47 protein-coding genes and 2 pseudogenes are annotated in these 57671 nt (G+C 69.8%); 35 read left to right on the forward strand and 14 right to left on the reverse strand.

Annotated elements, in window-relative coordinates; genetic code table 11:
* Positions 1-542: 542 nt before the first annotated feature.
* Positions 543-746: a hypothetical protein gene (locus A4R44_RS50725; RefSeq protein ID WP_232791772.1), complete on the forward strand. Its 204-nt coding sequence runs from the start codon at positions 543-545 to the stop codon at positions 744-746.
* A 6-nt stretch (positions 747-752) separates the two neighbouring features.
* Here the strand turns inward: A4R44_RS50725 and A4R44_RS25660 are convergent, their stop codons facing one another.
* Both A4R44_RS25660 and A4R44_RS25665 read right to left on the reverse strand, forming a co-directional pair.
* Positions 753-2087, reverse strand: a complete 1335-nt coding sequence (locus A4R44_RS25660) for a hypothetical protein (RefSeq protein ID WP_198545444.1) — start codon at positions 2085-2087, stop codon at positions 753-755.
* Positions 2088-2842: 755 nt separating this feature from the next.
* Positions 2843-4429 (reverse strand): DEAD/DEAH box helicase, encoded by a 1587-nt coding sequence (locus tag A4R44_RS25665; protein ID WP_161269468.1) that lies wholly within the window; start codon positions 4427-4429, stop codon positions 2843-2845.
* A gap of 564 nt (positions 4430-4993) precedes the next feature.
* Here A4R44_RS25665 and A4R44_RS25670 point away from each other — a divergent pair.
* A complete protein-coding gene (locus A4R44_RS25670; protein WP_093576757.1) occupies positions 4994-5629 on the forward strand; it encodes a ferritin-like fold-containing protein in 636 nt (211 codons plus the stop codon).
* A 103-nt stretch (positions 5630-5732) separates the two neighbouring features.
* Positions 5733-5963 (forward strand): DUF3107 domain-containing protein, encoded by a 231-nt coding sequence (locus A4R44_RS25675; RefSeq protein ID WP_009072973.1) that lies wholly within the window; start codon positions 5733-5735, stop codon positions 5961-5963.
* Between the two features lie 85 nt (positions 5964-6048).
* On the opposite strand, the gene A4R44_RS25680 is transcribed toward A4R44_RS25675, so the two are convergent.
* Both A4R44_RS25680 and A4R44_RS25685 read right to left on the reverse strand, forming a co-directional pair.
* Entirely contained in the window at positions 6049-6369 is a 321-nt protein-coding gene (locus A4R44_RS25680) for a DUF4873 domain-containing protein (protein WP_067585853.1), read from the reverse strand.
* A 14-nt stretch (positions 6370-6383) separates the two neighbouring features.
* Positions 6384-7163 carry a TetR/AcrR family transcriptional regulator gene (locus tag A4R44_RS25685; protein WP_067585856.1) on the reverse strand — a complete coding sequence of 260 codons (780 nt, stop codon included), beginning with the start codon at positions 7161-7163 and terminating at the stop codon, positions 6384-6386.
* 101 nt (positions 7164-7264) lie between these two features.
* Between A4R44_RS25685 and A4R44_RS25690 the strand changes: the two genes are divergently transcribed.
* The 3 genes from A4R44_RS25690 (at position 7265) to A4R44_RS25700 (ending at position 10898) form a co-directional block, all read left to right on the forward strand.
* Entirely contained in the window at positions 7265-8173 is a 909-nt protein-coding gene (locus A4R44_RS25690) for a diiron oxygenase (RefSeq protein ID WP_067586114.1), read from the forward strand.
* Positions 8174-8245: 72 nt separating this feature from the next.
* Positions 8246-9148, forward strand: coding sequence for an alpha/beta fold hydrolase (locus A4R44_RS25695; protein ID WP_067585859.1), 903 nt, complete (start codon positions 8246-8248; stop codon positions 9146-9148).
* 163 nt (positions 9149-9311) lie between these two features.
* Positions 9312-10898, forward strand: coding sequence for a hypothetical protein (locus tag A4R44_RS25700; RefSeq protein WP_067585862.1), 1587 nt, complete (start codon positions 9312-9314; stop codon positions 10896-10898).
* A gap of 1 nt (position 10899) precedes the next feature.
* Here A4R44_RS25700 and A4R44_RS25705 read toward each other — a convergent pair whose 3' ends face one another.
* Complete coding sequence (locus A4R44_RS25705; RefSeq protein WP_232791773.1) at positions 10900-11574, reverse strand: alpha/beta fold hydrolase; 675 nt, start codon at positions 11572-11574, stop codon at positions 10900-10902.
* Between the two features lie 4 nt (positions 11575-11578).
* A complete protein-coding gene (locus tag A4R44_RS25710) occupies positions 11579-12202 on the reverse strand; it encodes a TetR/AcrR family transcriptional regulator (RefSeq protein ID WP_067585865.1) in 624 nt (207 codons plus the stop codon).
* Positions 12203-12283: 81 nt separating this feature from the next.
* On the opposite strand from A4R44_RS25710, the gene A4R44_RS25715 reads away from it, so the two are divergent.
* The 11 genes and pseudogenes from A4R44_RS25715 (at position 12284) to A4R44_RS25765 (ending at position 26452) form a co-directional block, all read left to right on the forward strand.
* A complete protein-coding gene (locus A4R44_RS25715) occupies positions 12284-13297 on the forward strand; it encodes an alpha/beta fold hydrolase (RefSeq protein WP_067585868.1) in 1014 nt (337 codons plus the stop codon).
* 80 nt (positions 13298-13377) lie between these two features.
* Positions 13378-14529, forward strand: a complete 1152-nt coding sequence (locus tag A4R44_RS25720; RefSeq protein ID WP_067585871.1) for a DUF3152 domain-containing protein — start codon at positions 13378-13380, stop codon at positions 14527-14529.
* A 98-nt stretch (positions 14530-14627) separates the two neighbouring features.
* Entirely contained in the window at positions 14628-15809 is a 1182-nt protein-coding gene (gene moeZ / locus A4R44_RS25725; RefSeq protein ID WP_067585875.1) for an adenylyltransferase/sulfurtransferase MoeZ, read from the forward strand.
* 319 nt (positions 15810-16128) lie between these two features.
* On the forward strand, positions 16129-16926 hold the full coding sequence (locus tag A4R44_RS25730; RefSeq protein WP_067585877.1) for a TIGR02569 family protein: 798 nt from the start codon (positions 16129-16131) through the stop codon (positions 16924-16926).
* A gap of 115 nt (positions 16927-17041) precedes the next feature.
* A complete protein-coding gene (locus A4R44_RS25735; protein ID WP_067585880.1) occupies positions 17042-19078 on the forward strand; it encodes a molybdopterin oxidoreductase family protein in 2037 nt (678 codons plus the stop codon).
* A pseudogene (locus A4R44_RS25740) lies at positions 19075-20494 on the forward strand (FAD-dependent oxidoreductase). Before A4R44_RS25735 ends, A4R44_RS25740 begins: the two are co-directional and overlap by 4 nt.
* Positions 20495-20520: 26 nt before the next feature.
* Complete coding sequence (locus A4R44_RS25745) at positions 20521-21858, forward strand: NarK/NasA family nitrate transporter (protein ID WP_232791774.1); 1338 nt, start codon at positions 20521-20523, stop codon at positions 21856-21858.
* 1 nt (position 21859) lies between these two features.
* Entirely contained in the window at positions 21860-24364 is a 2505-nt protein-coding gene (gene nirB / locus A4R44_RS25750; protein ID WP_067585885.1) for a nitrite reductase large subunit NirB, read from the forward strand.
* Positions 24361-24693 carry a nitrite reductase small subunit NirD gene (nirD, locus tag A4R44_RS25755; RefSeq protein WP_369805934.1) on the forward strand — a complete coding sequence of 111 codons (333 nt, stop codon included), beginning with the start codon at positions 24361-24363 and terminating at the stop codon, positions 24691-24693. The genes nirB and nirD overlap by 4 nt, the downstream gene beginning before the upstream one ends.
* Positions 24690-25827: pseudogene (locus A4R44_RS25760) on the forward strand (uroporphyrinogen-III synthase). Before nirD ends, A4R44_RS25760 begins: the two are co-directional and overlap by 4 nt.
* Before the next feature lie 10 nt (positions 25828-25837).
* Positions 25838-26452: an SUMF1/EgtB/PvdO family nonheme iron enzyme gene (locus A4R44_RS25765; protein ID WP_198545441.1), complete on the forward strand. Its 615-nt coding sequence runs from the start codon at positions 25838-25840 to the stop codon at positions 26450-26452.
* Here A4R44_RS25765 and A4R44_RS25770 read toward each other — a convergent pair.
* From A4R44_RS25770 to A4R44_RS25780, 3 genes are read right to left on the reverse strand one after another with little or no spacing between them, the layout of a single operon-like run.
* The gene (locus A4R44_RS25770; protein ID WP_067585894.1) at positions 26449-27399 is read right to left on the reverse strand and encodes a squalene cyclase; all 951 of its coding nucleotides are present in this window, start codon (positions 27397-27399) and stop codon (positions 26449-26451) included. The genes A4R44_RS25765 and A4R44_RS25770 overlap by 4 nt on opposite strands.
* Positions 27400-27420: 21 nt before the next feature.
* Positions 27421-28539: a winged helix DNA-binding domain-containing protein gene (locus tag A4R44_RS25775; protein WP_095213597.1), complete on the reverse strand. Its 1119-nt coding sequence runs from the start codon at positions 28537-28539 to the stop codon at positions 27421-27423.
* 11 nt (positions 28540-28550) lie between these two features.
* On the reverse strand, positions 28551-28946 hold the full coding sequence (locus A4R44_RS25780; RefSeq protein WP_067585897.1) for a DUF3224 domain-containing protein: 396 nt from the start codon (positions 28944-28946) through the stop codon (positions 28551-28553).
* A gap of 62 nt (positions 28947-29008) precedes the next feature.
* Between A4R44_RS25780 and A4R44_RS25785 the strand changes: the two genes are divergently transcribed.
* Both A4R44_RS25785 and A4R44_RS25790 read left to right on the forward strand, forming a co-directional pair.
* Complete coding sequence (locus A4R44_RS25785) at positions 29009-29986, forward strand: YafY family protein (RefSeq protein WP_067585900.1); 978 nt, start codon at positions 29009-29011, stop codon at positions 29984-29986.
* A 263-nt stretch (positions 29987-30249) separates the two neighbouring features.
* On the forward strand, positions 30250-31056 hold the full coding sequence (locus A4R44_RS25790; protein WP_067585903.1) for a uroporphyrinogen-III synthase: 807 nt from the start codon (positions 30250-30252) through the stop codon (positions 31054-31056).
* Here A4R44_RS25790 and A4R44_RS25795 read toward each other — a convergent pair.
* Both A4R44_RS25795 and A4R44_RS25800 read right to left on the reverse strand, forming a co-directional pair.
* A complete protein-coding gene (locus A4R44_RS25795) occupies positions 31053-31874 on the reverse strand; it encodes a siderophore-interacting protein (protein WP_067585906.1) in 822 nt (273 codons plus the stop codon). The two genes, A4R44_RS25790 and A4R44_RS25795, sit on opposite strands and share 4 nt — an antisense overlap.
* A 502-nt stretch (positions 31875-32376) precedes the next feature.
* Positions 32377-32706, reverse strand: a complete 330-nt coding sequence (locus tag A4R44_RS25800; RefSeq protein WP_067585909.1) for an MGMT family protein — start codon at positions 32704-32706, stop codon at positions 32377-32379.
* 116 nt (positions 32707-32822) lie between these two features.
* Between A4R44_RS25800 and A4R44_RS25805 the strand changes: the two genes are divergently transcribed.
* A complete protein-coding gene (locus A4R44_RS25805; RefSeq protein ID WP_067585913.1) occupies positions 32823-35996 on the forward strand; it encodes an ATP-dependent DNA helicase in 3174 nt (1057 codons plus the stop codon).
* Positions 35993-39361, forward strand: a complete 3369-nt coding sequence (locus A4R44_RS25810) for an ATP-dependent DNA helicase (RefSeq protein ID WP_067585915.1) — start codon at positions 35993-35995, stop codon at positions 39359-39361. The genes A4R44_RS25805 and A4R44_RS25810 overlap by 4 nt, the downstream gene beginning before the upstream one ends.
* 3 nt (positions 39362-39364) lie before the next feature.
* Here A4R44_RS25810 and A4R44_RS25815 read toward each other — a convergent pair whose 3' ends face one another.
* Positions 39365-39748, reverse strand: a complete 384-nt coding sequence (locus A4R44_RS25815) for a DoxX family protein (RefSeq protein WP_067586121.1) — start codon at positions 39746-39748, stop codon at positions 39365-39367.
* 106 nt (positions 39749-39854) lie between these two features.
* Between A4R44_RS25815 and A4R44_RS25820 the strand changes: the two genes are divergently transcribed.
* A complete protein-coding gene (locus A4R44_RS25820; protein ID WP_067585919.1) occupies positions 39855-40937 on the forward strand; it encodes a TrkA family potassium uptake protein in 1083 nt (360 codons plus the stop codon).
* Between the two features lie 561 nt (positions 40938-41498).
* Positions 41499-41918 carry a hypothetical protein gene (locus A4R44_RS25825; RefSeq protein ID WP_067585922.1) on the forward strand — a complete coding sequence of 140 codons (420 nt, stop codon included), beginning with the start codon at positions 41499-41501 and terminating at the stop codon, positions 41916-41918.
* A 50-nt stretch (positions 41919-41968) separates the two neighbouring features.
* Here A4R44_RS25825 and A4R44_RS25830 read toward each other — a convergent pair whose 3' ends face one another.
* The gene (locus A4R44_RS25830; RefSeq protein ID WP_232791775.1) at positions 41969-43171 is read right to left on the reverse strand and encodes a neutral zinc metallopeptidase; all 1203 of its coding nucleotides are present in this window, start codon (positions 43169-43171) and stop codon (positions 41969-41971) included.
* Between the two features lie 199 nt (positions 43172-43370).
* On the opposite strand from A4R44_RS25830, the gene A4R44_RS50730 reads away from it, so the two are divergent.
* From A4R44_RS50730 to A4R44_RS49265, 6 genes are all read left to right on the forward strand, one after another.
* Positions 43371-44840 carry a hypothetical protein gene (locus A4R44_RS50730; protein ID WP_232791776.1) on the forward strand — a complete coding sequence of 490 codons (1470 nt, stop codon included), beginning with the start codon at positions 43371-43373 and terminating at the stop codon, positions 44838-44840.
* Complete coding sequence (locus A4R44_RS25840) at positions 44834-45469, forward strand: DUF4129 domain-containing protein (RefSeq protein ID WP_067585928.1); 636 nt, start codon at positions 44834-44836, stop codon at positions 45467-45469. The genes A4R44_RS50730 and A4R44_RS25840 overlap by 7 nt, the downstream gene beginning before the upstream one ends.
* Complete coding sequence (locus A4R44_RS25845) at positions 45466-46605, forward strand: DUF4350 domain-containing protein (RefSeq protein WP_067585931.1); 1140 nt, start codon at positions 45466-45468, stop codon at positions 46603-46605. The genes A4R44_RS25840 and A4R44_RS25845 overlap by 4 nt, the downstream gene beginning before the upstream one ends.
* Before the next feature lie 11 nt (positions 46606-46616).
* A complete protein-coding gene (locus A4R44_RS25850) occupies positions 46617-47567 on the forward strand; it encodes a MoxR family ATPase (RefSeq protein WP_093576712.1) in 951 nt (316 codons plus the stop codon).
* Positions 47568-48848 (forward strand): DUF58 domain-containing protein, encoded by a 1281-nt coding sequence (locus A4R44_RS25855; protein ID WP_067585937.1) that lies wholly within the window; start codon positions 47568-47570, stop codon positions 48846-48848.
* A gap of 89 nt (positions 48849-48937) precedes the next feature.
* Positions 48938-49375 (forward strand): hypothetical protein, encoded by a 438-nt coding sequence (locus tag A4R44_RS49265; protein WP_161269461.1) that lies wholly within the window; start codon positions 48938-48940, stop codon positions 49373-49375.
* Between the two features lie 2 nt (positions 49376-49377).
* On the opposite strand, the gene A4R44_RS25860 is transcribed toward A4R44_RS49265, so the two are convergent.
* Positions 49378-50382 (reverse strand): stage II sporulation protein M, encoded by a 1005-nt coding sequence (locus A4R44_RS25860; RefSeq protein ID WP_067585939.1) that lies wholly within the window; start codon positions 50380-50382, stop codon positions 49378-49380.
* Positions 50383-50433: 51 nt separating this feature from the next.
* Here A4R44_RS25860 and A4R44_RS25865 point away from each other — a divergent pair, with 51 nt between their 5' ends.
* From A4R44_RS25865 to nudC, 6 genes are read left to right on the forward strand one after another with little or no spacing between them, the layout of a single operon-like run.
* Positions 50434-51282 (forward strand): RDD family protein, encoded by an 849-nt coding sequence (locus tag A4R44_RS25865; RefSeq protein ID WP_067585942.1) that lies wholly within the window; start codon positions 50434-50436, stop codon positions 51280-51282.
* 4 nt (positions 51283-51286) lie between these two features.
* The gene (locus tag A4R44_RS25870; RefSeq protein WP_067585945.1) at positions 51287-52432 is read left to right on the forward strand and encodes a DUF2207 domain-containing protein; all 1146 of its coding nucleotides are present in this window, start codon (positions 51287-51289) and stop codon (positions 52430-52432) included.
* Positions 52429-53949, forward strand: a complete 1521-nt coding sequence (locus A4R44_RS25875; RefSeq protein WP_067585948.1) for a DUF2207 domain-containing protein — start codon at positions 52429-52431, stop codon at positions 53947-53949. The genes A4R44_RS25870 and A4R44_RS25875 overlap by 4 nt, the downstream gene beginning before the upstream one ends.
* A gap of 9 nt (positions 53950-53958) precedes the next feature.
* Complete coding sequence (locus A4R44_RS25880; RefSeq protein ID WP_067585951.1) at positions 53959-55251, forward strand: pitrilysin family protein; 1293 nt, start codon at positions 53959-53961, stop codon at positions 55249-55251.
* On the forward strand, positions 55248-56639 hold the full coding sequence (locus A4R44_RS25885) for a pitrilysin family protein (RefSeq protein ID WP_067585954.1): 1392 nt from the start codon (positions 55248-55250) through the stop codon (positions 56637-56639). Before A4R44_RS25880 ends, A4R44_RS25885 begins: the two co-directional genes overlap by 4 nt.
* Positions 56639-57646 carry an NAD(+) diphosphatase gene (nudC, locus tag A4R44_RS25890; protein WP_067585958.1) on the forward strand — a complete coding sequence of 336 codons (1008 nt, stop codon included), beginning with the start codon at positions 56639-56641 and terminating at the stop codon, positions 57644-57646. Before A4R44_RS25885 ends, nudC begins: the two co-directional genes overlap by 1 nt.
* Positions 57647-57671: the final 25 nt, after the last annotated feature.

Consider the following 57671-nt stretch of genomic DNA (forward strand, 5'->3'; position numbering starts at 1 on the left):
ATCGGAAGGTGCGTGGTGCTGCGGCGTCGCACGGTGGACGCGATGGTGCGGCATTGGGCAGTGGTGCCGCAGCGGGGGATCGGAACGTGCGCAGTGTGGCGACGTCGCACGATGGACGCGATGGTGCGGCATTGGGCAGTGGTGCCGCAGCGGGGGATCGGNGTGCGCAGTGTGGCGACGTCGCACGATGGACGCGATGGTGCGGCATTGAGCAGTGAGGTCGCGGCGGAGGATTGTGCCCTGACTGGTCTTGCGGCGAAGCGCACTGCGATGGCCTCGGCGAGTTCAGCGACGGACGACAGCGCCGCGGTCGAGGTCGTCCATGACTCAACCGCCGCTGCTGGTCTCGCACCTGGCGAGGATGCGGTTATCCATGATTCGGTCCTGCCGGACAGCGCGGCCGACGGTGATGAAGCATCAGGTCAAGCGGTGCCAGAGCGTCATGAATCGTCAGCCAGGCGGAAGCCCCGTGGGCGGTGGTGGCGCGGGTTCACCGGGTCGGTCGCCGCGGGACTGGNGGACTGGCAGTCCTGGCCGTCGGGATGCTCGTGGTGGGCGTGTTGTGCCTCGTCAACGGTGCATCCGGGCCGGGCCCGCTCAAACTGGTCGGGCATTCCGTCGCCGCGGTGATCGCGCTAGTGCTGCAACGGGTTGCCGACCGCCGCGTCGGGAAAGCGGCAGTCGGTGCGGGGGTTGGGGTGCTGGTCGTCGCGGGCGTGGCGTTCAGCCTGTTGTGGTGGTTCTGAGGACTGTCAGCGCAGGGCGGCTAGGGTCGGGCCGCGTTGTTCCAGCAGTACCGGGCCTAGCGCGGTGAGGCGGACGGGGCCGGTGTAGGCACCGCGGTCGATGCCGACTGTGCGCAGCGTTGCGCCGTTCATTTCGTTCAGTACCGCCAGGCCGCCGCGGATGGGCACTACCAACTGGGTCGCGAAGGTGATTCCTGGGCCGAGCGTGCCGTCCAGGGTCCAGCGCGGAGACAGGTCGTCTCGGGACAGGGCAACGGTTTTGGAGCCGCTGTACCAGTAGATCCCCGCGGCGGTGCGGGTTGTGGCCTCGGTGCCGCCGACTGGATCGTTCGCGGTGTCCGCAGCGGGAAGGTCCATGGGGTAGGCGGCTTTTTGCGAACCGTCCGCGCCGTAGACGACGTAGAGTTTCTGGTCTGGCAGCAGCACGCCGGTGAGGTCGCCTGACATCGCGATGACGCGGGCCCGCTTGCCGGCCAGCAGGGCGGTGTAGGTGACCTTCGGTTCGTCCTCGTGCTCGGCGGTTGCCTTGTAGACGGTCAGGCGGTCCGTGCGGTCGCCGGGGCAACGTTCGATCACGCCGATTTTGTCGGCGGCCGCTGCTACCGTTCCGTAGGTGCAGTCGGGGCGGGGTTGCTTGTTCGCGTTTTGCAGGAACGGGACTTTGCCGTACTCCATGCTCTTCACGAGGTCGTCGCGCCACGTGTCGAGGAGATGTTTGCCGGTCGTCGTGACGTGGCTGCCGTCGTTGACCAGACGGGTGCCCAGTTCGGCGTCGCCGTTGCGCTGAGCGGTGATGCGGCCGGTGGCGGGGTCGAGCTGAGTGACCTCGCTGCAGCCCATGGTCTTGTGGTACACCGCGTTCACCCGGCCCCATGCAGTGTCCACAGTGCACAGTTGCAGGTTTTCGCGGGTGTAGTGCCAGCGGATCTGCCCGGTGAGCGGATCGCGGCCGGCGACCTCGCTGCCGTCCGCGGTGGTGACGGTGTCGGCCTGCCCGATCGGGATCGGCGTCGCGGAACTCGGGGCCTGCCACAGCTGCGTCATCGACCCGGGCACGGAGGTCGGCGGCGTGGGGAGGGCGTGCGGCGGATCCGCCAGCGCGCGGCTGGTGTGCAGATTGTCGCTGTTCACGGCGACGATCGCGGCGACCACCGCGACCACGACGACGATCGCCCCCGCGATCAGCCGATCCCGCCCCCGGTTCCACGGCGAGCGACGGGCTTTCCCCGGCGGTGCAAGGGAATCCGCGGCGACGGGCGGACGGGGGAGGAGGTTTTCGGAACCGTAGGGCTGGGCGGGGGTGCTGCTGACCCCGGCGGGTTCATCGGTGACGCGCGCGATCGGGCCGGTTTGTTCCTCGGGGGTAACCGGTGGGATCGCGGCGTGGGCGCCTGCGGCGGAAGCTCTGTCCGCGGCTGGCGCGGCCGGGTTTCCGGCCTGCGGACCCGGAGCGGCGGGCGTGCTTCCGGCAGAACCGAGGGCTGCTGCGGTCGATCCCGCGGAGGCTCTGCGGGGCTCGGAACCTTCTTCGTCGGCTGGCGCGACGGGGTCTGCGGTCTGTGGGTCCGGAGCGGTTCGGGCGGAGTCGGAGGAGGTGGGCAGGTGGTGCTCGGCGGGAGATTCTTCGTCGGCTGGCGCGACGGAGTCTGCGGTCTGCGAGTCCGGAGCAGTTCCGGCAGAGGTGGGCCGGTGGGGCTCGGCGGGAGATTCTTCGGCAGCTGCTGCGGCGGGGTCTGCGGTCTGCGAGTCCGGAGCAGTTCCGGCAGAGGTGGGCCGGTGGGGCTCAGCGGAAGATTCTTCGTCGGCTGGCGCGGCCGAATCTGCGGCCTGCAGGCCCGGAGTGGTTCCGGCAGAGCCAAGGGCCGCTGCAGTGGAGTCCGCGGACGGCGGGACCGTGCGCCGGTCAGCGGAAGGTGACTCGCGCGGTTCAACCCCCGCAGCACCCTCGTCCGAGACACGCTCCCCGGCCGGAATATCCGGCCGGGGGCGTTCGTCGGGATTCGCGGGAGTGCCCGCTACGTTCGATCCGGGTTCGGGGGGCGTTTCGTCGGTGCCGTTCCCGTGGTCGTTCACGTAACTGACTCCCGGTGTGTCGCTCAGTCTGCCGACGCAGGTGTATCAGATGCGGACGGGCGGCGGCGACGGCGGCGGCGTGCCGGGCGGTCTCCGGTCTCTCCGGAGTCGGACGTCGTCGCGGGGGTGGCGTTGCCTGCGGAGGTCGCCGGGCCGGTCGCGTCGGCTCCCGAGCGGGTGCGGCGGCGGGTCCGGGGGCGGTCTTCCTGCTGGTCCGCGGCAGCCGAACCGACGTCAGCGGCTTCGGAGCGGGCACCGCCGCGGGTCCGCTTGCGCGGGGCGCGGTTGCGCTTGCGCGGGGCTTCCTCTTCCGAAGCAGGCGAGGAAGGCCCGGAAGAACCGCGGCGGCCGCGGCGTTTGCCGCCCAGGTCCTCTTCCTTCTCGGCGGACAGGCCGGCTCGCGTGCGCTTCGACAGCGGCAGGCGGCCCTTCGTGCCCTCCGGAATGCCCAGGTCGCTGTACAGGTGCGGGGACGACGAGTACGTCTCCACCGGCTCCGCCAGGTCGAGGTTCAGCGTGTCCGAGATCAGCTTCCAGCGCGGTTCTTCGTCCCAGTCGACGAGAGTGACCGCGACACCCGTGCGGCCCGCGCGGCCGGTGCGGCCGATGCGGTGCACGTAGGTCTTCTCGTCCTCCGGGCACTGGTAGTTGATCACGTGCGTGACGTCGTCGATGTCGATGCCGCGCGCCGCGACGTCCGTGGCTACCAGGACGTCGACCTTGCCCGAGCGGAACGCGCGCAGCGCCTGCTCACGCGCGCCCTGACCGAGGTCGCCGTGCACCGCGGCCGCGGCAAAACCGCGTTCCACCAGGTCGTCGGCGATCTTCTGGGCGGTGCGCTTGGTGCGGCTGAAGATCATCGTGAGCCCGCGGTCCTCGGCCTGCAGCGCCCGCGCGATCAGCTCCGTCTTGTCCATCGAGTGCGCCCGGTAGACGAACTGCGCCGTGCGCTCGTGGATCGCGCCCGCGTCGTTCTCCTCGGCGCGGATGTGCGTGGGCTGGTTCAGGAACGTCCGCGCGAGCGTGATGATCGGGCCCGGCATCGTCGCGGAGAACAGCATCGTCTGCCGCTCGTCCGGCACCATCCGCAGGATCCGCTCGATGTCCGGCAGGAAGCCGAGGTCCAGCATCTCGTCGGCCTCGTCGAGGACGAGCCCGCGGATCTTGCCCAGCACCAGGTGCTGCTGCTCGGCCAGGTCGAGGAGACGGCCCGGCGTGCCGATGACGACGTCGACGCCCTTGCGCAGCGCCTCGATCTGCGGCTCGTACGGCCGCCCGCCGTAGATCGCCAGCGTGCGGATGCCGAGGTGCTTCCCGGCGCCCTTCAGGTCGTTCGCGACCTGGATGCACAGCTCGCGCGTGGGCACCACGACCAGCACCTGCGGGGTGCCGTCGCCGGGCACCTGCACGCGGTGCAGCAGCGGGACGCCGAAGCCGAGCGTCTTGCCCATGCCGGTGCGGGCCTGACCGATGAGGTCGTCGCCGGCCATGGCCAGCGGCAGGGTGAGCGCCTGGATGGCGAACGTGTGCTCGATGCCCGCTTCGGCGAGCGCTTTGACGATTTCCGGCTTCACACCGAAGGACTCGAACGTCGGCGCCTCTTCGGTCACCGGGGCACCGGCCTGAAGCGGGTGCGACGTGTCCAGTGCGGCCGGTCCGTTTTCGCTGTGCTCAAGAGCGACGGCGGCGGTGGCCTGCACGATTTCGGTCTGTTCGGTTGTGGACTGTTCTGCGGTCAGGGTGATCGCCTCTCTCGTGACCAGCGCGCACAGGCCGGTTGTCACTCGACACTCGACCGGGGGCCTGACTCACGCCGCGACCTCGTCTGCGGAGGCCTGTGGCGCCGGAGCCGCCCTCCCGGGAATGCCGCTGGGAGGCGTGCACGCACACTTGCGGCGAACCCCGGCCGCCCTGGTGGCACCGGCCGTTCGCCTGGTTCCCGCCGCTCCTGGGTCCCTCGAAAAAAGGCGGTCCGGCGCGGCGAAGCTTCTGTTTATCCGACCCCACTGTACCTGGTCAGGTGTTTTCCGGGGAATACCGGGAGCGGCCGCGCGGCGTGGGATCGGTCTCTTCACGGCGCGGGCCTGCGGTTCGGCGATACCCTCGTCGCCGTGACCGACCCCGCCGAAGCCAGGCCAGCAGAGACCGCAGCGCCCGCCTCCTCTTCATCCGCGATCAGCGAAGGCGTCGTCGACCTGCTCGGCGTGATCGCCTACCTGGAGCTGTCCGCGTTCGACCGGATGGCCGAGGACGCCCGCAGCGCGCCGACGCTCGCCGGCCGCGCCGCGCTCGCCTCGATGGCGTCCGCTGAGATCGGGCACCTCGATCTGCTCTCGAAGCACCTGGCCGCGAACGGCGTCGCGGTCGAGGACGCGATGGCTCCGTTCGTGTCGCAGGTGGACGCCTGGCACGGCTCCACCCGGCCGAAGTCGTGGCTGGAATCGCTGGTCAAGGCATATGTCGGGGACGGGCTCGCGGCCGATCTGTACCGCGAGATCGCCAACTGGCTCGACCCGGAGACCAAGGACCTGGTGCTGACCGTGCTCGCCGACACCGGGCATTCGGCGTTCGCCGAACGCGAAGTCGCGGCCGGGATCAAAGCCGATCCGAAGGCCCGCGACAAGCTCGCGCTGTGGGGCCGCCGGCTGCTCGGCGAGGCGCTCACCCAGGCACAGTACGTGGTGGCCGAACGCGACGGCCTGGCCGAACTGATCGTCGCCGGGTCCGGCGATCTCGCGGGAATCGGCGCGTTGTTCCGCCGGTTGCAGCAAGGGCACACCAAGCGCATGCAGGCGCTGGGGCTGGGCTGAGCGAGTGGTCGCGAGTCACCTTCTGGTCGCACGCCACCGCGTCGGCCCGCTTCGGTTAGCCTTGCCGGGCGTAGTCACAACGAGTTTCCAGCGGAGGTCCCACGTGGAGGTCAAGATCGGCATCAAGGACACGCCGCGCGAGCTGGTGGTGTCCAGTGGCCAGACTCCCGAAGAGGTGGAGAAACTGGTCGCCGAGGCGCTGACGGCCGGTGACGGGCTCTTCCGCCTCAACGACGAGAAGGGCCGCAAGTACCTGGTCCCGTCCGACCGCATCGCGTACGTCGAGATCGCCCCGTCCGACGTCCGCAAGGTCGGGTTCGGCGTCGGCGACTGATCCGGCCGAGCTGCAAAGTCCGTGAAGGGCCCCTTGAAGGAATCAGATTCCTTCAAGGGGCCCTTCACAGCTTTCCGGGGTCCGGTCAGGCAGTGGCTTCTTCGACCTCGGCCAGGGTTTTCGGGACCGAGAACGGCGGCGTGGACGTTCCGGTGAGCCGGTAGCGGCCCCACGGGTCCGGATCGGACAGCTCGCCCTCGGCGGTGTGCTCGCCGACCCGCACCTCGCACGCCTTCTTGCGCCCGCCGACCGCTTCGGCCAGCTTCGGGTTCGCGGCGACGCGGCCGTACCAGTGGTAGTAACCGTCGATCGGCTGGAAATAGCCGCGCAGATCGACGTCCGCGGCGATTTCCGCGCCGTCGACGACCAGCGTCGCCGCGCCCGTGTAGCCGTCTTCGTCACTCATCCGGGGTCCTCTCGTCAGCCTGCGTCGCTGTTGGTGTCTTCTTCGGTCCGTCCGAGCTGGACGACCTTGTTCTCCTCGAGCGGCAGGTTCGGGTCGATCACCACGCCTTGCTGGCGGGTGAGCCCGTCGATCGCCGCCCAGATGATCTGGGTGAGGTACTCGACCACCGAATCGCGGCCCATCGAGCGCCGGTCCAGCCACCATTCGCCGGTGCTCTGGACCATGCCGACGATCCCGTGCGCCCACGGTTCGGCCGCGCCGGAGTCCATGTTGAACATCCGCATGTAGTCGCCGAGGAGCGCGGTCAGCGCGGTGGCGATGACCTCCTTGTCCTCCGCGACGACGTCCGAATCGGTGGTTTTGCCCGGCAGCCCGCCGTGTGCCAGCAAGCGGTACAGGTTCGGGTGTTCTTCGATGACGCCGAAGAACGCGTCCAGCGCCATCCGGATCCGCGGCACCGGCGCGAGTTCGGCGTTGATCGCCGGGATCAGCCGTTCGAAAAGGATCTCCGTGCCGCGCTGGCCGAGTGCGACGTACAGGTCGGCCTTGTCCTCGAAATGCCGGTACAGCACGGGTTTCGTGACGCCCGCTTCGGCAGCGACGTCCTCCATGCCGAGGTCTGGACCGTGCGCGTCGAGCGCGCGCAGAGCCGCTTCGACGAACTCCGCGCGACGGGCGATGCGGTGCTTACGCCAGCGATCGCGGCGCGCGTCCCCGGTGCTCGTTTCGGTGTCCGCTGCCTGCTTGCCGGACTGCTTGCTGGAGCGCTTGACACGTTCGATCACGGCGGTCATGCTACCAGAGGTAACTGTTACCACGGGTTACATGTTCTGTGGAGCAGGCGGGACGCGGCTTCTCGATTCAACGGCGAGTCAGGCGCTGGAAGGGGCTGATGATGACGCGGACGCTCAAGGTGACCGACCGGGAGGCGACGGCACAGCGGTTGCTGAAGTCGGCGGCGAACAAGTTCTACGACCCGGACGTCGACATCGACTGGGACGCGCCTTTGGTCGAGGGCAAGCGGTACATCCTGCCGGAGCGCTCGTCGCTCTACGGCACTCCGCTGTGGGACCGGCTGAGTCCGGAGCAGCGGATCGAGCTGGGCAAGCACGAGATGGCCAGCATCGCGACCACCGGGCTGTGGTTCGAGATCCTTCTGATGCAGATGCTGCTCAAGGAGGTCTACGAACAGGATCCGACGACGGCGCACGCGCAGTTCGCGCTCACCGAGATCGCCGACGAGTGCAGGCACTCCACGATGTTCGCCCGGATGTCCGCGCGGATCGGCTGCCCGACCTACGGTCCGGTGCCGGTGCTGCGGCAGTTCGCGAAGCTGATGCCGACCATTTCCTACGGCCCGGCGCGCTACGGCGCGATCCTGGTCGCCGAGGAGGTGCTCGACCGGCTGCAGCGCGAGCAGATGAACGACGAGGAGATCCAGCCGCTGGTCCGGATGGTGAACCGGATCCACGTGCTGGAGGAGGCACGGCACGTCACCTTCGCCCGCGAGGAGGTCACCCGTGGGATGGCGAAACTCGGCCGCGCGGAGGTTGCCTACCAGCAGTTCAGCATCGCGCTGATCTCGTACTTCGTGACGCGGGCGTTCATCAACCCGAACGTCTACAAGGCGGTCGGGATCCGGCCGCGCGAGGGCGTCGAGACGGCGCTGAACAACCCGCACTGGCGCGCGACGATCGCGTGGGCCGGGGAGAAGATCATGCCGTTCCTCCAGGAGTCCGGCCTGGTCGGGTTGCCGGGGAAACCGTTCTGGCGCAAGTCTTTCCTGTTGCCGGAGGGCAAATGACCACCGCCGACGTACTTTTTCCCGCGGAGGCGAAATGACCACCGCCGACGTGCTTTTTCCCGCGGAGGCGAAATGACCACCGTCGAGCGGCTGCGCGATCCGGCTCGTGAACACCGTTTCGTGACCAGCGACGGCTGCGCGCTGCACGTCGAACTGAACGGCCCGGCCGACGCCGCGGTGACGCTGGTTCTGGTGCACGGCTGGACGCAGGACCACCGCACGTGGGACGGTGTCATGGACCACCTCGGCCCTGGCGTCCGGACACTGCGCTACGACCTGCGCGGCCACGGCGGTTCCGCGCCCGCGACCAGGGAAACCGGGACGATTCCGCGGCTGGCCGACGATCTGGCCGAGCTGATCGCCGCGCGCGTGCCGTCGGGTCCGCTGGTGCTCGCCGGGCATTCGATGGGCGGCATGACCATGATGGCGCTGGCCGAACGGCATCCGGAACTGGTCGGAGACCGGGTGGTCGGCGCGGCGTTCGTGGCGACGTCCTCGGGGCAGATGGACCGGATCACGTTGGGGCTGCCCGGAATGGCGGGCCAGTTCTCCGCGCGGTTCGAGCGCAGGCTGGCGAAAGCGTTGTCGCACCGCAAGGGCGAGCGGCTGCCGTTGAGCCCGGCGATGGTGCGTTCGGGTGCGCGGTTCCTCGTTTTCGGCGAGCACCCGCGCCGCGCGGACCTTCGGCTGGTCACGGATCAGCTGTTGTGCGCGCATCCGGCGAGTCTCGGCGCGTTCCAGGACGCGATTTCGACGCACGACCGCCGCGTCGCGCTGGCGACCTTGCGCGGTACCCCGTCCGTGGTGCTGGCGGGGGAGCGGGACCGGCTTTGCCCGCTGGCGCACGCGAAAGTGATCGCGGACGAGCTGCCGGACGCGGAGTTCGTCCGGTTTCCCGGTGCGGGGCACATGTTGCCGCAGGAGCGGGCGGGCGAGGTCGCGAACCGGATCGGGGCGTTGCTGCGGGTGTCGTGAGTGTTTGTCCCTGTTCTAACCGGGACAAACACTCACGACACCCAGCACCCCGGTAACCGTGCGCGTTCGCCCCTGTCTCCTTGGTACCTGACTGTCGGCTGTTCCCGGCTGCCCGGCGCTGTCACGCTGGGTGGCTGGGATGTCGCCGACAGACAGGACAGGTATGGGGCAGCCGCTGAGCGCGCACGTCAACCGGAGCCTGATGGCGATTTCCCGGCGAGCGGAGAGCGTGGACCGGCACACGCTGGCCAAAACCTTCGTGGTGGCCGGGTCGTTTTCGGCGATGCTGCATTCCGCCGACCACCAGATCCTTTACGGCCGCCGCGGCACCGGGAAAACGCACGCCTTGCTGTACCTGGCCGATCTGGTCGAAGAGACCCACGACGTCGCTGTGTACCTGGATTTGCGCACGATCGGCTCCACCAGCGGTCTCTACGCGAATCAGCAGCTGCCGGTGTCGCTCCGGGGCACTCAGCTGCTGGTCGACACGCTGGAAGCGGTGCACGAACAGCTGCTGACCACGGCGATCGAGACGCGGGTGTCCGATCAAGGAGGCTTGCTGCAGGGCCTCGACGAGCTGACCGAGGCGGCGACGACGGTCGAGGTCGTCGGCAACGTGGAGCGGGAGACGACCGTCGGAGGGTCCGCGGAGCAGGCGACCAGCGCCGGGGCGTCGGCGTCCTGGGGACCGGACGGTCCGCGTGGTCAGGTGACGATGTCGGGCCGCGATCGGCGCTCGGTGACGGCTTCGGATCGCTTGCGGCGCACCGGAACCGAGCATCATCAGGTCATTTTCGGGCCGCTCAGCCGGGCGCTGGCGCGGGTCACGGCCGCGTTGGCGCCGGCCCGGCTGTGGCTGCTGCTGGACGAGTGGAGTTCGATTCCCCTTGACCTGCAACCGTTGCTGGCGGACCTGCTGCGTCGGAGCGTGCTGCCGACGCGCGGGACGACGGTCAAGATCGCGGCGATCGAACGCCGGTCCCGGTTCCGCGAACCGGGCTGCGACGGCGATTACGTCGGCATCGAGGTCGGTGCGGACGCGGCCTCCGCGGTCAGCTTCGACGACGTGCTCCTGTTCGACCACGGCGGAATCCAGTCGAGACAGTTTTTCGCTGAGCTCTTCCTCAATCACGTACGACCGCGGATGCCGGTGACCGACGACGCCGCGGAATTCGTGGCGACGGCGTTCAGCCGCACAGCGTTTCCCGAACTCGTGCGCGCGGCCGAGGGCGTGCCCCGCGACGCGATCAACATCGCCGCGTTGGCCGCGCAGCACGCGAATACGGCGACGATCGGGATCCGGCACGTCCGGCAGGCCGCGCAAGATTGGTATCTGCGCGACAAATACGCCGCGATCGCCGGGAACGAACCGGCCTTGACGACGCTTCGCTGGCTGGTGGACGAGGTTGTGGGCCGACGCCGCTCGCGTACTTTCCTGCTCGATCACGCCAGCGGCGCACACGACGGGACCATGCGCGATCTGCACGACGCCCGGCTCGTGCACCTGGTGCGGCGCGGCATCGTCAACCGAAAGCGGCCGGGAACGCGCTACGACGGGTTCGCCATCGACTACGGTTGCTACGCCGCCTTGCTGCCGGACGGCGAACCACCGTCCCGGCGAGGAAAATCGGAGACCTGGCTGACCGATCCGCACAGCGCGCCACCGGACAGCGTCCACGTCGAGCAACTGCTGGTCGAACTTCCGGGAGCGGCGAGATCGGTGCCACGCCAGCGAAAACCGCGCGAATGAGCTAGCGAAGCCGTCCGAGCGCGGCGACGGTGGCCGGGACGTCTTCCCAGATCGGCGAGTGCCCGGTCTCGACGGTGACGAGTTCGCTGCCGGGCAGGTGATCGACGAGGTGCTGGGCGTCCGCGAGCGTGCGGGCGCGGTCGTGGATTCCGTGCAGCACCGTGACCGGGCAGCGGATCGCCGCCAGCCGTGGCGTGAGGTCCAGATCCCGTTGGCTCGTCAGGACCTCCAGCGCGGCTTCGGCTGGGACGCGGGCGGCGTAGCCGAGCAGTGCGGCGCGCAGATCCGGTGGCAACGGGGTGGCGAAGGACCGGTCAAGGACGGCCGCGTGCAGGTCGGGACCCCATTCGGCGGCGATCGTGGCGAGGATTCGGTCGACGTCGCCATGGCCGCGCATGTGTGCGCCGGTGTTCGCGAGCAGCAGTGCGGACACCAGGTCCGGCCGGGTGGCCGCGACCATCGCCGCGACGCAGCCGCCGGTGGAGTGCCCGACGAGGGTGACCGGGCCGCCGTGCTGGCCGATCCGGTCGGCGACTCGCGCCGCGATGTCCTCGATCCGCCACGGGCCCGGTGCGGTCATCCAGTCGACCGCGTCCAGCCCGTCGGGCAGCGCGGCCGCCAGCGGTGCGTAGATCCGCGGGCTGCACAACGTGCCCGGCACCGCGACCACGCGCACGGGGTCAGTTGTCCTTGAGCGGAAAACCGCCGCCGATGCCGCGCCACGCGAGGTTCGCGGTGAGCGCCACCGCGTCCTCGCGGCTCATCGACTGGTTGTGCTGCAGCCAGTAGCGCGCGCTGACCTGGCTCATCCCGACCAGGCCGACCGCCAGCAGACGGGCCTTCTCCTCGTCCAGCCCGGCGTCGGAGGTGATCGTCTCGGTGATGGCCTCGACGCTGGCCGAGGTCGCGCGGTCCACCGCCTCCTGCACGGCGGGCTCGCCGCGGAGATCGGACTCGAAGACCATGCGGAACGCACCGGCGTCGTTGTTCACGAAGTCGAAGAACGCGCCGACCGTGGCCGGGACGCGCTGGCGGTTGTCGGAGGTCGAGTTCAGCGCGCCCTGCACGCGGCCGACGAGGTCGTCGACGTGGCTTTCCAGCAGCGCGATGTACAGGTCGAGCTTGCCGGGGAAGTGCTGGTAGAGGACCGGTTTGCTGACCCCGGCCTCCTCGGCGATCTCGTCCATCGCCGCCGCGTGGTAACCGTGCTCGGCGAAGACGCGCTGCGCGGCCGTCAGCAACTGGGCCCGGCGCTCGGTCCTTGGCAACCGGACGCCTCGTTGCAGTCGCGCCATCTCCGTCATTCTTCCTCCGTCCGCAGCCTTCGCCGGGCGGGTTCACCACCGCGTGAAGTGAACCTGACATTACTCGTGGGTACGCCCGAAATGCCAAGGGTCAGGCATCCTGGACTGGTGACGACCACGACCTCCCGCCCCTGCACCGCGGCGGCGGTCCGCCCGCCGGTGACCCAGGTGCCATTGTCGACTACGCCCCTTCCGCCGCTCGACGGGGCGCTGCCAGCCTGGCCGGGCACGGTTGAAGACGGCCTGCACATCCGGCACACGCCGGGCCCGGACGGCACGCCCGCGGTGTACGTGCACGGCCTCGGCGGATCGTCCACGAACTGGACCGACCTCGCCGCGCTGCTCGCCCCGACCGCTTCCGGACAGGCCGTTGACCTGCCCGGATTCGGCTATTCGGAGCCCGCGGAAGGATTCGCCTACAGCCTCGACGACCACGCCGCGGTCATCGCGGGCAGGCTGGAGCGGCTCGGCAAGCCGGTGCATCTGCTCGGCAACTCGATGGGCGGCGCGATCTCGCTGCTGGTCGCGGCGCGGCGGCCGGAGCTGGTGAGAACTCTCACCCTGATTTCCCCGGCGATGCCGGACCGCCGCCCGGACCCGCGCCGGCTGTCCGATCCGCTGATGGCGCTGGCCTACCTTCCGGTGGTCGGGGCGAGAGTGCGCCGCCGGATGGCCGGGATGACCGCCCGCGAACGCGCCGCGCAGGTCATCAAGCTGTGCTTTCACGATCCGTCGCGCTTCCCGGACGTCCGGCTGGACGAACTGGTCGAGGAGCACGCCGCCCGCGCCGGGTTCCCGTGGGCGCTGGCCGCGATGGAGCGCAGCACGTTCGGCATCTTCCGGCGCTGGACCGCGCTCGGTGCCGCGTCGCTGTGGTCGGTCGCCAAACAGGTCCAGGCCCCGGCGCTGGTCGTCTGGGGGCTCCACGACCGGGTGATCTCGGTCAAGCGCGCGCCGCGGACCGCGCAGGCGATTCCGCACGCCCGGATGCTGGTCCTCCCGCGCACCGGACACGTTGCGCAGATGGAACGTCCGCAGGTGGTCGCCAAGGCCGTGCTGGGTCTGTGGGAGGGCGCGGACAAGGGCTCCTGGTAGCCCGGACGGGGGACCGCGGATCGCCGGGAAGCCCGCCAGTCGCTGCCGGGAACGTCGCCGCCGTGTGGCACCCTGGGCCGGTGGACCGGCTGAAGCAGGACGCGCGAGCGAAGGACCGGCGGGGCCCGGCCGCCGGGTCGGACCGGCGTTCAGCGTCCTCCGGATCCGGCGATGCGGAGGACGGCTCTCCGCGCGTCGGCCAGTACCGGCCCGGGCGCAAGCCCGCCCAGCGCGTGGGCGAGGACCGGTACCGGCCGGGCGGACGCCGCACCAGCGCCGAGCCGCTCGCCGCCGCCTGGAAGCCCAAGGACGGCGAGGAGAAGCGTCCGGCCCCGAAGAAGAACCAGTCGCCATTCGGCCGGTTCGTGAAGACCTATGGCTGGCGCGTGTACGCGCTGCCGATCCTGGCCGTGATCACCGTGCTGGTCGCGGTCAACACCGCCTCCGGCCCGTCCGACGCCGGCAGCGGCGGCGAGGTCGCGCCCGGCGACACGTCCTCGGGCGCGATCGACGGCAGCGGCGGCATCCCGGAGAACCCCGCGCAGCCGGTGAACCTCAACGTGCCCACCGCCGACCTGCCCACCGGCGGCCCCTTCACACAGACGGGCAAGGGCACCTGGCACGTCGTGCCGGGGTCCAGCGACGTCGTGGGCAAGAGCGGGAAGCTCTACACCTACACCGTCGAGGTCGAGGACGGCATCGATCCGGCCAGCTACGCCGGCGAAGACAGCTTCGGCACCGCGGTGCAGGGCATTTTGTCCGATCCGCGCAGCTGGACCTGGAACGGCGAGATCCGGCTGCAGCGGGTCGATTCGAGCTATCCGAATCCGAGTTTCCGGGTGAGCCTCACCACGCCGGACACCACGCACCGGCCGGACGCGTGCGGGTTCCAGATCAAATTCGAGGCCTCCTGCTACCGGCGCAGCATGGGCCGGGTGCTGATCAACTTGTCGCGCTGGGTGCGCGGCGCGAAGGTCTACGGCCCGGACATGACGGGGTACCGGCAGTACGCCATCAACCACGAGGTCGGGCACGCGCTGGGCAACAATCACGTGGGCTGCCCAGGAAACGACCAGCCCGCGCCGGTGATGATGCAGCAGTCGTTCGGCGTCGCCGACGACTACGTCGCGATGCTCAACAACATCCCCGGCGGCGACAAGGGCAAGGTCGCCGCGGACCACCGCGTGTGCAAGCCGAACGCGTGGCCGAACCCGACCCCGCCGGGCCAGTAACAACGTCCCACCATCTGAGAGCAGGGAAGTGTCCCTTGCGGGCGGGCGTTGACCATACTGGGATCGACTACGCGACCCGCGCGAGTATGGAGGACCCGATGTCAGACACGGCACTGCCGCCGCTCGTCGAGCCGGCAGCCGAGCTCACCAAGGAAGAGGTGGCCCGGTACAGCCGTCACCTGATCATCCCGGACGTCGGGGTGGTCGGGCAGAAGCGGTTGAAGAACGCGAAGGTCCTGGTCATCGGTGCGGGCGGCCTGGGAAGCCCGGCGCTGCTGTACTTGGCGGCGGCCGGCGTGGGCACGCTCGGCATCATCGACTTCGACGTCGTCGACGAATCCAACCTGCAGCGCCAGGTGATCCACGGCCAGTCCGACCTCGGCAAGCTCAAGGCCGCGTCGGCACAGGAGTCGATCGCCGAGATCAACCCGCTGGTCAAGGTGTACCTGCACACGGAGCGTCTGGAATCGGCGAACGCGCTGGAGATCTTCGGCCAGTACGACCTGATCCTCGACGGCACGGACAACTTCGCCACGCGCTACCTGGTCAACGACGCGGCGGTGCTGGCGGGCAAGCCGTACGTGTGGGGTTCGATCTTCCGGTTCGAAGGCCAGGTGAGCGTCTTCTGGGAAGACGCCCCGAACGGCAAGGGTCTCAACTACCGGGATCTCTACCCCGAGCCGCCGCCCCCCGGCATGGTCCCGTCCTGCTCCGAAGGCGGCGTACTGGGCGTGCTGTGCGCGTCGATCGGCTCGATCATGGTGACCGAGGCGATCAAGCTCATCACCGGCATCGGCGAGCCCCTGCTCGGGCGGTTGATCTCCTATGACGCGCTGGAGATGAAGTACCGCGAGGTCAAGATCCGCAAGGATCCGGAGACCCCGAAGATCACCGAACTGATCGACTACGAAGCCTTCTGCGGCGTCGTGTCGGACGAAGCCGCCTCGGCCGCCTCGGGCAGCACGCTGACTCCCGCGGAACTGAAGGCCAAGTTCGACGCGGGCGAGAACTTCGCCCTGATCGACGTCCGCGAGCCGCACGAGTACGAGATCGTCAACATCAAGGGCGCCACGCTGATCCCGAAGGACCGCATCCTGTCCGGCGAGGCATTGGCGGAGTTGCCGCAGGACAAGCCGATCGTCCTGCACTGCAAGTCCGGCGCCCGCTCGGCCGAGGCGCTGGCGGCGTTGCACGCAGCAGGCTTCAAGGACGCTACCCACCTGGGCGGCGGAGTCCTGGCCTGGGCACGGCAGATCGACCCAAGCCTGCCGACTTACTGAGCACTGCCCGGCCGTGAAGGGCTCCTTGAGGGACACAGACTCCCTGAAGGAGCCCTTCACGGCTTTTCGCGTACGTGAGGGCCACCCGCACCGGCTCTGATTCCCGCAGGGTTCCCCTCACGACCAATCACCGCCGCTAGCCCCACTCGCGAAACCGCGGCCGGTGCACCCACACCACCCTCAGACCGTCAGCACAATCAAGCTTCGGGGTGCCCCACCGCACCCAGCGGGGCGCAATGCCGCCGCCAGGCGACGAGCCGCCCCGCGACCAGCGAGTCTCCCCCATAACCCGCCCAGACCCGGGGTAACCTCCCGCTTTGTGCGGTCAACCCTCGAACGTCCCTCCGAACGCGTCTGCAACGCGTTCGGCAGCGACGCCGACGCCATCACCCTCCTCCCGGACTCCGAAACCTGGTACGCCGGAGACGTGGTCTTCAAACGCGTCACCGACCGCTCCCAAGCCCTGTGGACCGCCCGCGCGCTGGATTTCGCCGAGGACCCGGGCCTCCGCATCGCCAAGCCAGTCCGCTCGCGAGACGGCCGCTGGATCGTCGGAGACTGGTCAGCCTGGCGCTACCTCGCCGGCACCGCCGAGCACCGCTGCGACGACGCGGTTCTCGCGGCGGTACGCCTGCACCGGGCAACAGCGGACCTCCCCCGGCCGGACTTCCTCTCCGCACGCGACGACATCGACGCGACAGCCGACCGAATCGCGTGGGAAGAACAAGACCGCCCCCTCGCCGAGGTAAAAGGCGGCCGCTGGTTCGAAATCCTCGCCCCGGCCCGCCGCCCGGTCAAACTCCCGCACCAGGTCGCCCACGGGGAACTCCTGGCCGGCCTGCTCTTCGACGGCGACGAAGCCCCCGGCGTGGTCGATTTCGTCCCGTACTACCGCCCAGGCGAATGGGGCGCGGCGATCGCCGCAGTCGACTCCCTGATCTGGGGCGGGGCGACCGGAGCCCTCCTGGAACGCTGGGCCCACCTCCCCGAATGGCCCCAGCTCCTGCTGCGCGCCATCCTCTTCCGCCTCGCCTCGCACGCACTCGATCCCAGGTCCACCAACGCCGCATTGGACGGCCTGCGCGCAGCGGCCCGTGAGGTCAGCGCGATCCTCTGACTCACTGCGCGCCTCCGCCATGACGGCGGGCAATGTCAACTCCCCGAAACATTCGGGCATGTTCAAGTAACACGGCGTCCTTACCGTCGGGTCATCGCCGACCCGAGGAGCGCCTGTGCCGCACGTCGACACACATTGCCCGTACTGCGCCTTGCAGTGCGGGATGCGCCTGGACGAGACCCGGGTCACCCCACGGAACTTCCCGGTCAACGCGGGCGGCCTGTGCCAGAAAGGCTGGACCGCCGGCACCCTGCTCGAATCCGGCGCACGCCTGACCTCGCCGCTGCTCCGCCGAGACGGCGAGCTGCAGCCGGTTTCCTGGGACGAGGCAGTGGATTTCGTCGCGGGCCGAGTGCTGGCCTCGCGTCGCGAACATGGCGCGGACTCGGTCGCGGTGTTCGGCGGCGGCGGACTCACGAACGAAAAGGCTTACCTGCTCGGGAAATTCGCCCGGGTCGCGCTCGGAACGGCGCAAATCGACTACAACGGCCGATTTTGCATGTCCTCCGCCGCTGCGGCCGGGATGCGCGCGTTCGGCGTAGACCGCGGACTTCCGTTCCCGGTAACTGATCTTGCGAACGCGGACGTCATCCTGCTCGCCGGGGCGAACCCGGCCGAGACGATGCCCCCGTTCATGCAGCATCTGGAGAGCGCGGAACTGATCGTCGTCGACCCGCGCCGCACACCGACAGCCGAGCGCGCCGCGCTGCACCTCGCGCCAGCGCCGGGCACGGATCTCGCACTGGCGTTGGGAATTCTGCACGCGGTCGTCGCCGAAGGACACCTGGACAAGTCCTATGTGGATCTCCGGACGCGCGGATTCGACGAAATGTGGCGCATCGCCGCGACCTGGTGGCCGGAACGGGTCGAGCGGGTGACCGGAGTCTCGGCCGCAGCTCAGCGGCAGGCGGCGGAAATGCTGGCTCGGGCGGACAACGCGTATGTGCTTACTGGACGCGGGACGGAACAACACGCCTCCGGCACCGCCACGGTCGGCGGGTGGATCAATCTCGCCCTCGCGCTGGGCTTGCCCGGTCGTGCCGGAGCTGGCTTCGGCTGCCTTACTGGGCAAGGAAACGGCCAGGGCGGACGCGAGCACGGGCAGAAAGCGGATCAACTGCCAGGCTATCGCAAGATCGACGATCCGGCGGCACGTGCGCACGTCGCCAAGGTCTGGGGCGTGCCGGCGGAAAGCTTGCCAGGACCGGGACGTTCGGCGGTCGAGCTGCTCGACGCGCTGGGCGATTCGATCAAGGCCCTGCTGGTGTTCGGAAGCAATCCGGTGGTGTCGGCCCCGCGCTCGTCCCGGGTGCAGGACCGGTTGTCCGGCCTGGATCTTCTCGTGGTGGCGGACTTTGTCCGGTCCGAAACCGCGGAGCTGGCCGACGTGGTCTTTCCGGTGCCGCAGTGGGCCGAGGAGGAAGGCACGTTGACCAACCTCGAAGGTCGAGTCCTCTTGCGGCAACGCTCCATTGAGCCACCGGAGGGAGTGCGCAGCGATCTGTCGCTGTTGCGGGATCTCGCAGTCCGCATGGGACAGCCTGCGGAGAGGTTCCCGGACGACGCGGTGGAGGTCTTCGAGGAGCTGCGTGCCGCGTCGAAGGGCGGAGCCGCGGACTACTCCGGGGTGACTTACCAACGGCTGCGGTCCGGAGAAGCGTTGCACTGGCCGGTTCCGGCCGAAACACACCCCGGCACGCCGCGAATGTTTCTCGACGGATTCGCGCATCCGGACGGCCGAGCACGGTTCGCGGAGGTTGACCACAGTGGACCCGCCGAACTGCCGGATCAAGTGTTTCCGTTGCAGGCCACCACCGGTCGAGTGCTGCAGCACTACCAATCCGGTGCCCAGACTCGCCGGATCGCGGAGTTGACGGCGGTCGTGCCGGAGGTGTTCGTCGAGGTTCATCCGGATACCGCGGCGCGGTCCGGACTGGCCGACGGCGACCGCGCGGTGGTGCGGTCGCGGCGCGGGGAAACTGTCGCGCGGGTGCGGTGTGTGCCGTCGATGCGGGCGGACCTGGTCTTCCTGCCGTTCCACTTTCCCGGTGCGGCGCGGGCGAATCTGGTGACCAACCCGGTGCTCGACCCGGTGAGCCGGATGCCGGAGTTCAAGGTGTGCGCGGTGTCGTTGGCGAGGGCCGAAGCATGAGCGCGCGGAACGTCGTCATCATCGGATACGGGATGGCCGGGGCACGGCTCNGAGATCCGGCGGCGTGATCCGGAAGGCGACCGGGTAGGGCTGAGCGTGCTCGGCGCAGAGCCGCATCCGGCCTACAACCGGGTGCTGCTGTCCACTGTGGTCGCCGGCGGGATGAGTCCGGACACGGTGCGGTTGCACGATTCCGAGTGGCCCGGGCGGACGCGGGTCGATTTGCGGCTCGGAACGCGGGTGACGCTGATCGACCCGGCGCGCCGGGTCGTCCGCACTGAAACCGAGGATTTCCCTTACGACGCGGTCGTCCTCGCGACCGGAGCCGCGCCTTGGCTGCCGCCGGTCGAAGGACTCGAACTCGGACCGGAGGTCGTGGCGTTCCGAACGCTGGACGACTGCGCGCGCATCGTGGACGCCGCACGTCCGGGCACGCCGGTCGCGGTACTCGGCGGTGGATTGCTCGGTTTGGAGGCCGCGCGCGGGCTGGCAGGTCGCGGAGCGAACGTGACAGTGGTGCATCCGCGGCCGCATGTCCTGGAACGGCAACTGGATTCCGGTGCGGGCCGAGTGCTGGCGCGCCGGTTGGCGGAGCTGGGCGTCACGTTCCGATTCGAGGTGACCGCCGCCCGGCACCTCCCCGGAGACGGTCTCAAACTCGACGACGGCAGCTTCGTTCCCGCAGACCTCGTGGTGGTCGCGGCCGGGGTGCGGCCGGAGACGTCGCTCGCCGAAGCCGCCGGGCTCGCGGTGGACCGCGGCATCCTGGTGGACGATCTGCTCCGGACCAGCGACGGCCGCATCCACGCGTTGGGCGACTGCGCTCGCCACCCTGGCGCGCCACCGGGATTGGTGCAGCCCGCGTGGGAACAGGCAGCGGTGCTCGCGGACCTGCTCACCGGCTCGGACGCCACGGCGCGCTACCGCGGCACCCGCACGGTAACCCGGCTCAAAGCCCGCGGCATCGACCTCGCCGCGCTCGGCGAAACGCAGGTGACCAGCGCGGATGACGCCGCCGAGGTAATGACCTTCGATGATCCGTCCGGCGGCAGGTACGGCAAGCTCGTCGTCCGCGGCGACCGTGTGACCGGTGCGATCCTGCTCGGCCTGCCGGACGCGGCGGCGACCGTGACGCAGCTGCACGACCGAGGCACGCCGGTACCCGAAGACCGCCTCGCGGTGCTGCTCGGCCGTGCACTGCCCGCGGATGCGCCAACGGCCGCGAGCCCGGCGGATCTTCCTTCGTCCACAGTGATCTGCCGCTGCAACGCGGTGACCAAAGGCCGGCTGATCGAAGCCTGGCGGGGTGGCGCCACCGACGTTGCCGCACTCGCCCGCACCACCCGTGCCACCACAGGATGCGGAAGCTGCCGCGACACGGTCGGCGCGGTCGTGGAGTGGCTGGCCGCGCAATGACCGCCCCCGGTAACGAGGAGGACGCCATGACCCGCCGTTGGATCGAGCACTGGGATCCCGAGGACGACGAGTTCTGGGAAACGACCGGCAAGCGCGTCGCCCGGCGCAATCTGTGGTTTTCCGTGTTTTCCGAGCACATCGGCTTCTCGATCTGGACCTTGTGGTCGGTGGTGGTGCTGTTCATGGGCCCGGCCTACGGGTTCAGCGCGGCGGACAAATTCCTGCTCGTCTCCACCCCGACGGTGGTCGGGGCGATCATGCGGATCCCGTACACCTTCGCGGTCGCGCGCTTCGGCGGTCGCAATTGGACAGTCAGCAGCGCCGTGCTGCTGCTCATTCCGGCGGTGCTGACCGCCATCGTGCTGCACCCGGGCACCTCGCTGGGCACGTTCGTGCTGATGGCCGCGCTCGGCGGGGTCGGCGGCGGCAACTTCGCGTCGTCGATGACGAACATCAACACCTTTTATCCAGAACGGCACAAGGGCTGGGCACTCGGGTTGAACGCCGGCGGCGGAAACCTTGGCGTTGCGGTAATTCAGCTCGTCGGGCTTCTCGTCATCGGCACCGTGGGGGCGACCGCGCCACGACTGGTGCTCTACCTCTACCTCCCGCTGATCGTCATCGCCGCGACGTGTGCCGCGTTGTTCATGGACAACTTGGCCAGCGTTCGCGGCGACACCAAGGCCATGCGCGAGGTAGTCCGTTATGGACACACCTGGGTGATGTCGCTGCTGTACGTCGGCACGTTCGGTTCCTTCATCGGCTACAGCTTCGCCTTCGGTTTGGTGCTGCAGAACCAGTTCGGCCGGACGCCGTTGCAGGCGGCCGCGGTGACGTTCCTCGGCCCGCTGCTGGGTTCACTGTCCCGGCCGATCGGCGGATGGCTGTCGGACCGCATCGGCGGCGGCCGGGTCACCTTCGCGACGTTCGGTGCGATGGCGTTGGCGACCGTGGTGCTGGTGCTGGCGTCCTCGGCTGACTCGCTGGCGACCTTTACCGCCGCGTTCATCGTTTTGTTCGTGCTCACCGGAATCGGCAACGGATCGACATACAAGATGATCCCGGCGATCTTCCAGGTAAAGGCGCGGGCCGCCATCCAGGCCGGAGCGGACGAGGCGACCGAATTGCGCAACGCGCGGCGGCTGTCCGGCGCGTTGATCGGATTGGCCGGTGCGGTCGGTGCGCTGGGCGGGTTGTTCATCAACCTCGCGTTCCGGCAGTCGTTCGCCACCGCGCACAGCGGCGTTCCGGCGTTCGTCGGATTCCTGGTCTTCTACGCGGTGTGCGTGGGCGTGACGTGGTTCGGCTACCTGCGCAAGCCTGCGGTGCGCACACAGGTGGCGTTGGCGGGAGCGGAGGTCTGAAATGCCTACAGTGGTGGTCGCCGGGCACGGCATGGTCGCGCACCGGTTCGTGGAGGCGCTTCGCGCGGCAGACGCGGCGGGCGAGTGGCGGGTTGTCGTCTTCGGCGAGGAGAGCCGTCCCGCTTACGACCGGGTAGCGCTGACTTCCTATGTGGACAGCTGGGATCCGGCCGCGTTGGCGTTGCCGGGATCGGACTACGCGGACGACGACACGGTCGATCTTCGCCTTGGCGAAGTTGTGGTGTCAGTGGATCGCGAAGCCAGGACGGTGACAACGGCTTCCGGACATGTTGAGCCATACGACTCGCTGGTGCTGGCGACCGGTTCGCGTCCGTTCGTGCCGCCGGTGCCGGGGCGGGATCTGCCGGGTGTGTTCGTGTACCGGACGATCGAAGACCTCGACGCGATTCGAGCCGCGGCTGAACGGCAGGGTCGCGGACGTCGTGCCGCGATGGTGATCGGCGGCGGCCTTCTCGGCCTGGAGGCGGCAAAGGCGTTGCGGGACATGGGACTGTCGCCGCACGTGGTCGAGATGGCACCGCGGTTGATGCCGTTGCAGGTCGACGATGGCGGCGGCGGTCTGTTGCGGCGGCTGATTACGAACCTCGACGTGACCGTCCACACCGGAACCTCGACGGACGCGATCAAGGCGGACGGATCGCGGTTGCTGGCTCGGCTGGGCAACGCTACGGAGCTGGACGTCGACCTGGTGGTCTTCTCCGCCGGTATCCGTCCTCGGGACGACTTGGCCCGGGAGTCCGGTTTGGACGTTGGCGAGCGCGGTGGCGTGCTGGTCGACGCGACGTGCCGGACCAGCGACTCGGCGGTCTACGCGATCGGCGAGTGCGCGGCGGTCGAGGGCCGGGTGTACGGCATCGTCGCGCCCGGGTACGCGATGGCGGAGGTGGTCGCGGCGCAACTCACCGGCACGACGGCGAGCTTCCCCGAACCGGACACTGCGACGAAGCTGAAGCTGATGGGCGTGGACGTCGCGAGTTTCGGCGACGCGCACGCGGCCACCGAAGGAGCGCTGGAAGTCGCGGTGAACGACGCCGTGGCCGGGACGTACAAGAAGCTTGTGGTGACCGGCGATGGCCGGACGTTGCTCGGCGGGGTCCTGGTCGGCGACGCGGCGGAGTACAACACGCTGCGGGCGTTGGTCGGCCGTCCGCTGCCCGCCGACCCGGGCGCGTTGCTCGCCCCGGCCGGCGGCGGTGCGGCGGTCGGCGTGGACGCGTTGCCGGACGAGGCGCAGGTCTGTTCGTGCAACGGGGTTTCCAAGGGCGCGCTGACCCGGGCGATCACCGAGGACGGCCGCGATTCGGTTGCGAAGCTGAAGGCGTGCACGCGGGCGGGAACGTCGTGTGGCTCGTGCGTGCCGATGCTGGCGAAGCTGCTGAACGCGTGCGGGGTCGAGCAGTCGAAGGCGTTGTGCGAGCACTTCGCGCAGTCCCGTGCGGAACTGTTCGAGATCATCCGTGCGACGCGGATGACGACGTTTAGCGAGATAGTGAGCCGGTACGGCACCGGAACGGGTTGCGCGGTGTGCAAGCCCGCGGTGGCGTCGATCCTGGCGACGCTGGGCAACGGGCACATCCTCGGCGGAGAGCAGGCGGCGCTGCAGGACACGAATGACCGGTTCCTGGCGAACATACAGCGCAACGGCAGCTATTCGGTGGTGCCGCGGATTCCCGGCGGCGAGATCACCCCGGAGAAGCTGATGGTGATCGCACAGGTCGCGCAGGATTTCGGGCTGTATACGAAGATCACCGGCGGACAGCGGATCGACCTGTTCGGGGCCACTGTGGACCAGCTGCCAGACATCTGGCGACGGCTGGTCGACGCGGGCTTCGAGTCCGGGCACGCGTACGGAAAGTCGTTGCGGACGGTTAAATCCTGTGTCGGCTCGACTTGGTGCCGCTATGGCGTCCAGGACAGCGTGGGGTTGGCGATCGATCTGGAGTTGCGGTATCGCGGCCTGCGGTCACCGCACAAGATCAAGGCCGGGGTGTCCGGATGCGCGCGTGAATGTGCTGAAGCGCGCGGCAAGGACTTCGGTGTGATCGCGACCGAGCACGGATGGAATCTCTACGTCGGCGGCAATGGCGGAGCGACACCACGGCACGCGGAACTGCTGGTGTCTGACGTGGACACCGAAACCCTGGTCCGCACGATTGACCGGTTCCTGATGTTCTACGTGCGCACGGCAGATCGGTTGCAGCGCACGGCACCGTGGATCGAGGAACTCGACGGCGGGCTCGGCCATCTGCGTGCGGTGATCGTGGACGACAGCCTCGGCATCTGCGAGGACTTGGACGCGGCGATGGCGAAACACATCGAGGGTTACACCGACGAATGGCGAGGGGTATTGGAGGATCCGGACAAGCTGGCGCGGTTCAGCTCGTTCGTGAACGCGCCGGGGACGCCGGACCCGTCGATCTCGTTCCGCGCGGAACGGGAGCAGAAGATTCCGGTGCTGCTGGGAGTTCCGGAGGTGCCGCGATGACCATGACCTCATCCTGGACCGCGGTGTGCGCGGCCGCGGAGATCCGGGCGTTCTCCGGAGCCGCGGCGTTGATCGACGACCGGCAGGTCGCGGTGTTCCACACCGGCGACGGTTGGTACGCACTGTCCAATTGGGACCCGTGCAGCGGCGCGGCCGTGCTTTCTCGCGGTATCGTCGGCGACGCCGGGGGAGAGCCGGTGGTCGCGTCTCCGGTCTACAAAGAACGGTTCTCGCTCCGCAGCGGCGCGTGTCTCGACGCGGAAGGGGTTTCGGTCCCGGTGTATCCGGTTCGCGTACGGGACGGGGTGATCGAGGTGGGATCGCCGTGACGGACGTCCGGCCACTGGCCGGGTTCACGGTGGGAATCACGGCAGCGCGCCGGGCTGAGGAATTGGGCGCGCTGCTGGTGCGCCAGGGTGCTGCCGTCCGGTATGGACCGGCGATCCGGATCGTGCCGCTGGCCGACGACACTGAACTGCACGCGGCGACGATGCGGTTGCTGGAGTCGCCGGTGGACATGGTGGTGGCGACGACCGGGATCGGCTTCCGCGGGTGGATTGAGGCCGCGGAGGGCTGGGGTCTCGGCGAGAAGGTGCTCGATCATCTGTCGAACGCTTCGTTGCTGACTCGGGGTCCGAAGGCAGCTGGGGCGGTGCGGGCGGCCGGGTTGGCAGAGGACTACTCGCCCGCGTCGGAAAGCAGCGCGGAGCTGTTGCAGTACCTAACGCAGTCCGGAATAGACGGACGACGGATTGCGCTGCAGTTGCACGGTGAGCCGCTGCCGTACTTCGCGCACGCTCTTCGGCAGGCCGGCGCTGAGGTGATCGAGATCCCGGTGTATCGATGGGTGGCTCCGGCGGATCCGGGACCGCTCGACCGGCTGTTGGACGCGGTCCTGGAAGGAACAATCGACGCGTTGCCGTTCACGAGCGCGCCCGCCGCCGCGTCCACTGTCGCAATGGCGCGGCGGACCGGTCGTCTCGGTGCGCTGATCGAGGTGTTGAGCAGCCGCGTGGTCGTGGCGTGTGTGGGTCCGATCACAGCCGCGCCGCTCGCCTCGCTGGGCATTCCGACNCATTCCGACTGTCCAACCGAGACGGTCGCGGATCGGTGCGCTGGCGAGAACCGTCGCGGACGCGTTGGCCACTGCTTCGCCGACGTTGTACGCCGCCGGTCATGTGTTGCAGATCCGTGGCACTGGCGCCCTGGTCGACGGCGAATGGCACGAGATCGCTCCAGCCCCGATGGCGCTTCTGCGCGCCCTCGCACGGGAGCCCGGCCGGGTGGTCGCGCGACGGGAGTTGTCCGTCGAGCTTCCGTCCGGCGGCGAGGGGCACGCGGTGGAGACGGCGATCGGCCGGTTGCGGACGTCCCTCGGCGGTACCGGTGTGGTGCAGACAGTGGTCAAGCGCGGTTATCGGCTGGCGGTGAATCCCGGCGACACCCCCGCGTTGATCGGCTAGCCTCGGCACGGTGCGGATGGTCCCGATTCCGCCGGGAACGGTGCGGCTCACCGACCGGCGGACAGAACGTAGCTGGACAGTCGACGTGCCCGCGTTCGAGCTTGGTGCGTTCCCGGTCACCCAGGAGCAATACAACGGCGGCGATGGTCTGCCTGCCGTCGAAGTGTCCTGGTTGGACGCGGTGCGGTTCTGCAACACACTGTCCGAACGGGACGGACTGGCACCGGCGTATCGGCTTGAAGGCGGCGAAGTGGAATGGGATCGGTCGGCACCCGGCTACCGGTTGCCTGGTGAAGCCGAATGGGAGCACGCCTGCCGAGCGGGCACCGAGGGCCCGAGGTACGGAGACCTGGACGAGATCGCCTGGTACGAAGGGAACTCCGGAGGTCGGCTGCATCCGCCCGGCGAGAAGCGTCCGAATGCCTGGGGCGCTTATGATTTGCTTGGCAACACCTGGGACTGGTGCTGGGATCTCTACGACCCGGCGGTCTACGGCGAGTACCGGGTGCTCAAGGGCGGCGGCTGGGCGGACGAGCACTGGAGCGTCCGGGTGTCGGTGCGTCGCCGGAGTCACCCGGCGTTCCGGGTGGACGACGTCGGCTTTCGCGTCGCACGGTCCCGTTAGGACTGTGCGGAGTCCCACCAGGACAGAATTCGGGTGCCGTACAGCGTCAGCCACTTCGAAGGCTCCCCGGCCGGGACGTCGACCTCGAACCACATGTCGCCGCGCGATCGGCCGCCCTGCAACCAGGTTCCGTCCGGCTGTCGGGCGGCGCGAACCCGTTCCACGGCATCGGCGAGACGCGGGTCAGGCGGAATGTCGTCCACGATGGCGGCTTCGCGGAAATATTCGAGGGCGTTGATCGCGCTGTAGTGCCACCGCACGGGGTACGCGAAGTGGTCGACCCAGGACGCCACCTGCTCGCCGGTCGAAAGCCGGTAGAGCAGACGACGCTCCAGCAGATACTCCGCACCGGCGCGGCGGGCGGCGTGCGTCTCGTCGGTGCCGCCGGTCGCGATGTCGTAGGCGAGCAAACCCTTCATCGCGTTCAGCGTCGAGTGGAAGGACGAGCGCTTCGACCCGTCGACCCATTCGCAGTTCCAGCCGCCGTCGGCCAACTGGTGCTCGGGGAACCAATGGGCGAGGCGGGAGACGTCGACGCCGAGCCAGCCGCCGTTCGCGAGCGTCCAGGCATTGATGCAGACGTCGACCTCGCCGTCCCAGTACGGCAGATTGTCGTATTCCCATCGGGAATTCTCGGCGATCAATTCGGCAGTTCGGTTAGCGCGCAGCACCGCGGGATCCATGCCCCATTCGCGCAGCATATTGAGCGACCAGGTGGTGGCCGTCCACGGCTGTCCGCTATCGGGGCCGGGCTCGAATCGCGCGGGGAAGAAAGCGCCGCCCGCCCATTGTCGGTCCGGGTCCTGCCGGGCGAGGAGTTGCGCGCCGAAGCCCTCGGTCGCGATCTGGTGCCGGGTGGCCGTCCAGACCTCGGGCGGCGCGTCCGCTAAGTCCCGTTCGACCTGCCAGCGCAGCGTCGGGTCTGAGTCGAGCAGCCATTTCAGCACGTCCGAACTCTAGCCCGCCGGTCAAGCCCAGGTCACGGAAAAGTCCTGGTAGCCCCGCGCGGACGCGGCACGGCCTGCCTCGTCCTCGGCCGCCGCGCGGTCCGAGCGGCGGAGCGGATCGAATTCGGCCAGCGTGAAAGCCAGCCGTTTGCCGGAAGCCTTCATACGCCAAGTGCCCAGAATTTCGCCGTCGACTAATAACGCGCCAGGGCTGCCGAGAATTTTCCACACCTCTTTCGCCCGCGCTTTGTCCGGAACGAGGACGGCCTTGTCGCGGCCCTGCGTGTACGGATCGAGCGGCGGCAACAGACGTACTCCGGCAGGCGAGGGCGGGTTCTCCAACGCGGCCAGCCGATCATCCGGGATGAAGGCCCGTCGGCTGTCCACCTTGACCTCGGTGACCGCGGAAGGCCAAGTCTCGGTTACGCACGTCCTAGCCGTGCCGGCAAAACCAGCCGCGTCACCCGAGGTCGCGGGTCCGTTGAAGCGCAAGTACTGCTCAAGCACCCGCGAAACCGCCGCCGGAACCGGACGGGTGGACATCCGTCCGCGACCCTCCAGCGGCGCGAGTGTCGCGGGACTCTGCCCGGCTTCGAGCCGCGTCCCGCCGTGGAGCGAAGCGATACGCATGAGCTGCTCGTGCACATGAGTGGCGTTGCAGCCGCGGCACCACCGGCTGAACGAGGGCGGCAGCAGCTTCGTGATTTCTCCGCTCACCACGCCCTTGGTCATCGGCTTGGTGACCACCTTGCGGATCGCCCGCGCGGTGGTGAACACAATGTCCACAGGGGACTCGTCAGCCGCTTGGATGTCCTTCTTCTGCCACAACATCCGCGCCAGCGCGTCCGGATCGTCGATCGGTATCAAGGCGGCTGCCAGCTCCGGCAAATCCGCGCGCCGGTGGAAGTGCGGCGCCCCGCGATGCGACCACACCAGGGCGAGCCGCTGGTCGTCCACAAGGGACTCCGGGGTGACCGGATCCGGCATCCGCGCCGCCAGCGAGAGCAGGGCGGTGTCACGCATGCTGTCCTGCAGTCCGAGGTCCAGCAGCGGCAGGTCGTGCGGATCGGCGACAGAGCGGTGCAGCCCCTGCTCGGCGATCCGGTACGCCAGCGCCTGCTCTCGCGGCACCTCCAGCATCCCGGCCTCCTTCAGAGCGTGTAGTCGAAGGTGTAGGACACGGTCGGCTCGCCCAGCACGCCGTGCACTGTGCCGGTGCCGCCGATGGCTGCCAGTTCGCCGGTCCCAGAGCCCGGCACGACCTCGAATTTCGAGCTGATGCTCTTCGGGTCGAAGCTCCACTCCTGGCGGACGACGAACGTGCCGCGGCGGCCGTCGACAGTGCCGTCGAACCGGTCGTAGCCCGGCGACGTGGTCGCGCCGCCGTCGTAGCCCTCGCCCGGGTAGTACAGCAGGTAGTCGCCCGTGGCCGCACCCTGGATCACGCCGGAGTACTCCATCGCGGCGTGCACGCAGGCGACGCGCGGGCCGCCCTCCTCGCCGCTCGCCACGTGCTCTTCCCACTTCGTCATGCCAAACGTGTCCATGCCGCTCACCCCATCACCCATACCTGCCATCTTGTGTCAGATATTTCAGTCATACTTGCCGCATGCGTGCCGGCCGTTTGCTCACCGTGCTTCTCCTGCTGCAGGACCGCGGCCGGATGACCGCCGAGGAACTGGCCGCTGAGCTGGAGGTTTCGGTCCGGACGGTGTACCGGGACATCGAGGCGCTGTCGGCCTCGGGCGTGCCGGTGTACGCCGATCGCGGCCGCAGTGGCGGCTACCAGCTCGTCGACGGCTACCGGACCCGGCTGACCGGTCTGAACGAGGACGAAGCCCAGTCGCTGGCGCTGGCCGGACTTCCGGTGGCGGCCGCGGAGCTGGGGCTCGGCACGGTGCTGGCAGCGGCGCAGCTCAAGCTGTACGCCGCGTTGCCCCACGAGCTGCGCGGCCGCGCCGGTCGTGTCGCCGAACGGTTCTACCTCGACGTTCCCGGCTGGCATCGCGGCATCGAAAGCCTGCCGGCGCTGTCGGCGGTCGCGGACGCGGTGTGGGCCGCGCGGCGGATCCGCGTCCGGTACGAACGGTGGGGCCAGCGCGAGGTCGAGCGAGTGCTGGAGCCGCTCGGGCTGATCCTCAAAGCAGGCAACTGGTACCTCGCCGCCCGGTGCGAGGGGACCGATCGCACCTACCGGATTTCGCGCATCCACGAGCTGACCGACCTCGGCGAGGAGTTCGAGCGACCGGCGGAATTCGACCTCGCTCGTTACTGGCAGGAGTGGTCGGAGCAGTTCGAACGCCGGATGTACCCCCGAAAGGCGACAGTCCGCCTCTCGCCGCGGGCCCAAGCTCTCGTACCGTTCTACGTGGGCAGCGTCGGCGCTCGCGCGCTTCGCGAGGCAGTCGCCGCCGGAGCGGAACCGGACAGCGACGGATGGTTGACGATCGACCTGCCGGTCGAACCGGGCGAAGCGGCGATCGGCGAACTGCTGCGGTTCGGACCGCATCTGGAGGTGCTCGCGCCAGAGGAGCTGCGGATGGAGCTGGCGGCGGCGATCCGGGAGATGGGGCAGGCATATGGGTGAGCTGGACGGAGTGGTGTCGCGGCGTAGTGCGTGGGTTCGGGCTGGCTGCCCGGCACGTCTTCGCCGGAGATGGGTGAGCTGATCAGGGTGTTGCTGCGGCGCGGAGATGGCAGTGGCGGGGCTCGGCTGGCCGGCACTCTTCGCCGGAATGGGACGAGTAGAGAGGTGAGCTGGGCGGGGCGCTGCGGCGGAGTGGCGTGGAGGTTTCTCGGGCGGTGTGCTGTGGGCAGCTCGGAGGGTTTCGTGAGAGATGAGGCAAGCGAATGGGTGAGCTGGACGGCGTGCGGATCGGCGTCACGGCCGAGCGGCGCGCGGACGACCTGATCGGCGCGTTGCTCCGGCACGGCGCGGAAGTGCGGCACGCGCCGACGATCACGATCGTCCCGCTGGCCGACGATCCGGAACTGCGCCGCGGCACCGAAGCCGTGCTCGCCGCGCCGGTCGACCTCACTGCGGTCACCACCGGAGCCGGGTTCCGCGGCTGGCTCGACGCCGCCGAGGGCTGGGGACTTCGCGAGGCGCTGCTGGACGCCCTGGCCGGGTCGCGCATCTTCGCGCGCGGGCCGAAAGCGGTGGGCGCGGTGCGGGGCGTCGGCCTGCGTGAGGAGTACTCCGCGCCCAGCGAGACCAACGACGAGCTGTTCGGCGCGCTCACCGAAGCCGGTGTCGGGGGCGCGCGCGTCGCGCTGCAACTGCACGGCGCGCCGTTGCCGGAGTTCACCGAGCCGCTCGCCGCGGCCGGGGCGTCGGTCCTCGCCGTGCAGCCTTACCGCTGGCACACACCGCCGAATCCGGAGCCGGTGTTCTCGTTGATCCACGAGGTGCTGTCCGGAGAACTGGCCGCGTTGGTCTTCACCAGCGCCCCGGCCGCGACGAACTTCCTGACTCTCGCCGACGAATCCGGCCGCGGCACGGAGCTGCGCGAGATCCTGCGCGGTGGCACGGTCGTCTGCGCGTGCGTTGGTCCGGTGACCGCGGCACCGTTGGAGGCAGCCGGGATCAGCACGTTGCAGCCGGAGCGTCAGCGGCTCGGCGCGTTGGTGAAGCTGGTGGTCGCGCAGCTCGGTTAAGACGCTTCGGCCTGCTGCCGCCCCGCGGCTTCTTCGCTGAGGCCTTGTCGCCAGTAGCCGGTGAAGCAGATGGCTGTCTTGTCGAAGCCGCGTTCGCGGACAAGGTGCCGCCGAACGAGCTTCACGACGCCTGCTTCTCCGGAGACCCACGCGTACGGCGTGCCGTTAGGCAGCTCGGCCGCGCGTACGGCGTCTACGAGGGCTTCGCCGTGTGTACGCGCACCGCGGACCACCCAGTGCACTTCGACCGCACCGTTGGTCTCGAAGGTCTGTCGTTCCGCGCGGTCCGGAATCTCGACGTACACCGACGCGCGCGCCGACTGCGGCAGCCGCTCAAGGATCCCGCCGATCGCCGGCAGCGCGGTCTCGTCGCCGACCAGCAGTTGCCACGTCGTCCCGTCCGGCACGTCGTACAGCCCGTGCGGCCCGAGGAACGCCACCCGGCCGCCGACCTCCGCCTGCCCGGCCCAGGTCGACGCCGGGCCGCCGCTTTCCTCGTGCAGCACGAAGTCGACGTCCACCTCGCCGCTCTCCGGACGCGCCGCGCGCACCGTGTACGTCCGCATCGGCGGCCGGACGTCGTCGGGCATCGCGAGGTACCGGCGGTACCAGGACAGGACGTCGTCCTCACCCATCTCGGCGGGCGGCAGGTGCGGCTCCTCGTGCCCGGGGAGCGGGAAGAACACCTTCACGTACGCGTCCGGCGCCACCGGGCCCGCCGCCGCGAGACCCGGGCAGTCGAAGGTGACCCGGGCCATGTGCGGGGTGACCCGCCGGACCGCGGTGACCCTGCCGGGGTGGTAAGTCAGGACGCTCATGAGGTGAGGCTAACCTAAAAAGGGCGGGGCGGGCTATGGCTCCGGAGGATGGCGGACGCCACGGTTTCCGGGCCGGAGCCAGGTTGCGCCCCCATGCCTCAGCAGACCTCGCCGCATTCCACCACCTCACCCTTGACAACCCAGCCGCATTCCACCACCTCACCCTTTGACAACTGTGAGACTGCCCGGGCGGCCTGGTGGTCACAGGAGCATCTGGGGGCGCGCTGGGCGCATCGAACGCCACATTGGGTGCATCTGAGGCACCCAATGCCACATCGGTGCGGATGCCTGCCGGGCCGCAGCGCCGCCCGCAAGCCCGTCGTGCGAGAGCGGTCGCTCGGGAGGCGTCGTGCGGAAGCGGTTGTCCGGGAACCGGAGTACGAGGCTGGTCGCCCGGGAGGCGGCGTCGGCGTGGGTGCGCTGCGGAGGTACGTGAGGGGAACCCTGAAGGAATCAGAGTTCCCCTCACGTACTTCTGCCGGAGTGCGGTCGTGCGGAAGCTCTAGAACAAGCCGGGCGGCTCGTCCTCGCCGGGCTCGTCGCCGTCCGGTCGCCAGCGGTACTTCCGCAGGTCCACCTTCTCGCCGTCCGCGAGCACGCCCTCGGCGCGCAGTCGCTCCAGCTGTTCGTGCAGCAGATGCGGCGCGGGGGTCCCGTTCGCGCGGAGGATGCGGTGCCAGGGCAGGTCGTGGCCGTCCTCGGCGAGGGCGCGGCCGACCATGCGCGGAGAGGGAGCACCGGAGAGCGCTGCGACGTCACCGTACGTCGCGACTGTCCCCGCCGGTACGTCGGCGATGACTGCGCGTATCCGCTCGTGCAGTTCGTCGTTCATGACCCGGCAGATGATAGTCCCGCCGAGGGGTGTGCCGGTGCGCCACCCGGGTGAGCGGGCATGGTTCCATCGCTGATGTGCACGTGCGGAGAGCGGGAAACGGGCAGGCGCGGCTGGTGCGCCCGCCGGTCCCCGCCGCGCCCACGTTCACCTGGGACGAGGACGCTCGGCGGCTGCTGTCGGCACCCGCTGGATTCCGCCGTGTGCTCGGCGGGCCGGGAACGGGCAAGACGGCGTTGCTCGCCACCGCTGCCGCGCGCCGGATCGCCGAGGGGGCGGATCCGGAGAGCGTGCTGCTGCTCACGACGTCCCGCCGGGCGGCCGACGCGCTGCGGGCCGACCTCACGCGGCGGCTCACGTCGGACCCGGATCAGGAGTCTCCGCTGCCGCGCACGGTGAGTGAACCACTGGTGCGCACAGTGCATTCGTATGCGTTTTCGTTGTTGCGCCTGGAGGCCCGCGCCGAGGAACTGCCGCCGCCGCGGTTGCTGGCCGGGGCCGAGCAGGACGTCGTCGTGCGTGAGCTGCTGGAGGGCGACCTGGAGGAGGGCGCGACCGGCTGGTCGGAGCAGCTGCGTCCGGCGCTGACCGTGCCCGGGTTCGCCGAGGAGCTGCGCGACCTGCTGATGCGGGCGGCCGAGCGCGGGCTCGGGCCGGAGGACCTGGCCGAACTCGGGCATCGCCAGGACCGCGAGGAGTGGGTCGCCGCGGGGCAGTTCTGGGCGCAGTACGAGGAGGTCACCCAACTGCAGGGGGCGGGCGGCAACGCGCTCGGCCTGCCTGCCGCTCCCGCGCTCGACGCCGCCGAGCTGGTGACGTCGGCGTTGCTCGCGCTGGAGGACGACGAGGAGTTGCGCGAACGCGAGCGCGGCCGGGTCCGGCATTTGTTCGTGGACGACGCGCACCACCTGGATCCGTTGCAGGTCCAGCTGATCCGCACGATCGGGCACACCGCGGAGGAGTTCGTGGTGGCCGGCGATCCGGACCAGTCGGTGTTTTCCTTCCGCGGCGCGGACCCGAAGCTGTTCGCCGATTCCGACAACGACGGCGACCGGACGGTCCTGCTGACCACCTCGCACCGGCTCGCTCCGACGGTCCGGGCGGCGGTCGCGAAGCTCGGTGCGACGTTGCCTGGTGCCTCGCCGCATCGGAAGTTGGCGACGCCGCGGGGGAAACGCGGCGGCAGAGTGCGGGTCCGGCTGATGCCGACGCCGGCCGCGGAGGCGGGCTGGATCGCTGATCAGCTTCGTCGGGCGCATCTCGTCGACGGGGTGCCGTGGTCGGAGATGGCGGTGCTGGTCCGTTCTCCGGCGCGGACTTTTCTTGTGCTCCAACGTGCCTTGCGTGCCGCTGGAGTGCCGATCGGTTCGGCTACCGAGGAACTGCCGTTGGCGAAGCACTCCGCGGTACGGCCGTTGCTGGCGGTATTGCGGATCGCGGCGGAGCCGGAATTGCTGGATGTCGATATCGCGGAGATGGTGCTGTCCTCCTCGCTCGGCGGGGCGGATCCGTTGGCGTTGCGCCGGTTGCGGCGTGGTCTTCGCCGGCTGGAATTGGCTGGCGGCGGGCAGCGGTCGAGTGACGAGCTGCTGGTGGAAGCATTGCGCGGCGGGGACATTCTCGTCGGTCTCGCTGACAACGAGGCGTTGCCGGTCCGGCGGGTCGGCAAGCTGTTGAGCGTCACGCATCAGGCGGTGAGCCGCGGCGAAGGCGTCGAGCAGGTGCTGTGGGAGCTGTGGCAGGCGAGCGGGCTGCAGGAACGATTGCTGCGGTTGGTGGATCGCGGTGGCTCGCTTGGCGCGCAGGCTGATCGCGACCTGGACGCTGTGGTCGCGCTGTTCGACTCGGCTGGCCGGTATGCCGACCGGTTGCCCAAGGCGAGCGTCGCGGCGTTCGCGGATTATCTGTCGTCGCAGAACATCGCGGGGGACACGCTGGCTCCGGCGGCGATTCCGGGTGAAGGGGTTTCCCTGCTGACGGCGCACGCGTCGGCGGGTCGAGAGTGGACAGTGGTGGCGGTCGCCGGGGTGCAGGAGGGCGCGTGGCCGGACCTGCGGCTGCGTGGCTCGTTGCTGGGTGTCGAGCGGCTGGTCGATCTGCTGTCCGGAGTGGACGAACACGACAAGGTGTCCGCTGTCGCGCCGATCCTCGCCGAGGAGCGGCGGCTGTTCTACCTCGCGGCGAGCCGGGCGCGCCGGACGCTGCTGGTGACCGCGGTGGCCGGGGAAGACGAGCAGCCGTCCCGGTTCCTCGACGACCTTGAGGAGAACGGCGCCGACGACGGCATGCTCGACTCCCGGATGAAGCCGCCGGGCCGGTCGCTCGTACTGGCCGAATTGGTCGGCGAACTGCGCGAGGTCGTGTGCGACGACAAGACCGATCCGGAACGCCGGAAGCGGGCGGCGAAACAGCTCGCCCGGCTGGCCGCGGCTGGGGTTCCGGGGGCGCATCCAGACACTTGGTACGGATTGATGGAAGCGTCCACCGAGGATCCGGTGCACGGTCCGGGCGACCTCATGCGGATCTCGCCGTCCACCGTGGAGATTCTGGTGAAGTGCCCGCTTCGCTGGCTGATCGAACGGCACGGCGGCAGCGATCCGGCGCAGTTGGCAGCGGTGACCGGAACCCTCGTACATGGGTTGGCGCAGGCGATTGCGGGCGGCAGCACTGAGGAGCAGATCCAGGCCGCGTTGGACGAAGCCTGGGTGCGCGTGGACGCTGGCGCGCCGTGGTTCTCCCGGCGCGAACGGTCCAGGGTGGAGCAAATGCTGCGCAACTTCGTGTCGTGGCTGGAAAAGTCCCGGCAGGAGCTGATCGAGGCCGGGGTCGAGCAGGACATCGAGGTCGAGTTGCCGATGGGCGGACAAGAGGTGCGCGTGCTGCTGCGCGGGCGCGTCGACCGGGTCGAGATGGACAAGGACGGCCGTCCGGTGATTGTGGACATCAAGACCGGCAAGGTCCCGGTGTCCGGTGCGGACGCGGAGAAGCACCCGCAGCTCGCGGCGTACCAGCTGGCGGTGCTGCTGGGCGCGGTCGAGGGCAAGAAGACGCCCGGCGGCGCGAAACTCGTGTATGTCGCGAAGGGGAACAACAAAACCGGGGCCACCCAACGGGATCAGCCGCCGATGGACGAGGACAACGGGCGCGAGTGGCTGGAACTGGTGCGTTCGGCCGCGGCTGCCGCGGTCGGCCCGGACTACCAGGCGCACGAGAACGCCGACTGCGACCGGTGCCCAGCGCGCGGTTGCTGCCCGCTGCGTCCGGAAGGCCGTCAGGTGACCGGACCGTGAGCCCGGTGGTGCTCGCCAACCCGGTCGGCCCGGCGGAAATCGCCGACGCACTGGGGCTGCACCGTCCGACGTCCGAGCAGGCGCGGGTGATCGCGTCGCCGGTCGAGCCGTCGCTCGTCGTAGCGGGCGCTGGAGCGGGCAAGACCGAAACCATGGCCGCGCGCGTGGTGTGGCTGGTGGCTAACGGGATCGTGAGCCCGGAACGGGTGCTCGGCCTGACCTTCACCCGGAAAGCCGCGCGTCAGCTCGGGGAGCGAGTACGGGCGCGGTTGCGGCGGCTTGCCGGTTCGGGGCTGCTGGAGCGAATCGATCCCTCGGGTGCGTTGCGGGCCACTGTGGTCGCCGGTGAGCCGACGGTGCTGACCTATCACGCGTATGCCGGGCGGTTGCTGGCGGAGCACGGGTTGCGGCTTCCGGTGCAGCCTGGTGTCCGGTTGCTGTCGGAGACTTCGTCGTGGCAGCTGGCGCATCGAGTGGTGTCCACTTGGGACAATGACCTGGATACTGACCGGGTGCCGCCGACGGTCACCGCGCAGTTGCTCGCGTTGGCCGGTGAGCTTGGCGAGCATCTGATTTCGACGGAGAAGCTCGGGCAGTACACCGAGTGGCTGTGCGAGGTCATCGAGAATGCGCCACGTGCTAAAGGCCAGCGCGCCTCGCTGCCGGTGAAGTTGCAGGAAGTATTGGCAGCGCAACGGTTTCGGCTGGCGCTGCTGCCGTTGGTCGAGGACTATCATCGCCGCAAACGGGCGGAAGGCGCGCTCGATTTCGCGGATCAGATGTCTCTCGCGGCGCAGCTCGCCGACGGGTATCCGGCGGTGGTGGCGGGGGAGCGCGAGCGGTACGGGGCTGTGCTGCTGGACGAGTACCAGGACACGGGCCACGCGCAGCGGGTTTTGCTGCGGTCGTTGTTCGGCGGCGTTGAGCATTCGCCGATGCCGGTGACCGCGGTCGGTGACCCGGCGCAGGCGATTTACGGCTGGCGCGGCGCGAGTGCGGCGAACCTGCCCCGCTTCACCACGGACTTCCCGCGCCGTGGCGAGGAGCGGCTCGAAACCGCGCACGAATTCGGGCTGCTCACCAGTTTCCGCAACCCGCCGGAAATCCTGGAGCTGGCCAACGCGATCTCGGAACCGTTGCGGCAGCGCGGACTTGGCGTCGAGCGGCTGCGGGCGCGGAACGGTGCCGGTCCAGCGGACATCGCGGTAGCACTGTTGCCGGATGTGCGCGCGGAACGCGAGTGGGTCGCCGATGCGATGGCGCAGCGTTGGCATGCGGAGAAGGAAGAATCCGGCAAGCCGCCGACCGCGGCGGTGCTGGTGCGTCGACGTGCGGACATGGCGCCGATCGCGGCGGAAATGCGGATGCGCGGGCTGCCGGTGGAGGTCGTGGGCCTCGGCGGATTGCTGGATGAGCCGGAGGTCGCCGACCTCGTGTCCACGCTGCGGGTGCTCGCCGATCCGCTGGCCGGCAGCGCGGCCGCTCGATTGCTGACCGGGGCTCGCTGGCGGATCGCGGCGGCGGACGTCGCGGCATTGTGGCGCCGGGCCAACGAACTCACCTCGCCCGAGCCGCGTGCGAAGGAGGGCGAAGAGCCGGAATTGGTCGCCGAACGTGCGGAGCAGGCCGGGCTGATCGACGCCGTCGACGAACCCGGTGCGCCCGAGCGTTATTCCGCGGCGGGGTACCGGCGAATTCGCCGGCTGGGTGTGGAATTGACGGCGCTGCGGCGTCGGCTGGATCAGTCGCTGCCGGAATTGGTCGCGGACGTCGAACGCACAATGCTGCTTGATGTCGAATCGCTTGCCCGTCCGGGGTCGGCGGGTCGTGCGCATTTGGACGCGTTCGCCGAAGTCGTCACTGATTACGCGGAGACCGCGCCGACGGCGACTCTTTTGTCCTTTGTGGACTACCTGAACACCGCGGCGCATGCGGAAGACGGACTCACGCCCGGCGAGGTGCAGGTGGTTCCGGACCGCGTGCAGGTGCTCACCGTGCACTCCGCCAAGGGGCTGGAGTGGGAAGTGGTGGCTGTCCCGCATCTGGTTGCTGAGGTGTTCCCGGGCAAGCGTCGTTCGTCGTCGTGGTTGCGTACTTCGACTGCGCTGCCCGCGCATTTGCGTGGTGACGCGGCGGACCTGCCCAAGCTGCAGATCGCGGAAGGCTATGACCGCAAGGAAGTGCAGGAAGCGCTGGAACTGCACGAGGAAGGGTTCGTCGCCCGTGAGGCCGACGAGGAACGGCGGTTGTGTTACGTCGCACTGACCCGTTCCGAGCGGGCGCTGCTCGTTTCCGGGCATTGGTGGAACGAAAGCAGTACGCGGGCTAAGGGACCGTCGATCTTCCTCGCCGAGATCGCCGAGGTGATGAACGAGGCCGATCCGCCGCTGGGCGTGGTGGATGTCTGGGCTGAGGAACCGGAGGAGGGCGAGGAGAACCCGCTGGTCGCGGACTCTCGGACGGCGCAGTGGCCGGTGGATCCGCTGGGCGACCGGCGGTCCGGCATGGCCACCGGGGTGGATCTGCTGCTGGCGGAAATGGCCGCCCTGGAAGAGGAACCGGAAGCCGAGCCGCTTCCGGCCGCTGATGACGACGAAATCCCGTTGCCGCCAGAACCCGAGGAGGGAGAAGACTATCTGCCGGACGACGAATACCTCGAAGACGACGAGGACGTCATCGATCCGGAAGACCCGGACGGCTGGGCCGCGGACACCGACGTTCTCCTCGCCGAACGCGCCCGTTCGCAGTCCACAGTGGATCGCGTTGCGCTGCCCGCGCAGCTGAGCGTGAGCCAGCTGGTGGACCTGGCCTCCGATGCGGACGCTCTCGCACAACGCCTGCGCCGTCCGCTGCCATTGCCGCCCAACACCTTCGCGCGTCGCGGCACCGCGTTTCACAGCTGGCTGGAGCAACGGTTCTCCGGCGACCGGCTGCTGGAGATCGACGACCTCCCGGGCGCGGCCGATGTCGGCGAAGCACCGGATACCGATTTCGATGCCCTGCAAGAGGCTTTCGAGAACAGCGAATGGGCCGACCGGGTCCCGGTCGCGGTGGAGGTGCCGTTCTCCGCGGACGTCGAAGGCATTACCTTGCGCGGCCGGATGGACGCGGTATACGTGGATCCCGACGGAGGCTGGACCGTCGTGGACTGGAAAACCGGCTCCGTCCCGTCCGAAGAACGGTTGCCAGCATTGGCCATTCAGCTCGGCGCGTACCGGTTGGCGTGGGCGGCGCTGAAGAAAGTCCCGGTGGAACGAGTACGCGCGGCCTTCCACTATGTCCGGCATGGACACACGCTGCGCCCGGCCGACCTGCTGGACGCGGAAGGCCTGCGTGCCTTGCTGCGCAACGTTCCGCAGGAATAAGCGTCAGGCCCGATCGCGCACGGTCAACGCCCAGCTCACCAGTGGCCACTGCAGCGGCAATCGCAACCACGCGACCGCGCGGTCCCGAGCCGGACGGCCGCGCCGCTGGTAATCCAACGCCATTTTCACATTCCCTGGAAAGACCCCGACGAACAGCAGCGCTGCCGCCAGCCCGCCGAGCCGGCGCGTGCGCGGCAGGGCGATCCCGGCGGCGACGCTCAGTTCGGCGACGCCGGACGCGTAGGTCCAGGTGCGCCGGTCACCGGGCAATTCCTTCGGGACCAGTGCGTCGAACGGCTTCGGCCGGGTGAAGTGCAGGACGCCCGCCCCGGCGAGGAGGGCGGCGAGAAGATGCGCCGGACGTTGCGACGCGCGAGACTCGGACATGCGGCCAGCCTGCCACAGCATGATCGCCGCGACGGGTGTGCGGGTGCTCCGATTGGGTTATCCTCCCGGCTGTGAGTGACGCCGAACGCGCGCGGGGAGCCGGTGCATGAAGGCCTTGAAACGGCTGCCCCTCAACGTCCGGTTGAACGACCGGCCCGACCACGAGCTCGTCGGCGTGATCCGGATGCCGGAGCTGACGGTCAGCCCGATGCGGGCGATCGTCAAGCGGATCATCGGGGCCATGCTGGCGCTGCTGGCGACGGTGCTGATCGTCTATCTCGACCGGGACGGCTACCGCGACGCGAACGGCGACGGCCTCTCCCTCCTCGACTCGCTCTACTACGCGACAGTGTCCCTCTCGACCACCGGCTACGGCGACATCGCTCCGGCCACCTCGTCCGCGCGGCTGGTGAACGTCATCGTGATCACGCCGCTGCGGGTGCTCTTCCTCATCGTCCTCGTCGGGACCACCCTGGAAGTGCTCACCGAGCGCTCCCGGCAGGCGTTCAAAATCCAGAAGTGGAGGACGAAGGTGCGTGACCACACCGTCGTCGTCGGTTTCGGCACGAAGGGCCGCTCGGCGGTCAACGCGCTGCTCGGCGACGAGGAGGTGCAGGCCAACCGTGTCGTGGTCGTCGACACCGACCAGCAGGCGCTGGACGCGGCGAGCGCGCTCGGCCTCGTCACTGTGCACGGATCGGCGACGAGGGCGGACGTCCTGCGCGTCGCGGGTGTGCAGCACGCACGAGCAGTAGTGGTCGCGCCGAACCGCGACGACACCGCGGTGCTGGTCACCCTCACCGCGCGCGAGCTGGCTCCGAAGGCGCACATCGTGGCGTCGGTCCGCGAAGCGGAGAACGTGCACCTGCTGAAGCAGTCCGGGGCCAACCAGGTCGTGGTGTCGAGCGAGACCGCCGGGCGGCTGCTCGGGATGGCGACATCCACTCCGCTCGTAGTGGACATGGTCGAGGACCTGCTGACCCCGGAATCCGGACTGGCGATCGCCGAGCGCAGCATCGAGCCGAGCGAGGAAGGCGGCTCGCCCCGGCACTTGGCGGACACGGTGCTCGGCGTGGTGCGCGACGGGGTGCTTTACCGCGTCGACGCCCCGCAGGCGGACGCCCTGGAGCCGGGGGACCGGTTGCTGTACGTCAAGAAAGTCACGCAGGTGGATCACATCGAACGCTGAGGTTCGCCGGGGTTCTGGGCGGTCCGGTGTGGTGTTGGGCGCGTGGGTGCGCCGGATGCCACATTGAGGTCTTCTCGGTCGCACGGTGTGTGGCGGGTTCGGGTTAGCGGTGCTTGCCAGGGTGATGTGGAGCGTCGGGCGACGAGACGCGCCTGGCGGCTTCTCTCGCTGGCCTCGCCAACGCGCGCCGCGGGCGGGCCGGTGTGAATGTCAACGGGAGCGGAGAAGCCACGCGACCCAGCCAGTGCTGCACATCGCGGCGAGCGAGGCCGCACACCATGGCTAATCAGAGAACTTCATTGGGTGCGGGGACGGACCCCAGGAACGTTTTGGGTGTTCCATCCATGCCCTCGCCACCCTCGACGCGGCGCTTGACCAACGCACCCAATGCGGCATCGGGGCAGTTCGGCGCGGGCAGAAGTGCGGGTCAGCGGACGCGGCCCCGGCCGGGGTCCCCCGTGCGCGGGCACCTCACTGGGTTTTGCCCCCGGCATCTGGAAGCATGGCGTCGTGCAGGTTTCCGACCCCCCGCATAAGAGCCCTCTCCAGCGGTGGCTCCAGGTGGGCATCCCGGTCGCGGTCGGGGTGCTCGTCGTGGTGCTGGTATGGCTCGCCGGCCCGGGGATGCTCGGCATCCGCGCGAAGTCCCCCGGTGCGCCGGTGGACGCCCAGATCACCAAGGCCGTCGACTGTTCGGTCGCCGGGGCGGCCGAACCGGTCTCGTTCCAGCTCGGTGGCAAGCCGCGGCAGGGCACCCTCGACAGCTGCGGGCACGGCAAGGACGAGCATCTCCAGGTGCTGGTCCCGGACGACGCCCCGGCGGACGGCATCGTCCCGGTCACCATGCCGGACACCACGGCGGGTGCGCAGGACCTGCGCGCGCCGATCGCGCTGGCGCTGCTGGTGTTCGCCTGCTTCTGCGGCGGGATGTACGCCTACCTGGTGATCCGCGGTCCGGGCAAGCTCGCGCTGCTCAGCTGACGCGCCCCAAGCGAAACGGGCGAACCACTACATCCGTAGTGCCGGACAGCTCAGCTGACATCCGACGCGGACGCGGCGAAGGTGTTGCAGTCCGCGATCCGGTTGTCCTTCGCCCCGGCCCGCCACCACTGTGCGTAGTGCGCGTTGGTGCCGTGGTCGTGGCTGCGGGAGGTGTTGTCCCCGCGGGTTTCCTGGTCGTTCCAGGCCTTGTTGTACATGTCGCGGGTGATCGTGCCGCCGCGGTCGACGTGCGCGCCCAGGAACATTCCGGAGAAGCACTGCGCTTGTAGTTCTTTGCGGCGCGACATGTCGAGGCCCTCGGGGCTGTTCTGCCCGGCCGCGTAGATCTTCTGCCACGCGGCGTCCATGATGCCCGCGACTTCCTGCACGTGGTGGCCGTACTCGTGGGCGAACAGCGCCAGGTAGACGCCCGGATTGTTGCCGTACTGGTCGGTCTGCAGGCCCTTGAACGGGACGTACAGATTGTTCTCGCAGTAGTACGCCGCGGTGGCGATGCCGACCTGGATGGTGCCGCATTCGGTGTCGAAGCTCGGCCCGGTCGGGAAGTGCAGCGCGGGCGGCGTGAACGGCAGGTTGTAGGACTCGAGGAACGGGCCCCACGCCGCGTCGAGGCATTTGCTCGCGGCGGTGAAGAACGCTTCCGCGCCGTCCTGCGTGCTCGCCCACGGCGGCAGGTCGCAGACGCGGTTCTGCAAGCCGGCGTTGGGATCTTGCAGGATCGGGTGGTCGGCCAGTTTGAGGATCTTGTGCGGGCCCGCGGTGGCGGAGGTGCTCGGGCTTTCCGACGGACTGGCCGGAGCGCTCGAAGGAGCGGACGAACCGCTGGTGGGCGGGAGCTGGTAGGCGGACGACGGCGACGGCGGCGCGGCCTGGTAGCCGGCGTTGCTCGGCCCCGGCCCGCGGTTCAGCGAAACGATCGCCACGACGCCCAGCGCCAGCACCGCGACCGCGCCGAGGCACAGCCCGACGATCAGCCCGGTCGGCTTGCGCGGCGGCACCGGATACGACGGCGGCGGCTGCTGCCACGGCGGCCCCTGCGGCGGCGGACCCTGCGGCGGCGGACCCTGAAACGGCGGCTGCTGCCCCTGGTACGGACCCTGTCCTGGCTGGGCCTGGTAGGGGCCTTGCGCCTGGCCTGGGTACTGGCCCGGCGGCACCGGTCCTTGACCCGGCACCGGCGGGGGTTGAACGGTCCCGCGTGGCGGCACCTGGCCGTAGGGCGGTTGCGTCATCAGGGCAGTCCCGGTGGGTCTCGGCGCGGGCCGGGCGTCCCCCGGCTTGCCGTTCAGCATATCGGGGGACGCCGAGCCCGCCGCAGCACTTCGCCGGACTGGTTCCCCGCCCGGACGTCCCCCCAGGTCTGGCCGGGTGCGGACGGCTCTGGAAGAGTGACGGCAGCAACCGCAAGGGCCGTGCAGACGAGGGGCTCCGATGACAAACTCACCCGGTGCGCCCGGGCCGGGGGACGATACGCCTACGCCGAGCCGGGGCTTCGCCAGTCCCGACCCGGACGCGTCCGCCGCCACCCCGCCGGAGACCGGCGAAACGGACACCTCGTCCGGCGCCAGCGCCGGAACTTCGTCGCCCGTCGGCGAAAACGCCGCTTCGACCGGGGCGAATCCGCCTGCCGGGACGAACCAGACCGGCGCGGATCCTTCGGCTGCCAGCGAAAGCCCCGCTGGCGCGACGCCGCGGACGGGCGGCGAAAGCCCCGCTGGTGCGACGCCGCGGACGGGCGGCGAAAACCCGGCTGGTGCGACACCGCGGACGGGCGGCGAAAGCCCCGCTGGTGCGACGCCGCGGACGGGCGGCGAGACCTCGGCGGGAGCGTCTTCGTCCACCGGCACCACTCCGTCGCAGCCCAGCGCGTTCCCGCCGCCCGGCGCGACTCCGCCGCCCCCGGCAGGCGGCGGCCAGTGGCAATCCCCGGGCCAGCAACCGCTTCCGCAGTACCCCGGTGCCGCCCACGGCCGTCCCGGCGCGGGCTGGAACCCGAACGGACTGGGCAAACCGGGCGTGATCGCGTTGCGCCCATTGAACGTCGGCGACATCCTCGACGGAGCGATCACCGCGATCCGCCGGTATCCGCTGCTGATTCTCGGGGTCGCCGCGGTCGTCGCGGTGATCTCGGCGGGGCTCAACCTGGTCGCGTCGCTGTGGCTGGTGCCCGATTTCAACCGGGTCGCTCAGCTCGGCCCGGCCGCGACCCAGCAACAGCAGCTCGACGCGGCCTACAGCGTGCTCGGCTCCACCCTCAGCGCGCTGCTGCCGGTGCTGGTGATCTCCATGCTGACGCAGACCTTCCTCACCGGCTTCCTCACCGTGGTGATGGGCAAGGCGGTGCTCGGCCGTCCGGTCGACTTCGGTTCGGCGATGCGCGAAGCCGCGCCGCGGCTGCTGCCGCTGCTGGCGGTCACCATCCTGTACACGCTGGCCACGATCGTGGCCGCGGCGTTCTGCCTGCTGCCCGCCGTGCTGCCGTATGTGTTCTGGTCGCTCGCCGGTCCGGCGCTGGTGCTGGAACGCGGCACCATCGGACAGGCGTTCACGCGGTCGCGTCAGCTGGTGTCGGGCATGTTCTGGCGGGTGTTCGGGGTTCTGCTGCTGGCGGGCGTGATCAGCTGGCTGATCTCGGCGATCATCAGCGTCCCGTTCAGCCTCGGCTCGGGCGCGTTCAGCGGCATCTTCGATCCGCAGGCGACCCTGCCGAAGGTCACGACCGGCGGCCTGGTGCTGCAGTCGGTGGGCAAGGTGATCGCGGAGACGATCGTCATGCCGTTCACCGCGCTGGTCACCGTGACGCTCTACATCGACCAGCGGATGCGCCGCGAGGGCATGGACATCGAACTGGCCAGGGCGGCGGGCATCCAGCCGCCGCAACCGCCGCAGCAGGCGTGGTGATCGGCTTTCTCGCCGACGTCCCGGTCGACATCGACCGGGACCCCGCCCGGCTGCGGGCGATCCAGGAACTCACCGACCCGGGTTACGCGGCCGCGCGGCCGGGCCTTGCCGAGCGGGTCTGGCAGTGGCTCGGACAGCGGATTTCCGAGCTGTTCGACGCGTTGTCCGGGGTGCCCGGCGGCCCGCTCGGCCTGCTGCTGGTGCTGGCGTTGCTGATCGTGCTGATCGTGGTCGTGCGGCTGCGGGTGGGCAAGGTCGGCCGCTCGGCGAAGACGTCCGGCGAGGTGTTCGACCGGCGACGGCGAACCGCGGACGAGTACCGGAAGGCCGCCGGGGAAGCCGCTGCTCGCGGCGATTTCGCCGACGCGATCCGCGACCGGTTCCGCGCCCTCGTGCGCGGCATGGAAGAGCGCGCGCTGCTCGACGCCCGCTCCGGCCGGACCGCGGACGAAGCGGTCGTCGAAGCCGGGAGGTTCCTGCCGGACCTGGCCGTTGACCTCACCGCTGCCGCGCGGCAGTTCGACGACGTGCACTACGGCGGACGGCCGGGCACCGAAGCCGGTTACCGCACATTGTCCGAATTGGACGAACGCGTCCGGCGTGCCCGGCCGGTTTTGGCGGACGCGTGAGCACGGCTGTTTCGCCGGATCTGCGCCGGATCTGGCGTGGTGCCCGGGTTCCGTTGGCGCTGCTCCTGCTGATCGTGATCATCGCGCTGGCTATTGTGCTCAGTCGCGGCGAACAGACCAGCGGCGAGTTCGACCCCGGCTCGTACGAACCGCGCGGCAGTCACGCTCTCGCGCGCTTGCTGGAGCAGGAAGGCGTTCAAATCCGCGCCGCGCATTCGCTTGCCGAAGCACGCGAGGCCGCTGACAGCGGAACCCTGCTGATCACCAACCCGCAGTTGGTGCCCGCGAACGGGTTGGCCGATCTGCGTCGCCGGGTCGCGCACCTCGTGCTCGTCGCGCCGGGATCGACCGCGTTGGACGCGGCCGCGCCGACTGTTTCCCCGGCAGGGGCGGGAGATGTCCGTACGCTGCAACCGGATTGCACGGTCGGTGCGGCGGTCAGCGCGGGCTCGGTCACGCTTGGCGGCCGCCATTACCGCACGGACGACAAGACGGCGCGTGCCTGTTACCGCGACGGCGGCGATCCGACTTTCGTGCAGCTGGCCGACCGGGCCGGCACTGTGACTGTGCTCGGTTCGGCGGAAGCGTTCACCAACGACCAGATCGCCAAAGAAGGCAACGCGGCGTTCAGCATGCGGCTGCTGGGCGATCACCGGCAGCTGATCTGGTACGTACCGTCCACTGAGGACCCCGCGCTGGACAGCGAAAAGAAGCCGTTCGTCGACCTGATCCCGCCCGGCTGGCGATACGGCGCGCTGACCGCGGGAATCGCGATCGTCCTTTTCGCACTCTGGCGCGCGCGACGGCTCGGGCCGGTGGTGCGGGAACCGCTGCCGGTGGTCGTGCGGTCGGCGGAAACAGCGGAGGGCCGGGCCCGGCTGTACCGGCGGGGCGGAGCGACCGGGCATGCGGCGGAAACCTTGCGCGAGGCGGCAAGGACGCGGTTGCGGAAGAGACTGGGATTGCCGCCCGACGCCGGTCCGCCCGCGGTGGTGGAGACGGTGAGCGCACGGACCGGCCGGGCGCCGAACGAGGTCGGGGCGGTGTTGTACGGCCCGTCGCCGTCCGACGAAGCGGCGCTGGTGCGGCTGGCGGACGAAGTGGACGCGGTGGAACGAGAGGTGGAGCGTTCTTGAGTACCGAACAGATGCAGGACGCGCGGGCGGCCCTGATCGCGTTGCGCACCGAGGTCGGGAAGGCTGTGGTCGGCAACGACGCGGCCGTCACCGGGCTCATCCTCGCGCTGCTCTGCCGGGGGCATGTGCTGCTGGAAGGCGTGCCCGGCGTCGCGAAGACGTTGCTGGTGCGGGCGCTGGCGGCGTCGCTGGACCTGAAGACGACCCGCGTGCAGTTCACACCGGACCTGATGCCGGGCGACGTCACCGGGTCCATTGTGTACGACGCGCACAGCGGCGAGTTCTCCTTCCGCGCGGGCCCGGTGTTCACGAATCTGCTGCTGGCCGACGAAATCAACCGGACGCCGCCGAAGACGCAGTCGTCGCTGCTGGAGGCGATGGAAGAGCGGCAGGTGTCGATCGACGGCACCTCGCGTCCGCTGCCGGATCCGTTCGTCGTGGTCGCGACGCAGAACCCGGTGGAGTACGAGGGCACCTACCCGTTGCCCGAGGCGCAGTTGGACCGGTTTCTGCTGAAGCTGACCATGCCGGCTCCGTCGCGTGAGGACGAGATCGGCATTCTTTGGCGGCACGCACAGGGTTTCGACCCGCGTGACCTGGCCGCCGCGGGGGTGCGGCCGGTCGCTGGTGCCGCGGATCTCGCTGCTGCTCGGGAAGCGGTCGCGAAGGTGACCGTCGGCCCGGAAGTGATCGGCTACGTCGTCGACCTCTGCCGCGCGACGCGGGAACTCCCGGCGGTGCGAGTCGGCGTTTCTCCTCGTGGCGCAACGGCTTTGCTCGCCGTGACGCGCGCGTGGGCCTGGCTGTCCGGCCGGGACTACGCGACGCCTGACGACGTCAAGGCGCTCGCCCGTCCCGCGCTCCGGCACCGTCTGGACGTGCGCCCCGAAGCCGAACTCGAAGGCGTCACCGCGGACGGCGTCCTCGACCGGGTGCTGGCCTCTGTGCCGGTGCCGCGCTAAATGGCAGTCACCGGGCGGCTCGGGCTGCTGGCGCTCCTGGGGGCGCTGGTGGTCGGGCTGCTGTTCCCGTCCGGCACCGGCGTCGCGGTCGTGGTCGCGGTGCTGCTGGTGCTGGTCGTCGTGGACCTCGTCCTGGCCGGGAGCGTGCGAGCGCTGCGGTTTTCGCGCAGCGGCACCGCTTCCGTCCGGTTGGGGGAGCGTGCCGAGGTCACGCTGACCGTCACGAATCCCGGTGGACGCGCCGTTCGCGGCTCGCTGCGGGACGCTTGGCCGCCGAGTGCCGGTGCCGACGACCGGCACCCGCTGGCGGTTCCGTCCGGCGAGCGGCGTGCTTTCGTCACCCCGCTGCTGCCGACCCGCCGCGGCGACCGTATTGCGGCGAGGGTGACTGTGCGCGCAGTGGGGCCGCTGGGCTTGGCCGCGCGGCAGGGTTCGCACGCGGTGCCGTGGGCGGTTCGGGTGCTGCCGCCGTTCCACAGCCGCAAGCATCTGCCTTCGCGGCTGGCTCGGCTGCAGCAGCTGGACAGTCGCAATGCGGTGCTGATCCGGGGCCAGGGAACGGAATTCGACTCCCTGCGCGAATACGTCATCGGCGACGACGTCCGGTCGATCGACTGGCGCGCGACGGCCCGCGCGTCGGAGGTGATGGTGCGGACGTGGCGTCCAGAACGCGACCGGCAGGTGGTTTTGGTGCTGGACACCGGCCGTGTTTCGGCGGGCCGGGTCGGGGACGCGCCCCGGTTGGACGCGGCGATGGACGCGGCGCTTTTGCTGGCCGCGCTGGCTTCCCGCGCGGGGGACCGGGTCGATCTGGTGGCTTACGACCGGCGGGTGCGGGCGTCGGTGCCGAACGCTTCGACGCCGTCTTTGGTGAATGCCTTGGCCACGATCGAACCGTCACTGGTCGAGACCGACGCCCGGGGGATGGTGGCGGAAGTGCTGCGACGGACCCGTCGGCGGGCTTTGGTGGTGCTGCTGACCGGGTTGGAACCGGCTCCGTCGCAGGAGGGGCTGTTCCCGGTGCTGGGGTCGTTGACCGCTCGGCACGAGGTGCTGGTGGCTTCGGTGGCGGACCCGAGGGTGGCGGAGATGGCGGCTTCGCGGGGGTCGGCGGAGGCGGTTTACGACGCTGCCGCGGCTGAGCGGGCGTTGGCGGATCGGGAGTCTTCGGTGGCGTGGCTGACCCGGCACGGGGTCGGGGTGGTGGACGCGGTGCCGGAGGAGTTGCCGCCTGCGCTCGCCGACCGCTACTTGGCGTTGAAGGCGGCGGGTCGGCTGTAGGTGTACCCGGCGGCGACGGGGTGCGGCAGGATGACCGAAGGGACCACTGCGGCTCAGGCGGGGCGCGCACCGGCGCGGAGCTGTTGTTCGTGTCGATCGATCTGGGATCCTTGCCCGCGCTGGGAGCCCTGGATCGGAACACGTTGCCGAGCATGCCGAATGCCGAACGGTACCTGCATTACCGGCAGAAACGGGTACCGAATCGACTGCAGTCACAGCGGGGCAGGTTGCCAGCGCCTGAAGGCTGGACAGCAGATTTGCGGGTTGTCCGTGTCCAGTCCGTGGCGGGTCGTGCTCGCCGAGGTGGCGCGGGCGTCATCACCGGTCGCCTGCACGGGAGCTGCGCTCTTCGCCTTGCAACAGCTGCTCGCGGCGCGACGGTGATGCGGGAGAGCAGCAAGCTCGTCGGCCAGGTCGACTCCGAGGGCGCGGGCTCAGGTGCGAAGGAAAAGGTGATGGCCTTGCCCGACGACGTCCAAGCCGCCGAACTGATCCTTCCCGACGATCCTCGCGCGACCGGTCGCTGACCTCAGCCAGCCTCGGGGAGGGCATCCCCGGCCACGCGCCGGTCCACGTCGCCTGTTTCGCCGCCCAGCGCGGCTCGGCGTCCCAGCGTGAACACGTACGTCAGGAACAGCAGCTCCACCACCGCGCCGATACCGATGCGCAGCCAGGTCGGCCAGCCCGACGGCGTCACGAACGCCTCGATCACGCCCGACACCAGCAGCACGCACGCCAGCCCCAGCGCCATCACCACCACTGACCGGCCCTGTTCGGCCAGCGCCGCGCTTCGCGACCGTCGGCCCGGGTCCACCACCGTCCAGCCGAGTTTCAGCCCGGTCCCCGCCGCGATGAACACCGCCGTCAGTTCCAGCAGGCCGTGCGGCAGGAGCAGGCCCAGCAGCACATCGCCGCGGCCTGCCGAGGACATCAGGCCGATCGCGACCCCGGCGTTCAGCGAGTTCATCCACAGCGCGGCGATCACCGGCAGGCCGAGCGCGACGCCGAGGAACAGGCACGTCGCCGCGACCCAGGCGTTGTTCGTCCACACTTTCGCCGCGAACGACGCCGCTGGGCCGTTCGAGTAGTACGTCTCGTATTGGCCGCCGGGCGCGGTCATCGCCTTCACCTCGTCCGGCGAGACCAGCGACGCGCGCACCTGCGGGTCGCCCGCGATCCACCCGCCCAGCACCGCCATCACCGCGACCGACAGCAGCGCGGCCGGGATCCACCAGCGGCGGCTCAGGTACACCGCGGCCGGGAAGCGGTGGGTGAAGAAGAGCCCGACCTCGCGCCACGCCGGGCTGTGCGAACCGGCCACCGCCGAACGGCCGCGCGCGACCAGCGCCGACAGCCTGGCCAGCAGGGCCGGGTCGGGCGCGGTCGAGCGAATCATCGACAGATGCGTCGCCGCGCGTTGGTACAGCGTGACCAGCTCGTCCGCCTCCTGGCCGGTCAGCCTGCGCCGTCCGGCCAGCTCGCCGAGCCTGCTCCATTCCGCGCTGTGCGCCGCGACGAACACGTCGACGTCCACCGGCCACCTCCTCTCCCGCCAGGATAGAGGCAGGCGCTCTACGCTGGCCTCGTGCAGGAAGAGTCCGATCTCGTCACCGGTGAGGCTGTCGTCCTCGACCTGCGGGTGGCGAAGCTCGCCAGCCGCGCGGTCGCGATGCTGCTCGACGTCCTCGTCCAGGCCGCGTTGCTGCTGCTCGTGCTCGTCGCGCTGATGCTGACCGCGGGGTCGTTCGACTCGGCGCTCACCATCGCGCTGATGCTGACCACGTTCGTGCTGGTCGTGATCGGCTACCCGGTGCTGTTCGAAACGCTCAGCCGCGGCCGTTCGCTCGGCAAACTCGCACTCGGCCTGCGCGTGGTGCGCCTCGACGGCGGGCCGATCAGCTTCCGGCACGCGCTGACCCGCGCGCTGGCCGGCTTCTTCGTCGACTTCTGGGCGCTCGGCTTCCTCGGCGCGGTGGCCGTCATCGTGTCGCTGACGTCGTCGAACGGCCGCCGCGTCGGCGACTATCTCGCGGGCACCCTGGTGATCCGCGAACGCGTGCCGCAGTCCGCGCGGGCGATTCTCGTGGTGCCGCCCGGTCTGGAGGCGTGGGCCGCGCACTTCGATCTCAGCGGCCTCGCCGACGACCTCGCCATGGCCGCCCGCCAGTACCTCGGCCGCTACCACGAACTGCGCCCGGAAGCGGCCGCGTCGCTCGGCTTCGGCCTGGCGCAGCAGGTTTCCACGGCGATCGGGGTGCCGCTGCCGTACGGGATGCCGCCGTGGGTCTTCCTCACCGCGGTGCTGGCCGAACGCCGCAACCGCGACCACGCCCGGATCGCGCCGATGCACTACGGCCCGCCCTCCTACGCGCCGCCGCCCGTTCCGCCTCCGGCACCGCCGAGGTCCGACAACCCCTTCACTCCGCCGAGCTGAGGACATGCTCGCCGACGACGTCACCGTCACCACTGCGCAGGACGGTCAGCTCACGGTCATCGAGCGCATCGTCACTGACGCCCCAGCCGTTCACCGCATCGCCGAACGTGTGCCGGTCACCGACGACGAGGACCGGCTCTACTCGATCACCGATCTGCAGGTCTCCGGTGCCGCTGCCGCCGACGGAACGACCGTCACCGTCACCGGGCCGGCGACCGTGACGTACACGGTGGACGGTGCGGTCGCGGCTGGGCAGGTCCGGTTTCAGCTCACCGGGGGCTGGGATCGTGCGGTCGACCGGGTCACTGCCGCCTTCAGCGGACCGGATGTGTCCACTGCGGATTGTTACGCCGGTCAGCCGGGATCGTCTCGGCAGTGCACGTTTTCCGAACTCCGGAGCAGGGGAGCGCATGCCGAACAGAACGGTTTGCGCCAAGGGGACCGGATCGATCTGGCGGTCCGGACCGGACCGTTGCCGGAGAACGCCCGGTTTGTCCCGACTGGACCGTTGGCCGCCTTCGCGCCTGGATTTCCGACCATCCTCAGCGGTCTCGCGTTAGTGCTCTACCTGCTCATCGGCGCCAGCGTGCTGCGTCGCCGTGCCAGGCCGCCCGCTCCTGGAGTGCCGCCTGCGTACATCGCGTATGTCGCGCGCGGCGAACTCGACCTCACCGGCACCGTCCTCGACCTCGTCGCGCGCGGTCATCTGCACATCGTCGACGGACAGCTCACCCATAGCGAAGCCGATCCGCTCACGCCGTTCGAGGAGGCGGTCAAGACCGCGTTCCCGCCGGGTCCGCTCGGTGGCGCGCGGCCGGATCAGGCGGAACTGCGCATCCTCCTCGACGCCGAAGCGCATCGCCAGGGCTGGCTGTCGGCAAGGCGATCCCACCTCCGCCGAGCCGGGCTCATCCTGGCCGTTGCGGGCATCGTGACGACAGTCGTGCTCGCCCTCACTGTCGGCGAGGCGCTGATCGGCGTCGCGCTCCTCATCGCTGGACTCGCCACCTTCGTCGCCGCTCCGCTGGTTCAAACCCGCCGTGGCCGCGCGTTGGGGAGCCCGGCGAGGCGGGTCGAATCCCCGCTGGCGGCAGAGATCGACGCGATCCAGGCGATGGCCGAACGACGCTCGGCGGTGTCCGCGCAATGAAACTCGCCGCCCTGCTGTTGATCCCGTTCCTCGCCGTGGCACCCGCTGCGGCGCAAGACCAGCCGTCGCTGCCCGGCCTGCCGCAGAGCGTCGAAGTAGCCCTGAAGGTCCAACGCGACGGCAGCCTCTCCGTTACCGAGGCAGTCTCGGTACCGCGCGACACCTCGATGACCCGCACCATCCCGTTGCGCGCCAACGACCGCGTGCTCGGCATCCGCGACATCAGCATCGAAGGCGCGGGCAACGCCGAATCCGGCAATGACCAGGTGACCTTCTACCTGCGCGGCGGAACGTCCGTGCTCCGGTACACAGTGGACGGTACGGTCGGCACGAGCCTCGGCGTCGAACACGTGACCTGGGACGTCGCCGGCGGTTGGGACACCCGCCTGGAACTGGTCCGCGCGACCTTCGCCGCGCCCGCCATCCCGGACGCGCTCAGCTGCCTCGCCGGTCCGCCCGATTCGACGACCCGCTGCGGTGCCGCGCAGATCGACCACTCCGGCCTGACCCGCGTCTCGGTGCCGAAGCTCCCGCCCGGCTCCCGCGTACAGCTGACTGCCGAACTCCCCGGCGGTACCGTCGCCGCGACCGAGAAGCTCATCCCCACCGGCCCCTTCGCCGCGACCGCACCAGTGTGGTGGGCATGGCTGGCCTTCGCCGTTCTGTCGATCGCCGGTGCTGTCACGGTGTTCGTACGCCGCCGACGCGACCGACAGCCAGGCCACGCTACCCCCGTACAGCTTCTCGACAATGGCCGCTTCTCTTCGCCAGACGGCGTGCTCCCCGGACACGTAGGACTGCTTCTCACCGGACGCGTCAGCTCCGTCGACCTAGCCGCGACAGTGCTCGACCTATGCGTCCGTAACTACCTATGGGTCAGCGAAGACGGCCCGCGCAACTGGGTCCTCGTGCGCCGCAATCCGCCCGACGAACACCTGACGGCCTTCGAGCGCGCGGTGTACGAAGCCGCCGTGCCCGGCGAAGCCGCGATGCTCGCCGAAGTCCGCGAAGCAGGCGTGCGTGAGCTAGTCACCGACACTGTCCGTCGCGGCTGGCGCTCGCCGAAGCGACTGTCGAAGATCGGCCCGCGGCTATGTGGGTATGGCGTCTTCCTCACCGTCCTGCTGGCCTTCACCGTCGGTTACGCACAACTCGGGTTGGTGCTTCTCGCCACCGGCATCGCGGTGACGGCAGCCGCTCGCTTCCTGCCGGAGCGCACGAAGGCAGGCCTAGACCTTCGGGACCGCCTTCTCGGCCTCAACGCACAGCTGCTCACGACGGAAGCGCCGGACGACGAACTGCTCGTCTCTCGCGTGCTCCCGTACGCGTACGCGCTGGGCGAAGCAGATGCTTGGCTAGTTAACGCTTGTTCGCTGTCGGCGTACTGGTACGGCAGCTCCGGCGAGGACGTCGTGCCGTTGGCGCGGACCAGCGGATTCGTGGTCGCGCTGACCGTCGCGTTCGAGGGCGCGAGGCACCTCCGACCGGACGAGCCCAAGACGCCCGCGCCTGCGTAGGGTGGAGGCATGGCCGATCCCGAGCTCTTCCGTTTCACGATCGACAACGGTCTGCGCGTGGTGCTCGCTCCTGACCCGACCGCGCCGGTGGTCGGGGTCAGCGTGCACTACGACGTGGGCTTCCGTTCCGAGCCGGAGGGGTTGACCGGTTTCGCGCACCTCTTCGAGCACCTGATGTTCCAGGGCAGCGAAAGCCTGGAGAAACTGGCGCATTTCCGGCACGTGCAGTCCAGCGGCGGCACCTTCAACGGTTCCACGCACCCGGACTACACCGACTACTACGAGGTGCTGCCCGCCGCGGCGCTGGAACGCGCGCTGTTCCTCGAAGCCGACCGGATGCGCGCGCCGAAGCTGACCGCGGAGAACCTGGCGAACCAGATCGAGGTCGTCAAGGAGGAAATCCGGCTGAACGTGCGCAACCGGCCGTACGGCGGATTCCCGTGGATCCTGCTGCCGCCGGTGCTGTACTCCACCTTCGCCAACGCGCACGACGGCTACGGCGCCTTCGAAGACCTCGAAGGCGCGACGCTGGACGACTGCGCCGCTTTCTTCGACACCTTCTACTCGCCGGCCAACGCGGTGCTGACCGTCGCGGGCGACTTCGAGGTGGAAGAGGCCAAGGCGCTCGTCCAGAAGCACTTCGGCGACGTCCCGCACCGGCCGGCCCCGGTCCGTCCGTCGTTCGCCGAGCCGCTGCCCACCACGCAGCTGCTCGGCGAGCACACCGACCCGCACGCGCCGCTGCCCGCGCTGGCCGTCGGCTACCGGATGCCGGACCCCGTCAACGACCTCGACGGCTACCTCGCCTACCTGGTGCTGGCGGGCGTGCTCACCGACGGTGACGGCTCGCGGCTGCAGCAGCGGCTGGTGCACGTCGAACCGCTGGTGGTCGACGTCGGCGCCGGAGCCGGGCTGTTCGGCCCGTTCGAGGCCCGCGATCCGGACACGTTCACCATCACCGCGATCCACCCGCCGGACGTGCCGCGCGAGCGCGTGCTGGCCGCGCTGGACGAGGAGCTGGAGAAGCTCGCGTCCACACCGCCGGACGAACAGGAACTGAAGAAGGTCACCGCGCGCTGGGCGGCGAGCCTGCACGCGGAGCACGACCGGCTCGTGTCGCGCACGCTGGCGCTCGGCGCGTTCGAACTGCTCTACGGCGACGCGTCGCTGGTCTACCAGCTCGCCGACCGCCTGTCCGCGGTCTCCGGCGAAGCCGTGTCGGCGGCGGCCAAGGCGCTGCGCCCGGACGCGCGCGCCGTGCTCGTCGTGAAGCCCGCAAGCACCGAAGGGACGGAACAGTGACCTCGGCTGAACAGGTCAAAGCCGCACACCGCAGCGCCGAGGAGATCGGCCGCACCGCCGCCGGACCGCGTCCGCTGCCCGCGCTGGGCCACCAGCGCGCCGCCGCCGATCTGTCCCATGTGGACACCACGCTCTCCAACGGGCTGCGCGTGCTCGCGGTGCGCAAGGCGAGCGTCCCGATGGTCGAACTGCGGCTGTGGATTCCGTTCGCGGGCGAGGACCGGATGCACGCGGCCACCGCGGAGGTGCTCGCGGAGACTGTGCTCACTGGCACCGCGCGGCGCGACCGGGTGGAAATCGACGCGGAGGTCGCGCTGATCGGCGGCGAACTGAGCGCGGGCGTGGACCCGGAGCGGCTGTACTTCGGCGGCACCGCGCTGTCCGAGGGCCTGCCGACGCTGCTGGAGGTGCTCGGCGACGTGCTCACCGGCGCGACGTACAGCGACGCGGAGGTCGCGCGCGAGCGGGAGCGGCTGATCGAGCGCATCGCGGTGTCGCGGACGCAGCCGCGCACCATCGCGCGCGAAGCACTGCAGAAGCACCGGTACGGCGACCACCCGGTGACCCGCGAAGTCCCGCAGGCGGAGGACGTCGCCGAGGTGACCGCCGAGCAGGTGCGCGCGTTGCACACCGCTTCGGTGCTGCCGCGCGGTGCGGTGCTCGTGCTGGTCGGAGACCTTGACCCGCAAGAGGTTCCGGCCGAACTGGAGCGTGCGCTCGGCGGCTGGAAGTCGGATCGTTCGGCCGTGGTGCTGCCGCCGCTGCCCGTGCTGACCGGCGGCAACGTCCTGCTGGTGCCGCGCGCCGGCGCGGTGCAGTCGCAGATCCGGCTGTCCGCGCAGACGGTGCCGCGCGTCGACCCGCGGTACCCGGCGCTGCAGCTGGCGAACCTGGCGTTCGGCGGGTACTTCTCCTCGCGGCTGGTGGAAAACATCCGCGAGGACAAGGGATACACCTACGGCGCGCACTCGGGCTTCGAGTTCACCGGCGACACCGCCGTGGTCAATGTGGACGCGGACACCGCCAACGAGGTCACCGCGGCGGCGTACCTGGAAACCCGCTACGAGCTGTTCCGCCTCGGCACCGTGCCGCCGACGGCCGAAGAGGTCGAATCGGTGCGGCAGTACGCGATGGGCTCGCTCGTCACCGGCACGTCCTCCCAGGGCGGGCTCGCCGGGCAGCTGATGGCGCTGGCGTCGAACGGCCTCGGCATCGAATGGCTGCAGAGCCACCCGGAGCGGCTCGCGGCCGTCACCGCGGAGCAGGTCGCCGAAGCCGCGGCCGAGTTCTTCGCGCCGGGCCGGTTCACCGGCGTCGTGGTCGGCGACGCGGACCTGCTCGCGCCGAAGCTGGCCGCGCTCGGAGTTTCCACCAGCGAGAAGGACTGATGAGCGTTCCGTTCGAGCTAGGGGCACTCCCGACCCTGTCGCGTTCCACAGTGGACCGTCAGGAAACCTTGCGCACCAACCCCGAGCGGCTCGCCGCGAAATGGTCGGAAGCCCGCGTGGTGCTGCTCGACGACACCGGCCGCACGCCGGTCGTCGAGGGCGGCTCCGCGCTGGCCACCCGCAAGGCGATGGACTTCGGCACCGAACCGCCCGCCGACGCGGTGTTCCTCGGCGAGTGGGAGGACGTCGACTACTGGTCGTTGCCCGGCAGCATCGAAGGCGACGTCGACAGTGTGCGGCTGGCGGGCAGCTGGGGCGTGATCGAAGAGGTCCCGCGCGCCAACGGCGAGCTGTGGGTCGAGCTGCGCGGATACGGCGAGCGGTTGGACGACACGTCGGCCGGGCTGTTCACCACCGCGCAGGCACTGCGGCACTGGCGGCGGCGTTCTCGGTTCTGCGCCCGTGACGGCTCGCCGACGCAGCTGATCCAGTTCGGCTGGGCCAGCCGCTGTGAAGCCAAGGGCCACGAGGAATACCCGCGCACCGACCCGGCGGTGATCTGCCTGGTGCACGACCTCGACGGCGTCAACGGTTCGCACGTCCTGCTCGCCCGGCAGCCGATCTGGCCGCCGGACCGGTATTCGGTGCTCGCCGGATTCGTGGAGGCGGGGGAGTCCCTGGAGGGCTGCGTCGTCCGCGAAATCCGCGAGGAGGCCGGGATCGAGGTCGGGGACGTGCGGTATCTCGGCAGCCAGCCGTGGCCGTTCCCGCGCTCGATCATGCTGGGCTTCACCGCGCGCGCGGACCGCGACGCGCAGCTGGTCCCGGCGGAGGGTGAGATCGAGGAAGCGCTGTGGGTGTCCCGTGAGGACGTCCGGGCCGCGTTCCGGAACGCCGGGAGCGGCCTGCCGACGCCGATCGCCGGTGGGGCGTCGAATCTGCTGCTGCCCGGGAATTCGTCGATCGCCCGGGTGATGCTGAAGGCATGGGCGGAAGCCGAGGAGTGACGGGCTCGTGAGTGGCGATCCTGGT

Origin of the sequence: Amycolatopsis sp. M39, from assembly GCF_001651785.1 — a bacterium.
Taxonomy (GTDB): Bacteria; Actinomycetota; Actinomycetes; order Mycobacteriales; family Pseudonocardiaceae; genus Amycolatopsis; species Amycolatopsis rubida.

What these genes read in the sequence shown, in the direction of transcription:
- A4R44_RS25855 (WP_067585937.1), top strand. Translation starts at nt 47,568, where the DNA reads ATGGCAGTCACCGGGCGGCTCGGGCTGCTGGCGCTCCTGGGGGCGCTG.
- A4R44_RS50725 (WP_232791772.1), top strand. Translation starts at nt 543, where the DNA reads ATGCTCGTGGTGGGCGTGTTGTGCCTCGTCAACGGTGCATCCGGGCCG.
- A4R44_RS25820 (WP_067585919.1), top strand. Translation starts at nt 39,855, where the DNA reads ATGAAGGCCTTGAAACGGCTGCCCCTCAACGTCCGGTTGAACGACCGG.
- A4R44_RS25700 (WP_067585862.1), top strand. Translation starts at nt 9,312, where the DNA reads ATGGGGCAGCCGCTGAGCGCGCACGTCAACCGGAGCCTGATGGCGATT.
- A4R44_RS25870 (WP_067585945.1), top strand. Translation starts at nt 51,287, where the DNA reads ATGCTCGCCGACGACGTCACCGTCACCACTGCGCAGGACGGTCAGCTC.
- A4R44_RS25680 (WP_067585853.1), bottom strand. Translation starts at nt 6,369, where the DNA reads ATGAGTGACGAAGACGGCTACACGGGCGCGGCGACGCTGGTCGTCGAC.
- A4R44_RS50730 (WP_232791776.1), top strand. Translation starts at nt 43,371, where the DNA reads ATGACAAACTCACCCGGTGCGCCCGGGCCGGGGGACGATACGCCTACG.
- A4R44_RS25710 (WP_067585865.1), bottom strand. Translation starts at nt 12,202, where the DNA reads ATGACGGAGATGGCGCGACTGCAACGAGGCGTCCGGTTGCCAAGGACC.
- A4R44_RS25800 (WP_067585909.1), bottom strand. Translation starts at nt 32,706, where the DNA reads ATGAACGACGAACTGCACGAGCGGATACGCGCAGTCATCGCCGACGTA.
- nudC (WP_067585958.1), top strand. Translation starts at nt 56,639, where the DNA reads ATGAGCGTTCCGTTCGAGCTAGGGGCACTCCCGACCCTGTCGCGTTCC.
- A4R44_RS25785 (WP_067585900.1), top strand. Translation starts at nt 29,009, where the DNA reads ATGCGTGCCGGCCGTTTGCTCACCGTGCTTCTCCTGCTGCAGGACCGC.
- A4R44_RS25715 (WP_067585868.1), top strand. Translation starts at nt 12,284, where the DNA reads ATGCCAAGGGTCAGGCATCCTGGACTGGTGACGACCACGACCTCCCGC.
- A4R44_RS25775 (WP_095213597.1), bottom strand. Translation starts at nt 28,539, where the DNA reads ATGCTGGAGGTGCCGCGAGAGCAGGCGCTGGCGTACCGGATCGCCGAG.
- A4R44_RS25790 (WP_067585903.1), top strand. Translation starts at nt 30,250, where the DNA reads ATGGGTGAGCTGGACGGCGTGCGGATCGGCGTCACGGCCGAGCGGCGC.
- A4R44_RS25695 (WP_067585859.1), top strand. Translation starts at nt 8,246, where the DNA reads ATGACCACCGTCGAGCGGCTGCGCGATCCGGCTCGTGAACACCGTTTC.
- A4R44_RS25880 (WP_067585951.1), top strand. Translation starts at nt 53,959, where the DNA reads ATGGCCGATCCCGAGCTCTTCCGTTTCACGATCGACAACGGTCTGCGC.
- A4R44_RS25745 (WP_232791774.1), top strand. Translation starts at nt 20,521, where the DNA reads ATGACCCGCCGTTGGATCGAGCACTGGGATCCCGAGGACGACGAGTTC.
- A4R44_RS25795 (WP_067585906.1), bottom strand. Translation starts at nt 31,874, where the DNA reads ATGAGCGTCCTGACTTACCACCCCGGCAGGGTCACCGCGGTCCGGCGG.
- nirB (WP_067585885.1), top strand. Translation starts at nt 21,860, where the DNA reads ATGCCTACAGTGGTGGTCGCCGGGCACGGCATGGTCGCGCACCGGTTC.
- nirD (WP_369805934.1), top strand. Translation starts at nt 24,361, where the DNA reads ATGACCATGACCTCATCCTGGACCGCGGTGTGCGCGGCCGCGGAGATC.
- A4R44_RS25815 (WP_067586121.1), bottom strand. Translation starts at nt 39,748, where the DNA reads ATGTCCGAGTCTCGCGCGTCGCAACGTCCGGCGCATCTTCTCGCCGCC.
- A4R44_RS25875 (WP_067585948.1), top strand. Translation starts at nt 52,429, where the DNA reads ATGAAACTCGCCGCCCTGCTGTTGATCCCGTTCCTCGCCGTGGCACCC.
- A4R44_RS25780 (WP_067585897.1), bottom strand. Translation starts at nt 28,946, where the DNA reads ATGGACACGTTTGGCATGACGAAGTGGGAAGAGCACGTGGCGAGCGGC.
- A4R44_RS25830 (WP_232791775.1), bottom strand. Translation starts at nt 43,171, where the DNA reads ATGACGCAACCGCCCTACGGCCAGGTGCCGCCACGCGGGACCGTTCAA.
- A4R44_RS25690 (WP_067586114.1), top strand. Translation starts at nt 7,265, where the DNA reads ATGACGCGGACGCTCAAGGTGACCGACCGGGAGGCGACGGCACAGCGG.
- moeZ (WP_067585875.1), top strand. Translation starts at nt 14,628, where the DNA reads ATGTCAGACACGGCACTGCCGCCGCTCGTCGAGCCGGCAGCCGAGCTC.
- A4R44_RS25850 (WP_093576712.1), top strand. Translation starts at nt 46,617, where the DNA reads ATGCAGGACGCGCGGGCGGCCCTGATCGCGTTGCGCACCGAGGTCGGG.
- A4R44_RS25685 (WP_067585856.1), bottom strand. Translation starts at nt 7,163, where the DNA reads ATGACCGCCGTGATCGAACGTGTCAAGCGCTCCAGCAAGCAGTCCGGC.